The organism is Shouchella tritolerans (genome assembly GCF_025770735.1).
Lineage (GTDB): Bacteria > Bacillota > Bacilli > Bacillales > Bacillaceae_D > Shouchella > Shouchella tritolerans.
Map to the genome: position 1 here is coordinate 230,687 of NZ_JAODPB010000001.1, position 57,304 is coordinate 287,990.

Here is a 57,304-nt window from a genome sequence, read left to right on the forward strand (position 1 = left end):
GCTGGTTGGTGCAAATGCTTGGCATGCCGGCAGGTTGGTTGCTTGGCGCTTTGGCGACGGGCATCTTTTGGTCTTTTTTTGTCCAAAAGCTCATATTCAAAAGCGAACTGTTCACTGTTTCACTTGCGTTAGTCGGCATTTCGATTGGCTTTATGGTCATTCCTGAGGAGCTGTGGGCATACAGGATGTTGTTGCCCGCTTTTTTATTGACGTTGGCATTGACTCTTGCAGGTGGGATCTTACTTGGAAAAGGCTTTGAGAAGTGGGCGCATACGACAGGGAATACAGCATTCTTTTGCTGCCTGCCAGGGGGCGCCTCGGAAGTCATTGCTTTAAGCGAGCGTTACCAAGCAGACCAGCGCATTGTAGCGGCGTTCCATACAACTAGGATTACTTTGTTTGTGCTCGTCGTCCCTCTTCTAGTCGGCCTCGCTACTGGAGGAGGAGGCGTGTCGCTGCCAACTGCAGCGACACAGCCATTTGCAGCAGATGCCTGGCTTGTTTTTCTTGCGTTGCTTGGTGCAGCGGTTATTTTTTGTTTAGCACGCTTTGTCACGTTTCCCGGAGCGCCCATGTTTTTGGCAATTGCCCTTGGCTTTGCCGTCCATCAGCTGCTTGTGCCTGAATATAGCATGCCAAATATTGTTCTTGGCAGCGCCCAAGTGCTGATCGGCTCGTTGATTGGCATGCGCTTTGACCGGAAAACACTCAAAGAGCTTAGCCGTATCGGCGCAGCAAGTGCAGCGGCGTTGGCCCTTTATGTTGTGATGAGCGTCGGGCTAGCACTGATTTTTTTCGTGCTTACGCCGCTGCCGTTTTTTACAAGTTTGCTAGCGATTGTGCCAGCTGGGGCCGCGGAAATGGCTTCGACAGCGGCTCAGCTAGAACTAGACGCGACCGCAGTAGCAACACTGCAAATGCTGCGCGTACTTGCCTTATTCATCGCTTTGCCGTTTCTGATCAAATTATTTGCTAAGAAGGAAAACCAGCCCGCTTCTTAACATAGGAAAGCCCCCAAGGACATACGTTTCCGGGGGCTTTTAGCTAAACGCTCATTCGCAGTTCCACCATCTGTACGCCTCAATGGTAAGTGCTTGCTCTCAGTAAACCTCAACCAGTGATTCGCTTGTTTTGTAGGTCTTTCGTAGTAGGAAATAACCCGATCTGCCCCAAAAACAATGTTAGATATCCTAACATACTTATAGAACAATTCTGACATCGGATTATAATGACCATATAAAACAAGGGCTGGGGGGAGACGAATTGGAAACTGTACTTATGGATAATTTATGGCTAACCATTTCCGCAATATTAGTTCTTCTTATGCAAGGCGGTTTTATTTTGCTTGAAGCTGGCTCAACTCGGATGAAAAACGCCGGCCATATCGCAGGCAAAACCATTTTTACGGTCGGTATTGCTTCGCTTGTCTTTTGGGCTGTTGGTTATGGCTTTATATATGGGGACGGCAATCCCTTTATTGGCATGGCTGATTTCTTTTTTGGTAATTATGCAGATGGTGTTGGTTCGGTCGACTTCTTTTTCCAACTTACGTTTGCAGCAATCGCGTTAACGATTGCCTTTGGTGGTTTTGCTGAACGGGGGAAACTTGCCGCATACGCAATTTTTGCTGTGTTGTTCTCCGCCTTTGTTTACCCGCTCGTCGCACACTGGATTTGGTCAGACCAAGGCTGGCTTGCTCATTTAGGAAAGCAAGATTTTGCCGGTTCGACGGTTGTTCACTTGACTGGCGCAATGGCCGCTCTTGCAGCGACATTCATTTTAAAGCCACGCCTTGGCAAGTATGACAAAAATGGCAAAGTCAATGACTTGTTTGGTCATAACCAAGTGTATACAGCGCTTGGCGTGTTGATTTTGTGGGTCGGTTGGTTTGGTTTTAACGCCGGTTCAACTGGCGGCGTGGCTGATGCGTTCTTTGGTTATGTGGCACTAAACACACAGCTTGCGGCTGGAGCAGGCACCATCGCAGCACTGTTTCTTGTTTGGGCGCTTAATGGAAAGGCCGACGTGCCAACTACATTAAACGGGACGCTCGCCGGCTTAGTTGCCATCACTGCTTCTTGTGCATTCGTTGCGCCGTGGGCAGCAGTCCTTATTGGCATCGTTGGTGGATTGATTGTCGTCGTCAGCATGAATATGTTTGATAAACTTAAAATTGACGATCCTATTTTTGCCTTAAGCGTTCATGGTGTTGCTGGTGTGTGGGGAACTCTTTCGAACGGACTGTTTGCAACGCCTGAATTGGCTGAAATGAACGGCGGCCTGCCTGGATTGTTTTATGGCGGTGGTTTTGAGCAGCTTGGCGTCCAACTATTAAGTGTTGTTGTGTGCGGCGTGTTTGCTTTTGTGGCTTCTTACGTATTGCTGTTAATGACAAAAGGGCTTCTCGGCGGAAACTTGCGTGTGACCGAGGAAGAAGAAATTCTAGGGCTCGATATGAGCGAGCACGGTTCTTATGGCTACCCTGAAACTGTCCAGTCTGAAAAGCAGTCTACGCGAACAGGTTCTTAACATGAGTAAACCACTTGCTTATGCAACAGAATTGCAGGCTTATCATGAACAAAAATTACATGCTGCTGTTTTTGCCGCAGTAGAAGAAATAAAAAAGGAGCTGGGAGAATTCCCTGCTCCCTTTGCCTTTTTTGTTATGGGGAGCGCAGGGCGCAAGGAGCAGATTTATGATAGTGACCAAGACCACGGCATTGTTTTCAAAGGAGAAGACGATCGACATTTGCCCTATTTTTTAACACTTGGCGAAAAGATTGTCACACAGCTTGAAGCCGCCGGCTACGAACGTTGTGTTGGCGGTGTGATGGCGTCCTGTGAACGGTGGTGCGGTTCAGCCGAAAAATGGTTCCAGCAGCTACAACATTGGCTCACAGAGGATACGTTTGAGCATGTGCGCTATGTTCTCACCTTTTTTGATGCACGGACAGTTCTAGGTGAACATGCATTCGTTTTGGACTTGAAAAAAGAATTGTTTGCCCAAATGGAACGGAAGCCCCACTTAATGAAACGGTTTGCTGACAATACCGGAAGAATGCCGCAAGCTTGCAATTTATTTGGGCAGCTGCTTGTCGAACAGCGCGGTGAACACCAAGGTGCATTAAATCTGAAAGAGCAAATTCTGTTTCCCTATGTCAACGGCATGCGCTTGCTCGCTCTTCAGCAGCGCATGATGGCAACGTCTACTTTAGAACGATTCGCAGCTCTTCCACCGGGAAGCGGTTTTGAGGAAGCAGAACATTCTTTTGCCTGCTTGTTTGAGCAGCGAGCTTACTGGATTAAACAATTTGCTTCCTATAAATACATTTTCCCCGGCCAACTGACAAAAAAAGAACGGAACGACTTGAAAACGTGGGCAAAAGAGGGGCGCCGCCTTTATGAAACGATCCAGAAAAGGCTTGAGGTAGGCGGAAGCAAATGATGAATAACATGATGCAATTTATGCGGCAATTATCAAACCGCCTCGGGTTCGCCATGTCTGCGTCAGAAACGGAGAATGCCGCCCAAATGGCGCGTTTTCGGCGCTTTCAAAAGGAAGCCCAGCTCGATGTCCTCCACATTCCTTTTGCTCAGCTCCCTATTGTCGTATTTGACTTAGAAACAAGCGGATTCCATCCAGATCAAGGCGATGGCATTCTATCGATAGGGGCCGTGAAAGTAACTGGTAATGAAGTCCACACCGATCATTTTTACGAGACGATCAAACCAAAACAACCTCCATGTGAGGAGGTGCTTCGTCTGACCGGTTTGTCTTTGCAGGAGCTAGACCATTCTCCGCCAATAAATGAAGTGTTGCTGCGATTCTACGATTTTACTGGCGCAGCAACACTGGTTGCACACCATGCTGCCCATGAGCGCAAGTTTATGCGCCATGCGACATGGCAAGAGCTAGGCCGTACGTTTACACATCGGCTCATCGATACAACCTTTTTAACGAATATTACCGCCGCCCACCAGCAGTTTCAATCACTAGATGAATGGTGCGATGCTTATGGAATAGCGATTAGCCAACGTCACCATGCATTAGCGGATGCACGTATGACGGCCAAACTTTGGGCAAAACATATTACGCTGGCAGAACACGCGGGCTATTCCTGCCTCGGGGATATTTATAAAGAGCTTGCTCTAAGAAAATAAAGGGAGCAGGCTCTTTTTGGAGAATAAAAGAAGAAGAATGAGAATCGTTGCCGTTTCTAGTGAATCAAAGAGGTGACCTAGCTTAACCTGGAGAAATGAAAACGGAGTCGGTTTTTGTCGTGAAAACACGATTTTCTTTAAGACGTTTCTCCGTGCTATGATGGTTGAGTTGATTTCATCATGAGCAAATGCAGCGGCTCTCCCTTTCATAAGTGGTATGTCGCATTCGTTTTTGCATGATGAGAAAGGAGGCGTTTATGCATATAGACGCAGAGGACGTGCTGGTGCAAATGGAACGGCAAATGGGTAGAATCGCTAAAGCCGTAAAAGACAATGACGGTTACAAAGTAAAAGAAGCAGCAGCTGTGTTGGAGAGCTATTGTCAGTTGTTAAAAGGGCATCATCTTGAAACAAGGCTGCAGCAAGAGAAAACAAAACCAATTTCGTATCCATTGCCTGTTCAAAAGCAAACCCCTGAAACGCAGGAACTTGGTTCCCCTTTGGCACAACCTGAAGGTGAACAAGAGGAAAAGCGAAATTTACTCGATTTTTGATAAAGTCGCCTCATTTATAGAGGCAGGCTTTTTATGAGAAAGGATGTCGATGCTCATTCGTTATGAAATTATTATTTCCATTATGATTTATTTGCTCATTATGCTAGTCATTGGCTACTATGGCTATAAAAAAACAGTTAGCCACTCCGATTATACACTCGGTGGCAGAGGCCTTTCCCCAGGAGTAGCAGCGTTGAGCGCTGGTGCCTCCGATATGAGCGGTTGGTTAATGCTGGCTTTACCTGGTTCGATGTATTTGACAGGAATTGGCGCTGGTTGGCTGGCGTTTGGCTTAACGTTAGGCGCTTATTTAAACTGGGTCTTTCTTGCTCCGAGGTTGCGTACGTATACAGAAACGGCAAACGATTCGATTACCATTCCAGCCTTTCTAGAAAACCGATTTAATGATACATCCAAACTATTGCGGATACTATCAAGTTTCATCATTATTGGCTTTTTTACGCTTTATGTTTCGGCAGGCATGGTATCCGGCGGCGTTGTGTTTGAGTCCGTGCTTGGAATTGAGTACCGGACAGGGCTTTTGATTGTGGCAGGAGTGACACTTGCGTATACGCTGTTTGGCGGTTTTTTAGCAGTGAGCTGGACAGATGTCGTCCAAGGCGGCGTTATGATGTTGGCATTATTGTTTGTGCCGGTTTTTGCACTGGCAGAGGTTGGCGGAGTTCCAACCGCATTTACGCAAATTCGCCACATTGATCCGCTTTTAATGGACATATTCCGCGGTGTGTCCGTTATAGGCATTATTGGTTCCCTCGCTTGGGGGCTTGGCTATTTCGGTCAGCCGCATATCATTGTCCGGTTTATGGCGCTAAGGACGGCTAAAGAGGCAAAACCGGCACGACGCATTGGCATGACTTGGATGATTTTGTCTATTGTTGGCGCCATGTTTACTGGTCTTGTCGGTAGAGCTTATTTAACAGGAGAAGGGATTTTCTTAGAGACAGCAGAAGCCTCGGAAACGGTCTTTGTTGTCATGGGCGATATGTTGTTTCATCCATATGTCATCGGCTTTATATTTAGCGCGATTCTTGCTGCCGTGATGAGTACGATTTCCTCGCAATTGCTTGTCACGTCCAGTTCACTGACCGAAGATATTTATAAGACGTTTTTAAAACGAAAACCGAGCGATCGTGAAATGGTATTGCTCGGACGTGGTGCAGTTTTAGTCGTTTCATTGGTCGCTTTAGCCTTATCTTGGCAACAAAACAGTACCATTCTTGAGCTTGTCAGTTATGCTTGGGCTGGATTTGGCGCTGCTTTTGGGCCTGTGATGTTGATTTCTCTTTACTGGAAGGGCATTACGAAATGGGGGGCGCTTGCAGGTATGGGTGCTGGGGCCCTTGTCGTTGTCCTTTGGGCCAATACGAACTTTTATGCATTCCTTGGCATGGGTGAACGAGTTTATGAGTTGTTGCCAGGCTTTATCGTCGCCGCCCTTGTGATTTATGTTGTCAGTAAGCTGACTACGAATCCAAAACAAGTCCAGGAAGGGTTTGATGTGTTTAAGCAGCGGCTCGATGAAACGAAGTAAGGACATCTGCCTATCAGACTGTGCAAGCCACATGGAATGACTCTTCCAAAGCAGGGAACGAGACAAACAACAAAGGAACGAGATCCCCGCCTAAAACAGGTACCGATGTTTTAGGCGGGGATTAAGCGTCTAACGGCTAGGAGGACGCCACTCCACAAAAACGCCAAAGTTCAACGATTCTGCATCTTCTACATAACCGTGAAGCACATGGGTAGGAGTAAGCCCCTGCTTCATCATAAACGAAAGGACTTGGTCGCTGCGCTTGCCGTTTTTTACTTCGGAAACGTATTGTTCTGGCCCGACTTCTGTTGAAACGGCATGATAACCAGGAATACGGCAGACAGCGGCAAACCGTGTCAGACCAAGTTTGATGACCGTCTGCTTGCGCGCTTCATAGAGTGCTGCGGCCACCCCTTTGCCACGGTAACGGGGACGGACGCATAAGTCAATGCCATACAGTGTATCTCCATCAGGCTGGTGGGAAGCGCGGATGAGACCGTTGTCACTTATTTCTTCCCATGTATGAGAGCGGTCGGCATTACTGACGAGCAGGGAAGTGGCAGAACCAGCGACTTCGCCATTGACTTCAGCAAGCAAAGCGCCTGCGGGGAAAACGGCTGCGTGTGCCTCGATTTGTTCTGCGGTCCACCATAAGTCTGAAGGGAACGGCGGCGGAAACGCTTCTTTTTGGATTTGTAGCAACGCTCCATAATCGGCTGCGTTATAGCGCCTAATCGCAATCACGAGTCGTTCATCCTTTCTTCACGTTTCATTCAATTATACCATTTCCTTAGCTGCCTATGGCGTGTTGCTAGTAAGGAACTATGCTATAGTGGAAGCATGGACGAAACAAGTGGAGGTGATCAAAGCGTGGCAAAACTCTTTTTGCTGTTGGGCGCACTGGCAATGGCACTTGGTGTAGCGATTGGCGCATTCGGCGCCCATGGGCTTGACGGAAAAATAAGTGAGCGGATGATGAGCAACTATCAGACTGGCGTTCACTACCACATGGTGCACGGGCTCGGCTTAATTGCAGCCGGCTTATTTGCTCTTAAACTAGGCAGCTCCGGGCTTGTGCAAGGAGCAGGCTGGGCATTTCTGGCCGGAATTGTCCTGTTTTCAGGCAGCCTGTATGTCATGGCGTTAACAGGAATCACAAAGCTAGGTGCGATTACGCCAATTGGCGGTGTTGCGTTTATCGTCGGCTGGGTGTTGTTAGGCTTGGCGGCGATACGGCATTTATAATAGGGAACGGCTGAGCTTTGCTCAGCCGTTCATTCTTTAACGAGGAGGGTATTGAGATAAGCCTGGTTCATATCCATACTGGTATGTATAATCGATTGGCTCATCAAATGTAACAAAGTCGAGGTTGACCATTAACAGCAAGTAATGTTCCCCTGTCTCCGGGTTTCCAAGTACAATGTGGTCCCGCCCTGCCTCTTCAATTCTGCCGCGAAATACACGGGCATTCCATTCGCTGTTTCCTTCAAATGTTTGGTGGACGGTCACAAATTTGCCGCGGTTTAAACGCAAGATGTTCTCGATGAAAGATTGCTCTAGCGGCAACATGCCCCCTTGCCCTGGAGGCGGTGTTTGTTGTTGCTGAACAAAACCAGGCACTTGGTATCCTTGAGCGGAAAATTGCGGCTGTTGCCCCATTTGTTGTTGCCCTTGGCCTTGGCCTCCATACGGGCCGTATCCTTGTTGCTGGCGACTTGCTTCATTCCCATCATATGAATACATGTTTGCCACCCTTTCTATCATTAAAATGTGCTAAACACTTCGGCGCACTCTGCTTCAAGTGGCTGGTAAAAACAGTGGCTTTTGAAGCGTCCGGCATTCCATTGCCCCCACCATTGCGCCGGACAGGCACCTTCAGGCCGGAAAAACCAGAGCGAAAAGCTAGCTGGATGCGTTCTCTCCCCGTTTACAAGCCTGCGCGCCAGGCGCCGTTCCCTTTCTCTTGCTCGTTGATAAAAATAGCTTTTTTGCACCGCTTCGAATCCGCCAGGGGATTGGAAAGCCATTTGCGGGATCGTCCTTATATTAGTGAAATCAAGACAGTCGACGCGCACACGGTTGACCATCACATTTCCTGCCATAAGCATGCCTTCCTCGCCTTCACCTTCTGCCTCTGCTCTTATAAGACGGGCGAGCATATCAATATCATTGGATGATGCTTGAATAACAGCCAATTTGACACCTCCACATGTGAATACACTCAAGGTTGGTGAACGTATCCGAACTGCCAATAATACAAAAAATTTTAAAAAACAGAGCTTCTGCTTAAACCGAGTCGTTTTTAAAGATATGATCAGGCAATTAAGAATATGCCCTAGAAAAGAGACCTCAGCTTGTATACATTTCATTTGAAAAATAGGAGGTGGAAAAACGCGCTTTACTTTTTGCTTGCACAGAAAGAAAAGGTGTGTAATACTGTGTATGTAGATATAAACAGATGAACAATGAAAAAGGACTGTTGCATATGGCGAATGCCTTAAAACTGCTGCTAGTCGAGTTTCGGGAAATGGGTATGGGCCGTTGGATCGGGATTGTGGCTACCGCTTTGCTATGGGGCGTCTTGTACAGCATGCTTGTCGTTGATATTGGGCCACGGATTGAAAAGGGCGTTATCGCCCCAGGCTTAGGCGTCGTATTGTTCGTTATGTGGCTATTCTTCCCCGTTTTCTTTGTGCGCGGGGAAGCTTATCGGATACGGGATCCATACGGTAAAGTGGCCGTTCCTGATATTTATGTGCTTTTGAAAATGATGCCACTCAAAAATAGCGAAAAGGCGCTAAATCGGATGTTAAGCATGTCGGCTTTTATTTTAGTGGCCAATGCCTTTCTTAATGTATCGATTTTTGCTAGTGCTTTTCTAATCGGGCACTCGCCCTTTTGGGACGTAAAGGCGGCATTAGCTTGGGTGCTACTAACGTGGGTGAGCGGGCTTTTTTGGGTGGCATGTGAGCCTTATGCCCGCACATACCGCCATCGGGATTGGTTGGATTTTCTCGCCTGGCTAGCCCCTGTGGTTGCTGTATTATCATTGGTTGGTTGGCTCACTGGTTTATGGTTCTTCGGCATTGTTATTTATTTTTTATTCCAATCGCCGCTAGTAACGTTGGCTGTGCTGTTAGTGTTGCTTGTCATTCAGTTTTTCGTCACCTTCAAAGTGGTTACAGCAGCCTTTGAAAAGGTGGATTACTATGTCTGATCGGTTGCCGATTCAACTGGATGAGTCGAGCCGCACGCCCATTTATGATCAAATTGAAGCACAGCTGAAATCGTTGATTGTGAGCGGCCAACTTCCGGCTGGAACGGCATTGCCGTCGATTCGGAAGCTAGCCGCGTCACTGTCTTGCAGCGTCATTACGACGAGGCGGTCTTACCAAAACCTTGAGCAACAAGGCTACATTAAAACGATCCAAGGGAAAGGAACGTTTGTGAGCGAGATGAGCATGAAAGACCAGTCGGAGCAAAAACAAGAAGCGGTGCAAAAAGCGTTAGAGCAAGCTGCTGCAGTAGGAAGAAGCTATGGTTACAGCAAGGAAGAGCTGGCCAATTGGTTTGCTGCTGTTTTAGAAGGGGGGCAAGAACGATGATCGTATGCACAGAGATCGAAAAGCAGGTGGACGCTCGTTTTACAACTGGGCCCATTTCCTTGCAGGTTGAACCAGGAACCGTTACTGCTCTCGTAGGAAAAAATGGTTCAGGAAAAAGCACGATTTTGCGGATGCTTTCCGGCATGGTTCTTCCCGATGCAGGGACAATCGAACGGTTTGGCCAACAAGTAGAAGAAAAAGAATGGAAAAATCAGCTCGCCTTCATTCCACAAACTAGCAAATCGTTTGAAAAGTACACACTTTCCCATTTAGCCGCCATATACCGGATTGGCTTTCAAACTTGGAACGAACAGCGTTTTTTGCAGCTTGTAGAGCAGTACCGTTTGCCTCTCAATAAGCAAATAAGCCAATTTTCCGGGGGGATGCAAAGAGTCGCACTTGCCGTTTTAGCACTTTCAAGAAACTCTAAAGTGCTCATTATGGATGAACCTTTTGCAGGCGTCGATATTGAATCACAAGAATGGCTTCGTGCCGAATGGCTTCATTACTTGGAAGAAGATCCAGAAAGGGCGATTGTCTTTTCGAGTCATGTGCCTGATGAAATCAAAGATTTAGCCGATTTTATTATTTGCATGCAAGACGGCAAACAGACAGGTTGCTATGAGAAAGACACGTTGCTGAGCAGTTGGGCTCGCTTTTGGTCAGTTGCCGATTTAAATGTTGTGCGAAACATGGCAGGGGTTCAATCCGTAATACAGAGAGGCCCGCAAATCGAAATCATTTCAAGTGACAATGGGCAAACAGAAGCAGCGATGCATGCCATCGGTTTAGAAATCACTATGAAGCAGCCGCTTAAAATGGCAGAGATCTTGCGGTTGCTTATCCAAGAAAGGGAGATGGAAGATGACGCTTGAAATTAAGCAAGTGCGGAAACGGTTCAACCAACATGTTGCCGTAGACGGGATTTCCGTTAGCGTTGAAAAAGGCAATATGTTCGGGATGCTTGGCGCGAACGGAGCTGGAAAAACAACGACATTTCGAATGATTTTAGGATTGCTCGAACCGACGGAAGGTTCGATTACTTGGGAAAACAAGCAACTTTCTTATAAAAATACCCATTTGATTGGCTACTTGCCTGAAGAACGGGGGCTGTACCCAAAACTTACTGTTCGGGACCAGCTTACGTATTTAGGGAAGTTGAAAGGAATGAAAACGCAAGACATCCATAAAGAGGTCAAACAGTGGCTTAAACGGTTCCAAGTAGAAGAATATGAAACAAAGAAAGTGGAAGAACTGTCGAAAGGGAATCAACAAAAAATCCAATTTATTGCAGCAGTGCTCCATAAGCCAGAGCTGTTAATTTTAGACGAACCGTTTAGCGGCCTCGATCCAGTAAACTCAGACATGTTGAAAAACGCTGTCCGTTATTTGCAGGAACTTGGCACGACGATTGTGTTTTCAAGCCATCAAATGCGCAATGTCGAGGAAATGTGCGAAGACATTATCATGCTAAAGCGTGGGAAAGCGGTGCTGCAAGGCAAATTGACTGACATTAAACGCAGCTATGGCATAAAAAATGTCTCGATTCATGCTGATTATGATTTGTCATTTTTAGCTTCCGATCCCCATGTAACAAATTTGACGCCAATTAAAAATGGCGTTATCGCCCGGGTCGAAAATGAAGAAGCGGCAAAAGCTGTGTTTGCGCGCGTTGCCGAAAAAGGCTTTGTCCGCAAATTTGAAGTGGAAGAACCGAGCTTGCATGATATTTTCATTGACCAAGTGGGAGGCGGAGCGAATGAATAATTTTTGGACGATAGTCGGCCATACTGCAGGAAGCCGGCTAAAGGCAAAATCGTTTATCATTTCCACAGTGGTAATCATGGCGATTGTCATTATTGCCACAAACATTTCATCGATCATCTCTGCATTTTCAGGAGATGAGGAAAATGAAGTCCAGCAAGTCGCTATTATCGATGAAACCGAAAACGCAGGGGATGTGGCAACGATACTTGCAACCCCCCATGAGGAATCGTTGTATTCATTTTCAGTCGTAGAAGATGCATCTTTGAAAGCAACTCTTGATAGCGCCCGAAACGGCGACTATGATTATGTGCTTCACTTAAATGGCTCGCAAAGTGAACTAAACGCTACTCTCTATGGCGGGGGCGATGATTACGAAACAGTAGCTGCGATTGAGCAGGAAGTACAGCGTGTCAAAGAAGCGGTATTAACGAGTGCGCTAAATTTGAGCGAGTCTGACCTTGCCGCTATTTTTGAACCGATCATCTTTGCGCAGGAACCATTGGAAGAAGGGGCTGCGATAGAGACGGAAGAATCGCAAATGCAGGCCTCCTTTACTGTATTAGGCGTGACCTATGTGTTGTTTTTTATCATTGTTTCTTTTGGCGTCATGATTGCCACAGAGGTAGCAGTCGAAAAGTCCTCTCGAGTGATGGAACTGATTGTTTCCAGCGTGAATCCGGTCGTGCAAATGTTTGGCAAATTAGTCGGCATTGGTCTTGTCGGCATCGTCAATATGGTTGCAATTGGGGCAGCGTTAGTCATTGGCATGTTGATTGGCGGGAATGAGATTGGCGATCTTTTAAGCGGCGATTTCATTGACATGAGCTTGCTCGGTTACGCGTTTTTCTTAACGATTCTTGGCTATTTCTTGTTTGGTGGTATTGCGGCTACATTAGGCGCCCTTGTCAGCCGAACGGAAGACGTCAATTCATCGATACAGCCACTGACCTTTATCGCCATGGCTGGATTCTTTATCGTTTCATTTGGCTTAAGCACTCCAGATGCGCCATTTATTACGGTTGCCTCTTATATTCCATTTTTCACGCCGCAGCTTTTGACGATGCGGATTGGTATGGGCGTCATTGCTGGTTGGGAAATTGCGCTCTTGTTTGCACTTTTAATAGCAAGTGTGGTCGCCGTCAATATCTTGGCTGCCCGTGTGTATAAAGGCGGGGTTTTGATGTATGGCAAAGTGTCGATGAAAGAAGGCATCAAGCAGGCGTTGGCTTTGTCGAAAAAGGAAAAATAAGCGCGGCAAAGGTTTGTTCTGAAGATACGAGTATGGTAAGATGGAAATATTGTGAATCGAGGCAGAAAGGAGGCGGATGATGTGATTGACCTTTTAATGGAGTTGCCGATGTTGTGGGTCAGTGTAGCCCCTGTCATGGTCGTGGTCGCGATGGTTGCCTATGAAAACTTTAAGCTCCGTCGCATGCATATGCGGATGAAGCGGACAGTGCATGACACGGATAAGACGGGCTGCGTTGATATGACTCCAGTCCGCCCCTTGGCGCTGTGGGCGCGGCCAAAAATTCCTTATTTCCGCGACAAAGGCTGCCAAGACGATGATGGTCCTTACCCTTGTTGCATGCACCAACAGATAGCTGCATAGACAACAAAGGGAGGAAAAGAAAGAAATGAATAAAAAGAAAGTCATGCTTACACTTAGCGTCGTAATGGTTGCTTTCGTTTTAGCAGCCTGTAACACGAATGAACCGATCACAGCTGAATCAACTGGGTTTTGGAATTCATTTTTCGTCTACCCAATGTCATTTTTGATTACCTTTTTTTCTGATTTGACAGGTGGACACTTTGGTTGGGGCATCATTATTGTGACGATTTTAATCCGCTTGCTCATTTTGCCCCTTGCGCTAAAGTCACAAAAGAGCACACGGGCGATGCAGGCGCTTCGTCCCGAAATGCAAGAAATTCAGGAGAAGATGAAAAAAGCACAAGGCAATCCCGAAAAGCAACGGGAAGTACAAGCTGAGATGTTAAGTCTTTATCAAAAACACGGTGTGAATCCTGCCGCTGGATGTTTGCCTGCGCTTGTGCAAATTCCAATCGTAATGGCGCTTTATTTTGCGATTATGCGAACCGAAGAAATTGGCGTTGGCCCAGCTAGTGCGTTCCTATGGTTTAACTTAGGCAGCCCTGACTATATTTTGCCTGTCATTGCTGGCATTACGACGTTTATTCAGTTTAAAATGTCAATGAGCCAAATGCCAGCGAATCCATTGGGCGAAGGTATGCCGAACCCAATGAACATCATGCTTTATATTATGCCAGTTATGATCGTGATTGCTGGGATCAGCTTGCCATCTGCGCTTGCTCTTTATTGGGTAATCGGTAACTTGTTTATGATTGTGCAAACGTACTTTATTATTGTCCGTCCTAATATGACAAAGGAAGAAGTACAAAAAGACAAAGCTTAACCTGAATTAAACAGCCTTGACTCACGTCAAGGCTGTTTTTTTAAATGTGGAAATAAGCAGGAATCCGGTCTTTTTCAAGAATGTTGCCTACGTAAAAAGAGCCAAACTCGCCGTAACGGGCAGAGACTTCATCAAAACGCATTTCGTAAACAAGCTTCTTAAATTGCAGGACGTCGTCTGAAAAGAGCGTGACGCCCCATTCCCAATCGTCAAACCCGACAGAACCGGAAATGATTTGCTTCACGACGCCTGCGTAGCCGCGTCCGATCATGCCATGACTGCGCATTAGGTTTTTACGCTCTTCCATCGGCAACATATACCAATTGTCGTTGCCTTCGCGGCGCTTGTCCATTGGGTAGAAACATACATGCTTCCACCGCGGCAATTCTGGATATAAGCGTGAGCGCACATACGGGTTTTCATACGGATCTTCATCTGAATCACCGGCTAAATAATTACTCAATTCTACAACGGAAACGTATGAATATGTTGGGATCGTATAAGCAGCGAGCCCTGATTTGTTAAAGGCATTCTCGATCTCATTTAGTTCTTCCATTGTCGGGCGCAGCAGCATCATCATAATATCTGCTTTTTGACCGACAATCGAATAGAGAGCGTGGCTGCCTTTTCCGGCTTTTTCCGTCCCTTCCCATTTCGACACAAGTGCTTCAAATTCATTGAGCATTTGTTCCCGTTCTGAGGCAGAAACGGTTTTCCAGGAATTCCAGTCGATTTTGCGAAAATCATGTAGGACGTACCAGCCGTCCAATGTTTTTGCAGCTTCATTCATTGTAGATGGACCTCCAATATATTCATATTACTTCCACTATAACATAGATGGACGTTTTTTCATCATTCCTGCCCACTTGCTAATCAAAAACCATCGCTGGGTATTAAAGGAGAAATGTAAATCGTTGTGGCAGGATAAACGCCAGAAAGTAAATGAAGGACAATCTGCAGAAAATGCAAGCGATCCGCTGGTTAGTAGAACCAGCGGATCGTTCAGCTTGTCGTGTCTTCCATGTCTAGGGCTTTTCCGTTTGCTGGCACTTTTAAAAAGCGCTCAAGCGCTAATCGGTGTTCACGAGAGGCACCTGCTTCTCGCTGGGCCGTGACTTCCATTTCCAATAGTTCCGCTAAATGGTGGTCAAAACTTTCGCGGAAATTCTGTTTCATGAGTCGGTAAGCGGTAGGGGGCAATTGTTTACAGCGTTTAATGTAAGGTGCGGCTTCGCCAATGCTATGGATAAGGCCCATTGCTTTTGCTTCCTCGGCGTCGAACATTCCTTTAATCGCTAGTTCCAAGCTTTTCGGGTAGCCAATCAAACGCGGCAAAAAGTAGGATGCTCCGGCATCAGGCACAAGCCCTATCTCTAAAAAGCCTAATGCAAATCGTGCCTCTTTGCGGGCGATACGGAAATCACAAGCAAGGGCAATGCTCAAACCAGCACCTACGGCAGTGCCATTTATATCAGCGATAAGTGGCTTGCCAATTTGTACCATTAATGCAATGAGGCGATTATAGGTTTCGCGCAGCGCCTTTCCATAATTGAAATGCTCTTGTTCGGCTAAATCAATTGACTTTAAATCAGCGCCTGAACAAAAAGCATCACCGCTGCCTGTTAGGACAATAACGGTCACATCTTCCCGTTCATTTGCCTCTGAAAGTATGTTGTACAACTGTTCATGGCAGGCGTCATTTAAAGCATTTTTGACTTCTGGCCGGTTGATCGTGATCGTGGCAACTTTGTCTTCGACTTGGAGTGTTATGAGTGGTTGATCCATTGTCATTGCATCCTCCTTTATCCTTTTAGTATTCGACTTTTAGGCTGAAAACCCTTTCCTTATATGGAAGCGTAATCTAAATGAGGATTTTTAAAATTGACGCTTCAGCAAAGGAGGTTTCCTTTTTAAATAAAGAGGGGTATCCTAAATATAGAAGAGAAATGATGACTTTTAAGGAGGTTAAATCGTGGGCGATTTATTTGCTGATATTAAGCGGCAAGTCGAGTCTCATAAGCCAAGTATCGTCTTACCTGAAGGAACAGACGAACGGGTATTGCAAGCAGCAGCCAAACTCGCTGCTGATAATGTTGTAAAACCGATTGTCGTTGGAGATAACGATGCGATTTTAGCACTTGCTGATAAATTAAAGATTACACTAGATGGAATGACGATTTACAATCCAGAGACATATCCTGGAATAGATGAAATGGTTGACGCCTTCGTTGCCCGACGCAAAGGCAAAGAAACAGAGGAGTCTGCCCGTAAGCTGCTACAAGATGTGAACTATTTTGGGACAATGCTTGTCTACATGGAAAAAGCCGACGGCCTTGTTAGCGGCGCTGCCCATTCTACTGGAGATACAGTTCGCCCAGCCTTACAGATTATTAAAACACAACCTGGGATTAAGCGCACGTCTGGCGTTTTTGTTATGGTCAAAGAAGACAAAAAATTTGTCTTTGGTGATTGCGCGATCAACATAGCGCCAAATGAAGAAGAATTGGCGGAAATTGCCACTGCTACAGCGGATACAGCAAAGCTATTTGGTATAGAACCAAAAGTCGCGATGCTTAGTTTTTCAACGCTTGGTTCTGCTTCATCGCAAGAAACGAAAAAAGTGTCTGCTGCTACAAAAATTGCGCAAGAAAGCCGGCCGGATCTTATCATTGACGGTGAATTTCAGTTTGACGCTGCTTTTGTTCCGGCAGTTGCTCAAAAAAAAGCGCCTGATTCACCTTTAAAAGGAGAAGCCAACGTATTTATTTTTCCAAGCCTTGAATCAGGAAACCTTGGCTACAAAATTGCGCAACGTCTTGGTGGGTATGATGCGATTGGGCCAATTTTGCAAGGGTTGAACAAGCCAGTTAACGATCTGTCCCGTGGTTGTAATGTTGACGATGTATACAAATTATGCTTAATAACGGGAATGCAAGCTATCACACAGAAAACAGGACAGGGAGTTTAAACGCTGCTTGGCCATTTTGATGCAAAAAAAGCTTTGGAGTAAACGATCCAAGGCCTTTTTTCTTCTTTTTTAGCGCAAACAACGGTTGTGGCGGTCAATGACCCGTTCCAGCTGTGTTTCGTACAGCAGCTCTTCTTCAGGTGAAAGAACCGCTGTCTCTAATTGCCCGCCGCTTTCCAGAATGGCTGTTTTTGCCCGTTCAATAATGGTTTCAATCGTATATGGTTGGTTCGTCAGTTCACATAAAGACGCCATCACTTCAGGGTTAATGTCAGGATAGGAAAACGCTGGTTCACTCGTTTGGACAGCTTTATTGTAAACAGAGCGGATAAACGCGGCTCTATCGCTGCCGCTTCCGCGTACACAAAGGTATATTTGTACAGCAATGCCGCCTCGAATCCTTCGCTGGGAAATGCCTGCAAATTTTTTTCCATTAATGCTCAAATCGTAACTTCCGGGGCAGTAAGATCCGGCAATTTCTCCTGCTTCAATTTGTTCGCCTTTAAAAATCGATTTAACAAGCGTTACCATTCGTTCGTAGCCTTCGTCAATTGAAAAGGTTGCTTCCCCTGGAAACACAAGCGATAGGTTTAAAATACCTGCATCTAAACAAACAGCTAATCCGCCAGAGTTGCGAACGACGGCACGATAGCCTTTATGCTCAATAAATTCAACGGCTTCACCAATAAAGGGGAGGCGTGTGTCTTGTGTACCGAGCACAATCGTGTTTTCGTGAACCCAAAAACGGATAAACGATTGCCCTGTTTTTCCTGCAAGCGTGCAAAGTGTATCATCATAAGCAAATGAACGAAGCGCGCTTTCTTTTAAGTATGTTTTGCTATTGTCCACTACTTTCCAATGGGTAGGACGTAGTGGCTGGTCTCCAGTTGCCATTTTTCGAAATCCCTCCAACATCTACTATCTATTATACCAGATTTCAGTTTCACTAAGAAAAGGAAGTTGCGTAATGTGCCGGAAGAAGGTATACTGAAAAAAGTTTTTCACTCTAGCGTGAAACGCTTTTCAACGGCTGTATTATGGCTATGTTCTGAAAAATCATAACCAAAAAACTATATTAGAGCAACTTTTCTGTTCTCTTCTTGAAAGGCGATACAGACGGTCGAATCCGACTAGTTTTAATGATAGTGTTATTTTTCGTTCATGCTAGGGTATCGTAAAGATGATAGTTGATGTGTTTGGGGGGTATTCCATGAATAATTTAACAAAAAAGATTTTAATTGCCCTTGGAATCGGCGGAGTTGTTGGGTTGTTTTTGCCTGCGATCCATCAGGGCGCGTTCGATTGGCTAAACCAATATGTGTTTGATCCCGTTGGCAGCGTCTTTTTGAATATGATTATGATGGTCGTTGTGCCCCTTGTGTTTTTCTCGCTTGTTGTTGGGGTTTCCGACTTAGGCGACCCAAAGCAACTTGGCCGCATGGGGATTAAAACGATTGTTTTCTTTATGGCGACTTCTGCTATTTCCCTATCAATCGCTCTTTTTGCTGCTTCCGTTATCCAGCCAGGTAATCCTGAATTACTAGGGGAGGGCATAGCTGAAGAGTACGAGGTGTCTGAGTCAGTACCGATCATGGACACACTTGTTAACATCATTCCGAGCAATCCGGTAGCGTCCATGTCGGAAATGAACATGCTGCAAATTATTACTTTTGCGATTTTTGTAGGCATGGCAATGGCTGTGCTTGGAACCAAAGTCAGCACCGTGAAGTCGTTTTTCAAGCAAGCAAACGACATTATGATGCAAATTGTCACGTTTGTGATGAAATTTGCTCCGTACGGGGCTTTTGCGTTAATTGCTTCTGCACTCGGTGAAGCTGGTTGGGCTGCTGTTGGGTCGTTGACCTCTTATATGCTGACCGTTGTCGGCGTGCTATTTTTCCACTTGTTTGTCGTCTATGGGCTGCTCGTTTATTTCTTAGGAAAGACGAACCCGTTGACATTCTTTAAAGGCTTTATGCCAGCAATGACAATGGGGTTCAGTTTGTCCAGTTCAAATGGCGTTTTGCCACTGTCAATGAAATTGGCGCAAGAAAATCTAGGCGTCTCCAAACAAGTGTCAGGCTTTGTACAGCCTCTTGGCGCCACCATCAACATGGATGGAACGGGGATTATGCAGGCAGTTGCAACTGTTTTTATTGCCCAAGTGTATGTAGTTGACCTGTCGCTTACTGACATGGTGATTATCGTTCTGACAGCGACGCTAGCAAGCATTGGCACAGCAGGGGTCCCTGGCGTTGGCATGATTATGCTAGCGATGGTGCTGACAACAATTGGCTTGCCTACTGACGGCATTGCACTGATCATTGGTGTCGACCGGATTCTTGACATGCTGCGAACTTCCGTCAACATTACCGGTGATGCTGTGCTTGCAGTCATTGTCGACCGTGGCGAAAAGAAACGCGGTGCCGTTGATAAGAATGTGACAGAAGCCTCTTAAAACGCTTGCCAGCAGAGGCATGATGTCGAGTGAAGATGGGAATAGAACGAGTGTTCAATTAGCATAGGAATGAGACAAACCACGAACGATCGAGCGTTTATCTCTAGGCTGAAAGAGCCCAGCAAAAGAGCCAGCGGATGAGCTGGCTCTTTGTTTTTAAGAATACGCGATTTATAATAAGGACAAGTATAATCAATAGAAAGGGGGAGCAAGAATGTTCACTACCCTTCATGAGGAAAAAGTCTTTAAAGATCCGGTCCATCGTTATATCCATGTACGTGACGGGTTGATTTGGGAGTTGATTGGCACAAAAGAGTTTCAGCGGTTGCGTCGAATCAGGCAACTTGGGACGACGTCATTTACCTTTCATGGCGCGGAACATTCACGTTTCAACCACTCGCTTGGAGTGTATGAAATTACGCGGCGCATGACGGAGATTTTTTCCGGCAAGGCCGATTGGAATGAAGATGATAGGCTTCTTGCCTTGGCGGTCGCGCTCCTGCATGATATTGGCCATGGGCCTTTTTCCCATTCGTTTGAGAAAGTGTTTCACACCGACCATGAGGAGTGGACTAGGCGAATCATATTAGGCGATACAGAAGTCAATCGAGTTTTACGGAAAATGGACCGTTGTTTTCCTCAAGCTGTAGCAGACGTAATTGAAAAAACATCAACCAATAAATTAGTATCTAGCATGATCTCAAGCCAAATTGATGCCGATCGGATGGATTATTTGTTGCGAGATGCTTATTACACAGGAGTTAGCTACGGCCAGTTTGACTTGGAGCGAATTTTGCGTGTAATGCGGCCAATCAATGACGAAGTCGTGATTAAAGCAAGTGGCATGCATGCTGTAGAAGATTATATCATGTGCCGATACCAAATGTATTGGCAAGTGTATTTCCATCCAGTGACGCGAAGCTCAGAAGTCATTCTCAGCAAAATTTTAATGCGCGTCAAAGACTTGCAGGAAAGAGGCTATGCCTTTAAGCAAAAGCCGCTTCACTTTTTATCTTTGTTTGCTGGTGATATAACGCTAGAGGATTATTTGCGCCTTGATGAATCAATTGTCCACTATTATTTTCAAAGTTGGCAGGAAGAAGATGACGCCATCTTGAAAGATTTGTGCAATCGTTTTTTAAATCGTCGATTATTCCAGTATGTAGAGTTTCATCCGAATGAGCGAATGAAAGACTGGCCGAAACTTGAGGCTTTGTTTGCCAAAGCTGGGGTAGATCCAAGTTATTATCTTGTTATGGACTCTTCTTCTGATTTGCCATACGATGTGTATCGTCCAGGAGAGGACGAGCGGTTGCCCATTCATTTATTAATGCCAGATGGTTCACTAAAAGAGTTATCGACCCATTCAGATGTCGTCGAAGCGATATCCGGAAAAAAACGAACCGACCACAAACTTTACTACCCAGCGAACGTATTAACGGATACACGTGTTGATAAGGAAATCCGAGCCAGCATTCAAGCATTACTTGCGACTACATAAAGGAGGAAGACTGCCATGCTGCATGACCATTTAAATGTTCTGAGGCTGTTTGCGATGTCAGGTGAAATTGTTGGCAGAAAAAAATTGCAAAAGATGGTCTATATCGCAAAACAGATGGGGTATCCTTTTAATGAGCGTTACCACTTTCACCGGTATGGCCCCTATTCGGCCGAGCTGACAGTGCGATTAGAAGAGTTGTGTAACCTTGGTTTCTTAATTGAAAGCGAAGAAGACAAAGGTCATTATTCACAATATCGTTATACGCTTTCGCCCCAAGGGCAAGCGTTTTTGGAAATGTACCATCCCCCTGTTGCTGGCTATAAGGACTTGTGCCAATCGTTGAACAGCCAATCTGCCCGTTTCTTAGAATTGTTGTCTACCATCCTTTATTTTAGCGATTTAGAAGAAGGGGCAAGGCGTGAGAAAATCCGTCAGCTCAAAAAAAAGCAAAATTATAGCGATGATGATTTTGATGAAGCCCATACATACTTGCAAAAACTGGCCCAAGTTGTAACCAGTCCTTAAATAGAATCGCTCATAGATTTTACATGTTGTTTGACAAGGATTTTGTAGATATGGCGGCGGTTTAGCGCTACACTAGAAAAGTGAAAGGAATTCAAGGAAAGAAGGGTGGAACCACTCGTGCTCAGCTTTGTACTCATGCTCCTTTTATTTGCGGCTGGGATTCCGTTGCTTCTCATTTTGATACTCCATTATCCATTGATCGGCGCTTGTGTAATCGCCTTTATTTCCATAAATTGGTTCATTGCCGCACGCCTCCACCGTAAACATGAGCGGATGCAGCATGCAGGTCATGACAAAAACGGACTGTAATCCGATGATACAGCCCGTCGGCCATGCGTTTTGATGCATGGCTTTTTCTTGTTTTTTATAGGAAACACTGATTTTTTAGCAAAATCAAGGCCCTTTCCCGATCGTTTTTGGTCGAGCTATCCTGTACTTGCTTCACAAAGATTCTTACAAGGTGAGTGCAAAAATGCGAGTAGCACCATTGTTAATAGTCCATTTGTATCGCTCGGTGAGCATTGGTAATGTCGTTTTCCAGCAATTGGCCAAGGTTGTAAGACGGGTAATAACTGCGCTCGTTCATATAAGAATAAACGCTGGCATGCCACTGTATCGCCCCTTGCAGTTGCTTACTTAGCACATTCCGCAACACAGGTGTGGCTGTTTCGGTAATGGCGATCGCATAATTACGGACAGCCGTTTTGGCTGCGCCTAATAAGTCGCCTGCCCAAAAACCTGAATCAGGATGGGGCGCTGCAGCATTTTCATGTCTCGGTGCATACGAAAAAAACGGCAGCAACTCTTTAAGGTTCTTTTCAAGCAGCTGAATCGATTCAAGATAAAGGTTTTGTAAGACCGGGTCCGACACTTTCGGCAGCGATAGTTTGCATCTCATTAAAACAATTGATTGAAAAGCTGTTAATTCATGAAGCTCAAGTGTTTCGTGCCAGGCCAGATGTTGGTTGGGTGTGTGTGAGGACTGGCTGTTTGTTCCATACGGCTCGTGGTTTTGATAAGACATGAACATCCTCCTTTACAGTTATTAACACTGTATTCCAAAAAAGGAAATTGGTCTCTTGTCCCGTATCAATTTTTCGATTGAAGCAAACGACATATCCCTTGCAGATTGTCTAAACGTTGGAAATGGTGTGGGAGGGTGGGGCGAGGGTTCCGAGAAAGCTTGAATGAGCGTAGGTCAAAACGCTTTATAGCGGGCTTTATTTCAGCATAGGAAATTTGTGAGACGTTAGTGACGTCTTCAATTAGAGACGGACCGTCGTTAAGGACGGTCCGCCTCAGAATGTAGGAAAAGGCGCCCATTCTTATTGTTCGTTTTGATCGCTTGGCCGTTTTCCAGCGACTCCGTAGTCGTTTGGTTTCATTTCGCTAATGATGATGGAGACGCGTTCTTTTGGTGCGCCTGTTGTTTCACTGACAGCGTCTGTTACTTTTTCAACTAATGCGCGTTTTTGCTCATCTGTACGGCCTTCAAGCAGTTGAACGGTTACAATTGGCATAAATAAGCCCCTTTCTTTTGGAGAATACATTCAGTATACCAAAAGAAAGGGGTTGCTTGGATCATTTAGGAAAAAGCGCGAGCGTTTCATAAACGTTTGTGTCGATTAGATCAGCGACAAGCACATAACGTTCTGGAGCAGCGCCAATAAAATCGAATGGATAACAAGTGATCACCGTCAGCTGTGCCTCTTCCGTCGGAACAATGACGGTGCGGTCATCTTCATCGACGATCCGTACCGTATGGACTTTATACGTATAGACGCCACTTCGTGTTTCGACGATGAGCTCATCCCCTTCGCTAACTTCTCCTAGTTTGCGGAACACGGTATCACGGTGTCCAGATAAAACGGAGTTGTCTTTTTCTCCAGGAAGAACGCTGTCGGCAAAGTGGCCGACGCCTTTATCCAATTCATCTTCATTTGTCCCGTGAATAATCGGAAGGGTGGCGTCAATTTTTGGGATCGTTAATGTCCCCATCTCTTCGCCTATTTCCGGCTGCCAGCTGGCAACGTCCTGGCGATCGTTCTCGTAGGCTGGTATAGCTTCTGGTGCCTCCTCAACGGATGCTACTGTTTCCGTGTCGCCATGTGCTCCGATTTTATAGAGAAAGTAACCGTACGCCAGCTTAAAGCCTGTCGTTGTTGTCAACCAAAGCCCGAAAGCAATAAAGGCGGCTGCAACGAAAAGCAAAGCGCTCCTTTTGAAACGGCTCTGCTTTCCTTTTGATTTACGAAGAGCCACTTTTAAGCGACCTTCTTCTCACGAAGGAGGCGGCGGAAAATCAGGGCGCCAGCAAGGGACATCCCGATGCCAATGAGCATATAAAGAGGATAGTTCGTTGCTGTTTTTGGCATTTTTGCACCGTTTGCCGTTTTTGTTACTTTGCCATTCTCGTCCCGTTCTGCCTTTTTGCCAGCGTCATTATTATGATTGGTGTCAGTGCTTGCTTTAGCTGGAATAGGGGCTTCATCCTTGTCAGGAAGCGCAGATTCTAGTGATGGTTTTTTCGGCTGATCTTTTAGGTCTTTATCAATTTGATTGACGCCGTCAACGATTTTTTTGACAAAATGAGAATTGAACATTTCGGCTGTTATATAAAAATCAGCTAAGAAATATCCATCGGCATCGTATAGCTCGACCAATAAGTCGTACCCTTTAATCGCATTGCCGCTCATTAGCTCTTTATAGCTAATTGGCTTTGGGTCTTCGCCGACGCGGTCAAGGTAATACTTTGGATGAAGGTCAAGGACAGTTATCGCTTTTTCGCCAATAGCGAACAGTTCAGCGACATCGGCAGCCGACAGCTCGCGGATCGATTCAAAGCCATCAAATGCGTATGCACGTTGTTTCAAGTCATCGAGTTCAGCGGATAAGTTCGGATTGTTTTCCTGAATATACCAAAAATGCTCGTAAAGCGCCCACTCTTCTTCGTCACTTAAAGAAAACTCTGACAAAAATCCTGAGAAATCAGGGTAATATGGTGCGTTGTCCCACTCTTCTTCTAGTGTGATAATGACATGGACAACCATGTAAAACGTGTTGTAAAACAATAAGTCGCTTGGAGGCAGGCCGAGCCATTCTTCAAGAAGCTCGTCCAACTCTTGGCGAGTTAGGTCAAATTCAGCTGCGATTTCATTTATGCCTTCATCTGTTAGCCGTGGGCCTAGAAATTCAGCGAGCTCACTCACATCGTTGAAATCATAAAAAGTCGTGCCATCCCACCAATACATCAAGTGCTCGGCTAAGTCTTTTTCGCTTACGCCAACATCTTCTAAATAAGCCGTAAACTCCTCATTGTCAAACCCATGGGCAAGACTTGCCGCCGGAGCGGAAAAAAGAAAGAGTAGAGTGAAAATTGCTGTGAATAACGACTTCTTCATTTTGATCCTCCTATATTCAATTGTCATTTTTATTCGTGCATATGAATTATATAAACAGGATGGCTGAATTGTCACGATTTATTTTCATATTTTATAAAAATTTTATAATAGAGGCGGCTTTTGCCAAGAAACGACGAAATCCGCTTGCCTGTGCCTACAATGGCGAACTCTTTCTCAAAGGCACAGAGGATGAATGGGCGTGGCGTTTTATGATACACTAGTGTTTAGCTAAAATTCAATTTGGGAGGGCCGATAAAACGTGGATTTGCTCAATAATGATAACTTAAAGAAAGCGAAGAAAAAGTCTTCCAGTTTTACGATATTAAGCAATGATTCAACTGACGGACACGGTGGCTATGGCGCTGGGGTCATCAATCTCGACAATGTGACGCCGCTATTTATTGATATTGAAGAGAAAGAAGCGTTTGTGGATATGGGTGCCCTCCATGCCCGCTCGGCGGTCGAAAAGCGTGTGAAATTTATCGCTGACGAAGAGGCGGTGCCGAAAGAAGGGCTCAAACGGTACTGGCTTGTGTGGGTCACAATCGACACAAAGGATAAAAAGCCATACTATAGTGGAGTCGCAGCCTGTTACATGACTGTCAACAAGCAGGCGAAACGGGGATACAAGAGCATGCCGGAACATGTGAACCATATGGATAAATCGTTAAAAGGCAAAATGGTCGTTAGCCAAATGGATGATTCGTCACGCCAAGTGCTAAAGGCGTTTTTGAAGAACCATAACGAAGAAATGTGGAACCATTCTTCGCAGGAACTTCATGATGCCCTTGAAGCAAGCGAAAATGTGAACAACTAATGAACAAGTTGCCAAAAATCTTGTACTCTTTTTTCGCTTCGGCTACGCTAGAGACATGGATGAACATCCTGACGATAAGTACTAGGACAAAAAAGCAGCGGAAGGATCTCCTTCCGCTGCTTTTTTATAGCTGTTTTAGTTCCTCGACGAGTGCAGAGAAGCGTGCCATTGCGGTTTGCACTGGCTCAGGTGTCGTCAAGTCGACACCTGCTTTTTTCAATAGTTCGAGTGGATCGTCGGAGCTGCCGCTTTGTAAAAAGGTCATATAAGAGTCGAGTGCGCCTTCCTTACCATCCAAAATGGCTGTGGCGATTTTGATCGCTGAAGCAAAGCCAGTCGCATACTGGTAAACGTAAAAAGCCCTATAAAAATGGGGGATGCGCGACCAGCCGTATTTGACTTCGTCATCAAAAACAATGTCCGGGCCATTATACGTACGGAACAACTGTTCATAAAGCTCATTTAAGCTCTCTGCATTTAGTGGTTCACCTGCTTCAGCTCGTTCGTGCGTTTGCTTTTCAAAATCGGCAAACATGACTTGTGTAAAAAAGGTACCGCGGAATTGCTCAATAAAATGGTTCAGTAAATAGGCGCGCATCTTCTTGTCGCTAGTTTCTTTCAGCAAATAGTTAATCAGCAACACTTCGTTAACAGTGGAGGCGACTTCAGCGACAAAAATTCGGTAATTGGCCGTAATTTGTGGTTGGTATTTGCTGGAATAGTAGCTATGCATTGCATGGCCCATTTCATGGACGAGTGTAAACAAGCTGTTTAAGTCATCGTGGTGGTTGAGCAATACGAAAGGATGAACCCCGTAGACGCCCATATTGTATGCCCCAGACCGTTTTCCTGGCGTTTCACGCACGTCAATGTAACGCTTTTCCTTAAACTCTTTTAATTTAGCGATATAATCGTCACCAAGAGGATTAAGCGCTTTCAGCATCGTTTCATACGCTTCTTCATATGAAATTTCCGCTTTTACACCAGGAACAATGGGCGCGTTTAAATCATATTGACGCAATTCATCGAGGCCTAGCTTTTGTTTGCGGAGGCGCGCATATTCATGGAGCGGTTCAATATTCGCTTTAGCCGCATCAATCAATTGGTCATAGACGCTTTGCTCAATGTTGTCGGCAAATAGGGCTTTATGGAGAGCCGATTCGTATTGACGGACTTTCGCCAATGTGACATTTGTTTTGATTTCCGCTGACAGCGTCGTTGCAATGGTATTATTTAATTCCACGTAAGGCTTGTAGTAAGCTTTGTATGCTTCTTTCCGCTTGTTTCGGTCTTCGTCTTCAATTAGCTTAGAATACATGCCCCTTGTCAGTTGCACTTGTTGGCCATTGTCGTCTGTCACCATGCCAAACTGAATATCGGCATTGTTCAGCATATTGTATGTGTCACCAGGGGCTTGAAACGTTGCACCTAATTGCGATAAAAGCTCTTCTTTTTCTTTAGTTAGTACATGTTTTTTAAAACGGAATGACTTCCACAATTCGTCCTCGAAATAGCCAAGTTTCTTTTCCGCAGAAATGTAAGCACGGAGCGTCTCTTCGCTTAAGCTTAAAAGAAACGGCATGAAGAAGGATGTGGATTCACTCACTTTTACGCTTAGTTGTGTCGCTTTGGCACTTAATTTTTGGGCATGGGCGTCCCGTGTATCAATATCGGATAAAAACATCGTGTAGGCGAAAACTTTTCGCAACGTGAAGGAGAGCTTCTCTTGTGTTTCTAGGAAATCAAGCAAGCTTTTTGCGTCTTCGATTGCGCCATCAAATTGGTTTAATGTGTCCGCTAGCTGATAGCACTCGTCTACATCTGCCTGCCACGCTTGTTCGTCAGCATAAAGGTCGGTTAAGTCCCATTTTTCATGTTCAGGTACATCTTTACGGGATTTGTATGTACTCAAAATAATCACTCCTTGCATGTTTTTTCGTTCTAGTGTAGCACTTATCGCTGAAAATATGTTTGTTTCCGCTTCTTTGTTTGAATTTTTCTTGGCGGATGGCAAAAATTGATTCCTAAAAGTTATAAAAGCAACGGTCATGTTCTATGTTATACTGAGGAAAAAGGCGGTGACATGATCATGCTCTCGTCAGAGCAAAAAAAAGCGATCCAAAGCCTTCAGGAAAAAGTTGAACAAGCTGACGGCATTAAGCTTAAATTAAACTGGGATCTTTTAGAAGGCGAGCGTTCCCTAAACGGCACGGAAGACTATTTTCATTATAATGAAAAAGGAGAGCTGCTTGGTTATTTAGCAGTTTATTTCTTTGGCAATAAAATGGAATGCTGCGGAATGGTCGATCCGGCTGCAAGAAGGCGCGGCATAGGCCGATTGCTCCTTGATCAAGCCGCCTCTGACTGGCAAGGAAAAACGAAACAATTTCTATTGAATAGCCCGACTGATTCAGAAAGCGGTATCGCGTTTATGAGGGCAGTTGGAGGAAAGTACGCGTTTACTGAAAAGCAGCTCGTATGCCGAGAGGTTCCTATTCCTTACACAAAAAAAGGAATTCGCATCCGGCCAGCAGTATCAAACGATGAAGAACTGATTTATGAACTTGATGCAGAAGGGTTCCAAATGACAAAAGACGAAGCAAAGGCGCTTCATCATAACAATCCTACATGGGCTACATATATGATTGAAGAAGACAACCACCCAGTTGGCAAGCTCAGCATTAGCCGCCAAGATAAGGAAAGTTGGATATATGCCTTTGTTTTAACAAAAGAGAAGCGGGGACAAGGCATAGGCCGTGCGGCTCTGACTGATATTGTTCATCGTGAAGTCACGAATGGCAAAACGGTGTGGTTGGATGTCGTTTGTACCAACGAAGCGGCTCTAACTTTGTATCATACATGCGGATTTACTGAGGTCGGTTCTCAAACATACTATACATTAGAATAAGATTGGCGCGACTGCTCGTAGCTGCGAGTGTTTGCCAATCACCTCACTCTGACTGATAGAAAACGCTTGTCAGACGAGGAATGTGGGCGAGGGAAGAAGCGAATAGAACGTGGTTTCATGCGCATATGACTGAGACAAACGACGACGTATGCGAGCGTTTGCCTACAGTCTGAGCTGCACAAACGTGCAGCTCCTTTTTCTTATTCGGTGACGGGACTCTCTTCGCCTTCATCAAGAATCGTTGGTCCAGAGGGGTCACTTGGATCACCGTCTTCAATGCTAAACCATTTAAAAAACCGTTTAAAAAAGCCTGGGTCTTTCGTTTCTGGTTCTTCTTGTAAGTCTTCGGCTGCCTCTGGCTCAGCGCAAGTATTCACAGGGGCAGTTCCTGCTAAAAAGTAAGTCTTGCGGCCATTAGGACAGGCATCGCTCGTTAGCAACCCAGTATGAGGGTCAATGTCAACGGCTTCTACCCCTGGCGGCTCTTTGAACGGAAGCTTCAGTTCATTTGCCATCGCTGCTTCCATAAAGTCAGCCCAAATCCGTTTCGAGATTTGCCCTTCAACCGATTGATTGATGTCTTTGTCTTTATCAAAACCAACCCACACAACAGTGACAAGCTGTGGTGTATAGCCAACCATCCAGCTGTCCCGGGGCGTTGATCCAGATTTTCCGGCTGTCGGGTGTGTAAGCTGTGCGGCCACGCTTGCACCGGTGACCGATGTGTAGCTGTTTAGCGCCGGTTCAAATACGCCGCGCAACATATCGGTCAGTACAAAGGCGGTATCTTCACGGAGGACTTGGCGGACAGGCGGCTTTTGTTCATAGACTTTGTTTCCCTCGCCGTCGCGCACTTGGCGTATAAAAACCGGTTCTCGTTGTTTGCCTCCGTCGGCTAAAGCTGCGTAAGCATTGGCCATATCGAGGACGGTGACAGGCTGTGCCCCTAAAGCAAGAGAAGGGCGGTTTTCAAATGTGCCAAGCCCCAGTTTTTCAGAGACATTTACTAGTTCGTCTGTGCCAATAGACAGATGCGTTTTCATCGCATAAATATTGTCCGAGTAGGCGATCGCCTCAAGCATTGTAATAAAATCATTGGCGTAAATGTCGTTGTAGTTACTCGGGGCGTAGTCTTCTCGCCCGTCATCATATGAAAATGATGTCGCTTCACTTAAAAACGTCGATACGGGCGTAAAGCCGTTCTCGAGTGCAGCGTAATACAAAAATGGTTTAATGGTCGACCCGGGATTACGCATTGCTTGTGTCGCGCGGTTATAGGAACTTTCATTATAATCTGTGCCGCCGACAAGCGCTTTTACTTCCCCATTGCGTGGATCCATGGCAATTAGGGCAACTTGCAGCCCATTGTCAGGCATATGCTTTTCCACCAAATCTTCCGCCTGTTGTTGCAAGGCGGGGTCAAGTGTTGTTTCAATGATCATTCCACCTGTATCAACCGTAGCTTCGTCCATTTGTGCTTCATTTTGTAGCAGCGCCTTGACATGGTCTTGAAAATAAGGCGCGATTTCTTCTTCCTCTTTATCCGTTTCGTTTGCAAAAACAAGTTTTTCCGCTTTTGCTTTGTCTGCTTCTGCCTCCTCAATCATGCCTTCCGCAACCATGCTATCCAAAATTAGCTCTTGCCTGCTTTTCGCTTTTTCTAGATCATTCAGTGGCGAATAGTAGCTCGGGCCTTTTGGAATGCCTGCAAGCATTGCCGCTTCTGCTAGTGACACGTCTTTTGCCGATTTCGCAAAGAAATGCTGAGCTGCCGCTTCAACTCCATAGGCGCCGTGCCCATAATAGACGGTGTTTAAGTAACCAGCTAAAATCTCGTCTTTTGAAAAGTTCATTTCCAAACGGAGCGCGTATAGTAGCTCATTCCATTTCCGCATATAGGTTTTTTCATGGCTCAAATAAAGGTTACGCGCGTATTGTTGCGTAATGGTGCTGGCCCCTTGTGCTTTTGAGCCTGATTGCAAATTGGCAAGAAGCGCTCCGCCGATTCGTTTGATATCAAAGCCGTAATGGGAGTAAAACTTACGGTCTTCAATCGCGATCGTTGCTTGCAGCAAATAAGGTGACATTTCTGTCAGAGGGAGAGAAAAGCGGTTTTGACCGGCTTCTTCTTTTCCCATAATCGTTCCGTCTGCTGCTAAAAACTGTGTCGTTTGCACGGCGTCAATTGGCGGTGGGCCTTGCATGCGCGTATAAGATAACAAAAGAATAATGCCTAATGCGATGACGATAAGAGAAAGCAACAAAAGGCGCCAAATAAGCCTAATTTTCCGAAAGCGCTTCCGCTGTTTGCGCGTAACTGTCTGCATGACTTTTCATCCTTTCCCCAGCAACCTGTTTGGTATACAGTTTGGGAAAAAAGCGTTTTTTTTAAACCTTGTTGTCTTTGCAATTCGTAGCGCATCCGCTATACTTGCTTTGGGCGTAAGGAAAAATCATATGCCTAGCGAGATATGAGAGGTGACAAGCATGGAGTTTTGGTTTACAGAAAAACAGACAGAACGATTTGGCATTACGATGAAGATAAAACGGACGCTTCACACGGAGAAGACGGACTTCCAACAGCTTGATATTGTTGAAACAGAAGAGTTTGGCAACATGTTGCTTCTTGACGGCATGGTAATGACGACAGAAAAGGACGAATTTGTTTACCATGAAATGGTGACACATGTCCCTCTGTTCACCCATCCGAATCCAAAGCATGTCCTAGTAGTAGGTGGCGGCGATGGCGGCGCCATCCGAGAAGTTCTTAAGCATCCTTCCGTTGAAAAAGCGACGTTGGTCGATATTGACGGAAAGGTCATTGAATACGCGAAAACCTACTTACCGACAATTGCATGTGCTTTAGATGATGAACGCGTGGACGTAAAAGTCGCTGACGGGTTTATGCATATCGCTAAATCGTCAAATGAGTATGACGTGATTATGGTCGATTCGACGGAGCCTGTCGGGCCTGCTGCTAAACTGTTTGAGCGTGGATTTTATGAAGGGATTTCTAAAGCGCTGAAAGAAGATGGCATTTTTGTTGCGCAAACGGATAACCCATGGTTCCATCAAGAACTAGTGTCTCATGTGTATAGAGATGTAAAAGAGATCTTTCCGATTACCCGTTTGTACACCGCTAATATTCCAACTTATCCAAGTGGCATGTGGACGTTTACAATCGGTTCTAAAAAACACGATCCCCTTGCTGTAGAAACGGCGCGCTTTCATGATGTCCAAACGAAATATTATACACCAGACATCCATCGTGCCGCGTTTGTGCTGCCAAAATTTGTCCAGGACTTGCTCAAATAGGAGGCTTTTACATGCGATTTGACGAAGCATATTCAGGCAAGGTGTTTATTATGAGCCGTGCCAGTTATGAAGAGGCAGATGCAGTCATCTACGGCATGCCGATGGACTGGACCGTTTCCTTTCGTCCAGGTTCCCGTTTTGGCCCGGCGCGGATCCGCGAAGCTTCATTAGGGCTTGAAGAATATAGCCCCTATGCCGACAAGCACTTGGAAGAAGTTAACTATTTTGATGCAGGCGACATTCCTTTGCCATTTGGCAATGCAGCCCGAAGTCTAGACATTGTTGAGGAATACGTTGATTCACTCTTAGCAGACGGCAAGTTTCCACTCGGCCTTGGTGGCGAACATTTGTTGTCATGGCCGATTTTTAAAGCGATGTACCGGAAATATCCCGACTTAGCGATCATCCATATTGATGCTCATGCTGACTTGCGTGAACAATATGAAGGCGAGGCGCTGTCCCATTCTACGCCAATCCGCAAAGCGTGCGAACTGATTGGAGCTGAGAATGTCTATTCATTTGGCATCCGTTCAGGCATGCGCGAGGAATTTGCTTACGCAAAGAAAGCAGGCATGCATCTCTACAAATTTGACGTGGCCGAGCCGCTAAAAAACGTGTTGCCACATCTATCAGGACGGCCAGTTTATATTACGATTGATATTGACGTATTGGATCCGGCACACGCGCCTGGCACAGGCACGGCTGAAGCTGGTGGGATTACGTCAAAAGAACTGCTCGAAGCGCAAATGCTGCTATCCCAAGCGGATATTCAAATTGTAGGCGCTGATCTTGTGGAAGTGGCACCAGCCTATGATCCGACTGAGCAAACAGCCATTGCTGCCAGCAAGTTTGTGCGTGAGATGCTTCTTGGGTGGGTGCATAAAAAGTAAAGAAACAGGGGGTGCAGATTGCAACATGTCCCTAAACCCAGTAAAATAGGAAAAAGAACGCGCTTCGCGGATTTGTATGCGGCTGGCAGATCATATAGAATGGATGTTTTGATGAATGAAGCGGAAAGTGAAAATCTCTTTTCAAACCACAACATTTATAGAAGGGCAACAGCCGGATGCGTTCTCGTTTGATACGGAAGGCGACCTTTACATAAAGGGGAACGCCTCGTATTTGCGCTTTAAAGAAACACATGCCCATAAACAGGATGTATTTTCAACGATGAAATGGGATGGCCGCGAGCTAATGCTAATCCGGCAAGGGACGATTATCATGCGGCAAAGTTTTCTTGCAAAAGAAGAAACGTATGGACGGTACGTCACGCCTGAAGCTTCATGGGAAACAAAAGCACGGACGGATACATTGCTCGTGCAGCTGCCGACAGGAGCCAAACAAAAGGGCAGAATTTATGTACGCTACCAATTCTTTTTGCAAGGCCAGCTGACGGGAGAGCATGAAATCCGATTGGCAATGGAACGAATTGAATAGCTCAGGACAGGATAATACAAGGAATGTGCCAACCATCCTTGTATTTTTTTGCTCTGAAAGGCAGAAGCCCTTGAAGCTCGTTGCCTGATTCGGCTAAACTACGGATAGACAAGTCGGTTTCAGCCATTTCTAATCCATAGCTAGAAACGTGGGTGTGGAGCACTTGATGGAATTGATACCAATTAGAGACAAATAAGGAGCCTATGAAGAATGAACCATATGGAACGCAAAAAAGAACAGCTGCGTATGGAAGTGCGCCGCGCCGTTTTGCAGGCGGAACTTGCCATAGAATCAGAAGTGCCATCTGTCCTTTTGGAAGTGCCAAAGGACAAAGCACATGGGGATTTTGCCACTAATATCGCGATGCAGCTTGCGCGGATTGCTAAAAAGGCGCCGCGGGCTATTGCAGAAGAGCTAGTGGCCAACTTTGACCGTGAACAGGCAGGCATTGAAAAAATCGAAATCGCTGGCCCAGGCTTTATTAATTTCTTTTTGGATAATGGCTATTTGCGTGAATTGATCCCGCAAGTGTTAGATGAAAAGGATGACTACGGACGCAGTGAAGTGGGGCAAGGCGAGAAAGTGCTCATTGAATTTGTATCAGCCAATCCAACGGGAAACTTGCATTTAGGCCATGCCCGCGGGGCGGCAGTTGGCGACACAATCGCCAATATTATGGAGAAGGCTGGCTACAAAGTGTCACGGGAATATTACATTAATGATGCAGGCAACCAGATGGAAAACTTGGCAGCCTCTTTAAACGCCCGCTATTTACAAGCGCTCGGAGAAGACAAACCCATGCCAGAAGACGGCTACCACGGCCAAGACATTATCGACATTGCCAAGCAGCTTGTCGACGAAGTTGGCGATGCCTATCGCCAACTGAATGAAAAAGAGCGGTTGGCATTCATGCGCGAATATGGGTTGAAAAAAGAGCTAGAAAAAATTAAACAAGATTTAAACGCATACCGTGTTGAATTTGACAAATGGTTTTCCGAAACATCTCTTTATGAATCGGGGCAAGTCGAGCGGGGCTTGCAAGTCCTTAAAGATAAAAATGAGACATACGAAAAGGACGGGGCGACATGGCTACGCTCAACTGCTTATGGCGATGACAAAGACCGGGTGCTTGTGAAACAAGACGGCACGTATACGTACTTAACGCCAGACATTTCTTACCACCTTGATAAATTTGACCGCGGATATGACCGTTTAATTGATGTGCTAGGTGCCGACCATCACGGGTACATTCCAAGGATGCAGGCGGCGATTCAAGCGCTTGGTTATGATTCTGATCGGTTTAACGTACAAATTATCCAAATGGTAAGCCTGTTCCAAGGCGGCGAAAAAGTCAAAATGAGCAAGCGCACAGGCAAAGCGGTGACGCTGCGTGAATTGATGGAAGAGGTTGGCGTTGATGCAACTCGGTACTTTTTTGCGATGCGTAGCCCAGATACCCATCTTGATTTCGACATGGATTTAGCTGTGTCAAAGTCAAATGAAAATCCTGTTTATTATATTCAATACGCACACGCACGGGTATGCAGCATTCTTCGCCAAGGCGAAGAGCTAGGCGTCTCTTATAGTGCAAACACGGATTTGTCGCCAATTGCAAGCGAAAAAGAATACGAGTTGCTAAAAGCAATTGGCGAGTTTCCTGGTGCTGTTGCAGAAGCTGCAACAAAGCAAATTCCACAGCGCATCGCCAATTATGCTTATGATTTGGCGCAAGCACTCCATAGTTTCTATAATGTGACGCGCGTCCTTGATATAGAAAACAAAGACTTGTCTGCAGCGCGTTTGGCATTGATGAAGGCCACGCAAATGACCATTAAAAATGCGCTCGCCCTACTAGGAGTGGAAGCGCCAGAGAAGATGTAGCCATGGACACATTATGGTGGCTGGTAATTGCCGTTTTTTTCATCGCCAGTTTTGTTGGTTTAATCGTACCGATTATTCCCTCTGTCCTCGTGTTATGGGGCGGTTTTCTCGTCTATCTATTTGCATTAGGGGGCAGCTTGAGCGTTGTGTTTTGGGTAGGCATGGCAGTGCTCACTGTGTTCTTGCTTGTTGTGGATTTGCTTGCCAACATGGCGTTCGTCAAGCGGACAGGCGGCTCAAAATGGGGAGAACGGGCAGCGTTGGTCGGCGTTATTGTCGGTGCTTTCGTTGTTCCGCCGTTCGGTCTAATCATTGTCCCGTTTGTGCTAGTTCTCATAGCTGAACTCCTTCAGCAGCAGCCATTTGCAAAGGCAGTACGAATCGCGTTTGCCTCTTTTCTCGCCTTTATAAGCGGCACGCTTGCTAAAGCGGTTGTTCAGGTTGTGATGGTTGCCTGGTTTTTGATTGAAGTACTCTAGCAGCAAGGCCAAAAGAAAGAGTGGCATCAACCTTATATGGTGGATGCCACTCTTTTTCGATTTACAGGGTTTTGTTGGTTCTCTTTTCAAAAAATCTTTTATACCCTTTTTGAAAATCCGGTTTCCGAGGATCATTTTGGATCGTTTCGATCATATCATACAATCCATAAATTCTGTCGTATAGTTGGCTTCTTTCATATAAGCTATTATCTTTTGAACCATACTCCTCAAATACTGCCTGACGGAATTCTTCCGGATAATAACACATATACATGAAATCTAGGGCAGGGTCTTCTATTCCTCCTTCGTTGAAATCTATAACCCCAAGGCGCCCAGTTTTCTCATCCCAAAGAATATTATCATAATGAAAATCTCCGTGTACAACACATGTCTGAATGGATGCAGACAAGTTATAATATACATCCAGGAAATCCATAACTTGACTCATTTCGGATTCGGAGAGTTTGGTCTCTAGAAGCCCGAGCCCTTCTTCCATGTCATTTTGAACGTCCTGTGCAAAATGGGTTTGCAAGTCCAATTCTTGTTTAGACATCATATGGAGTTGCCTTAAAAACGTTCCTACTGCTCTTCCGATTTGTTTTGCATTTTCCAAATGTTTCTTTACGTACTGCGGTGTAATTCGATACCCAGGCACGTATTTTTCTACCACAAAATTATTCGTCGGAGAAATCCATAAACATTTTGGCAAAACGGCCACTGTGTGTTTCCCTAATCTGTGAATTAGTTCCTGTCTTAAACCGTAAGAATCTAATTGAAATCCATCACGATAGAATGAAATAACCACTTTTTTATCCAGGATTAAAACATCCTTTTCGTAGCCTGTCGTTATGAACTCAAATTCCTGATAAGAAAGTTCACCTAATTCAGCACTGACTAGTTCCAGTTTATGTTCAAGCAACTGCTCATTCATGTTTCATTCCTCCACAGGAGATAAACTATCGAGGTGAACGTTGCATGCGACCGCCCCCTATGGGTCTTATTCTACTAACAAATCTACAATTAATCACGATGTCTTTAATCATTCGTACCATCACTTGCGAACATATGGCTCCAACCATAAGTTTTTGTGGTTGGAGCCATTTTTTAGTTAATTTTGGTGCCTAGCTTCGGCGCGCCCTACCAGCGATTACAGCAACGGCGAAAGGGGAGCTGCGGTAACTTCTTTCACACGGTCGAGGAGTGGGCGCTTCTGGAGCTGCTCTATCGTAATGCTCATTGAAGCTTGCATATCGGCTTGGAGTACAGCGAGGACTGTTTCAATAAATGTCTGGTCATGGGTTAAGCAGGACATTTCATCGTTTAAATGAAAACTGCGTTTATCGATATTCGGCGTCCCCACTAAACATACAGATTGATCGGCTACAACGGCTTTAACATGGTAAAATCCCCGATAATAGTGATAGACGAGAACGCCTGCCTGTAGCGCTTCGATCACATAAGGAGTAGCACCGTGTTGAACAAGGGGATGGTCCGCTTTTTCAGGGAGAATTAAGGAAACGGAGACGCCTCTTTGCGCCACTTCAATGATGGCATCCATCACGGCCCGTGTTGGGATAAAATAAGGGCTGCCGATAATTAAGCTGTTTTTGGCGCTGTGGATAAGCAAAAGCAGTGTTTGTTCAAACTCCGTCCCTTGTGTGCTTATAAACTGCAATGTTTGGCTGCCTGCTTGTAAGTCTGGGAAAAATGATTTTCGTTCCATGTGTTTGCCAGTCGCTGCTTCAAAGTCAGCTAAAAATTGTGCTTGGATGGCACTGCTGCCTTCCCCTGTTATACGGACATGAAAATCACGCCAAAAGCCAAAAAAGGGATTGCGCCCTAAATATTCATCGCCGATATTAAAGCCGCCTAAGTAGCTTGTATGACCGTCAATGACAGCAAGCTTGCGGTGGTTACGGCGGTTTAAGGAAAAGAAAAACCACGGGCCGCGCACTTTCGCTGCCATTGCCACATCAACCCCGGCAGCCCGTAACTGTTTTTTCGTCCCACGTCGAAGCTTGCAGCCAAATTGGTCGATTAGCAAACGAATGTCTGTCCCCGCCTCCGCCTTAGCGATCAGTGTGTCCACAATCCGCTTTCCGATATAATCATCGCGAAAAATATAAAACTGAATGTGAATGTGTTTATTTGCCTTACGAATGTCGTCAAGAAGCTTATCGATAAAATCTTCTCCATTTGTGATCAATTCAATTTTACTTGCAAGAGGGCCTGTTGAAGTGGCTTGCGACTTCTTCCGCAGTGCTCTAAGGCCCAGTTTGTAATCGAAATAAAGCCAAACGCCAATAACAACCACTAAGGCGAGAATCGTAAAGAGGATGTTCATAAAGACCTCCTGGCAACAAGTATTGCCTATAGCTTTTCCTGAATTAAGGCGGCCATGCAAAAGAAAAAAATTTGTTCTGACTGAATGCTCATTCACAAAGATTGTGTTATACTACGCTTAAGAATAGGCGGTAAAGTGGTTTTACGCACAACAGCTTAAATAGAATATACGAAGGAGGGGTCTTAATGGGCGGTATTAGTACGGGATTGCTTGTAGCAAATTGGATATTGTTCATTTTTGTAACCGGTTACGCTATTTATTTGTTTGCTTCCCTTGTCGTCACACGCATCCGTTTTATTCAGCTTGGCAAAAAAGCAGAATTTGATAAAACCATGAAGGAACGGCTTAAGGCCGTTTGGGTCAATGCATTTGGGCATAAGAAGCTTATGAAAGACAAAAAAAGCGGCATCATCCATTTCATGTTCTTTTATGGTTTTTTGTTCGTGCAAATCGGGGCGATTGACCTGATTTGGAAAGGGTTAAACCCTGGCAGCCATTTGCCTTTTGGCGCTCTTTACCCGTATTTCACTTTGTTTCAGGAAATCATCGTTGCGATGATTTTGGTGGCGGTTGCGTGGGCTTTTTACAGGCGGTATATGGAAAAGCTCGTCCGCTTAAAGCGAGGCTGGAAGGCAGGGCTCGTCCTTATATTTATCGGCGGCTTAATGGTATCAAAGACGCTGGCAAAAGGGTTTGAAATCGTGTGGCATGGCAAAAGCTTGACAGCGTTTGAGCCCCTTGCTTCAGCGGTAGCGTTTTTGGCAAGCTGGCTTCCTTCAGGCGCGGCTGCTAGTTTATTTTTCGTATGTTGGTGGGCGCATTTGTTGTTTTTATTAAGCTTCCTTGTTTATGTGCCGCAGTCTAAACATGCCCATTTAATCGCAGGACCGGCCAATGTCTTTTTAGGGCGTACACACAAAGTCGGGCGCCTTGCAAAAATAGACTTTGAACAGGAAGATGCCGAACAATTTGGCGTTGGCAAAATTGAAGATTTCAATCAAAAGCAGTTGCTTGATTTGTACGCCTGTGTGGAATGCGGGCGCTGCACCAATATGTGCCCTGCGACAGGTACTGGGAAAATGCTGTCGCCAATGGACTTGTTGTTGCGCATGCGTGACCATTTAACCGAAAAAGGGGCGGCGATCACATCAAGGACGCCATGGATGCCTGCGTATGCTTTTGCGAATACACGCGCAAATACACTGGCAACTGAAAGCGCCCAAGAAGCAGCGGCTGGTTACAATGTGCGCTTGATTGGCGATGTCATTACTGAAGAGGAGATTTGGGCGTGTACGACATGCCGGAATTGTGAAGATCAATGTCCAGTCATGAATGAACACGTTGACAAAATCATCGACTTGCGCCGTTATCTTGTGCTAACAGAAGGGAAAATGGACCCTGAAGCACAGCGAGCGATGCAAAACATTGAACGCCAAGGAAATCCGTGGGGCATTAGTCGAAAAGAACGGGAAAACTGGCGTGACGGCCGTGATGATATTGAAGTGCCGACCGTAAAAGAATTAAGCAAAAAAGGCGAGTCGTTTGAGTATCTGTTCTTTGCTGGTTCAATGGGTGCCTATGACAACCGCAGCCAGAAGATTGCCCAGTCTTTTGCAAAATTATTAAATGTGGCCGGTGTTTCTTTTGCAATCATTGGCAATAAGGAGAAAAATTCAGGCGATACACCGAGGCGCCTTGGAAACGAATTTTTGTTCCAAGAACTTGCAAGCGCTAACATTGAGCTGTTTAAAAAACATGATGTCAAAAAAATCGTAACGATTGATCCTCACGCATACAATACATTCAAGAATGAATACCCAGAATTCGGCTTGGACGGTGTCGAAATTTATCATCATACCGAACTTCTTGCCAAATTGTTGCAGGAAAATAAATTGACGCCGACGAAAGAAGTCAATGAAACCGTTGTCTTTCACGATTCGTGTTATTTAGGCCGTTACAATGATATCTACGATCCGCCACGGGAAATTCTAAAACAAATTCCTGGCGTACGTATTGTTGAAATGGAACGCAATCGTGAATCAGGCATGTGTTGCGGTGCAGGCGGAGGGATGATGTGGATGGAAGATGACAAAGGGCAACGTGTAAATGTCGCTCGCACGGAGCAAGCGCTTGCTGTTGCACCATCGGTCATTGGCAGCGCCTGCCCATATTGTTTGACGATGCTTAGCGACGGCACAAAGTCCCTTGAAAAAGAAGACCAAGTACTCACACTTGATGTGGCAGAATTATTGGAGCGGGCTATTTAATGATAAAAACGAACAAGAGGAGCGAAAGCAAATCTTGTTCAAAAATAAAAATGAGCGAGCGTTCGCTCAGGAGGGTGAATAGAATGAAAACGGCAATTGTTAGTGGAGCGAGGACGCCAATTGGAAAAATGGGAGGCGTGCTATCGTCATTAAAGGCATCTGAACTTGGCGGCATTGTGTTAGAAGACGCATTGAAACGGGCGCAAGTAAATGCTGAAGCGGTTGATGAAGTCATTATGGGGCAAGTGTTACAGGCAGGGGCTGGTCAGCTTCCGTCGAGGCAAGCAGCACATGCTGCCGGCATTCCGTGGCGTGCGAAAACCGAAACGATCAACAAAGTCTGCGCTTCTGGCATGAGGGCGGTCACGCTTGGCGACTTATCTATTCGCGCAGGCGAAGCAAGCACGGTTCTCGCCGGGGGAATGGAGTCGATGTCGAATGCCCCTTATTATATGAAGAAAGCGCGATTTGGGGCGCGAATGGGCGATACGACTTTGCTTGATGGAATGATTTATGATGGACTGACCTGTTCGTTTAACGATGTGCATATGGGCGTGTATGGAAATAAGACGGCAAACGAACTAGGCATTAGCCGCGAGGAACAGGATCGCTGGGCTGCTAGGAGTCAAGAGCGTGCTATCGCAGCGATTGAAAGCGGTATCATTAATGAGGAGATTGTTTCCGTTTCGGTAAAAGGCAGAAAAGGGGAGACCGTTCTCGTCAGTCAAGACGAGGCGCCACGCAAAGGAACGACCGTTGACAGCCTTGCTCAACTCAAGCCGGTTTTTGGGAAAGAGGGAACGATTACGGCAGGCAATGCGCCAGGCGTCAATGACGGTGCCTGTGCCTTGCTGTTGATGGAAGCGGCCCAAGCAGAAAAACAAGGCAGGCCGATTTTGGCAACCATTGAAGCCCATCACCGGCTTGCAGTCGAACCATGGGACTTTCCGAAAACACCGGGCCTTGTTATAAGCGAGTTATTGGAAAAAGCAAAGTTAACCGTTGCTGATATAAACCGATTCGAAATCAATGAGGCGTTTGCAGCAGTGGCTTTAGCAAGCAATCAGATAGCTGGATTAGATGAAGAGAAAGTCAATGTCAACGGCGGTGCTGTTGCTTATGGGCACCCAATTGGCGCAAGTGGCGCTCGAATCTTGCTAACGCTTGCATACGAATTGAAGCGCAGCGGCGGCGGTTATGGGATAGCTTCGATTTGCAGCGGCGGCGGCCAAGGGGATGCTGTATTGCTGCATGTGAAAGGGGAATGAGCATGAAAACGATGATGGTCATTGGCGCTGGGCAAATGGGAGCTGGCATTGCCGAAGTCTTTGCTGCAAAAGGGTTTAACGTACTCATGCATGACCGGGAGCTTGAACTGGCCGAAAAAGGAAAAGCTGGCATCAAGCAAAGGCTCGAACGTTTGGCGGCAAAGGGATATGCCGAAGAACAAGATGTACAACAGGCACTAACGCGAATCAAACCAATTGCCGATATCGCTGCATGTGCCGATGCCGATTTGGTCATTGAAGCAGCAACTGAAAACATGGAAACGAAAAAACACCTATTTAAGCGTGCAGACGCTCATGCCCGAGAAGGGGCGATTCTTGCCAGCAATACTTCTTCATTGCCGATCACTGAATTGGCAAGCGTTACGAAAAGGCCTGAGCATGTTATTGGCATGCATTTTATGAATCCCGTGCCGCGCATGAAGCTAGTGGAAATTATCCGCGGCTTGCAAACATCAGACGCCGTCTATCAACAAGTGCTAGCACTTACAGAAACATTAGAGAAAGTCGCTGTCACTTCGCAAGATTATCCAGGGTTTATTGCAAACCGTATTTTAATGCCGATGATTAACGAAGCGATATACACCTTATATGAAGGCGTTGCTTCTGCAGAAGACATTGATACTGTGATGAAACTTGGCATGAACCATCCGATGGGCCCGCTTACACTTGCTGATTTTATCGGCCTTGATACATGTTTGGCGATTATGGAAGTACTCCACCAAGGCTTCGGCGACAGCAAATACCGGCCTTGTCCATTGTTACGTCAATATGTGCAGGCGGGCTGGCTAGGCAGAAAAACGAAAAGGGGGTTTTTCGTGTATGAATAGCCTTCTGTTCTCGGAAGAACAGCAAATGATGCAGAAGATGGTACGTGAATTCTCCAATGACGTGATTGCCCCGGTCGTCGAAGAAATGGAAGAGTCGCAATTGTTTCCACGGGATGTACTCAGGCAAATGGGGGAGCTTGGGCTAATGGGTGTTCCTGTACCTGAGGAATTTGGCGGCACGGGGATGGACTTTGTTTCTTATATTATAGCTGTACATGAAGTATCTAAAGTTAGTGCAGCAATTGGCTTAATTATGAGCGTCCACACATCCGTAGGAACAATGCCGATTGTAGCTTACGGGACAGAAACGCAAAAACAGGCGTATGTTCCGAAACTTGCTACAGCGGAAGCGATTGGTGCTTTTTGTTTGACTGAACCAAATGCAGGGAGTGATGCGAGGGCGCTGCAAACACGTGCAGTCAAAAAAGGTGAAATGTATGTGCTTAATGGTTCGAAAGTATTTATTACGAACGGCGGTGAAGCAGACACATACCTTGTCTTTGCTGTCACCGATGCTGACAAGGGCGCTAAAGGCATTTCTTGTTTCATCGTTGAAGCCGGCACCCCGGGCTTAATTGTCGGCAAAAAAGAACGGAAGCTCGGCTTGGCAGGTTCGACAACGACTGAGATCATTTTTGAGGATTGTGAGATTCCACAAACGCAAATGCTTGGCGAAGAGGGGCAAGGGCTAAAAATTGCCCTGAGCAACCTAAATGCAGGACGAATCGGCATTGCAGCCCAAGCGCTTGGCATCGCTGAGGCGGCCCTTGATGCGGCTTGCACATATGCCAATGAACGGAAACAATTTGGCAAAAAGCTCCTTAACCATCAAGGCTTAGCGTTCAAATTGGCAGATATGGCTACAGAAACAGAGGCGGCAAAGCAATTAACCTATGCAGCGGCCCGACTTAAAGAAGCAGGAACGCCATGCGCGAAAGAAGCGTCAATGGCAAAGCTATTTGCTTCGCGGACAGCTATGGATGTAGCGACAAAAGCTGTTCAAGTCTTTGGCGGCTACGGTTATATGAAGGAGTATCCAGTAGAACGTTATTTTCGAGATGCCAAGGCTTGTGAAATTTACGAAGGAACAAGCGAGATCCAGCAAATGGTTATAGCTAGGCAATTCGAAAAGTAGCCTAGTTCTCAGGAAGGGCAGATGGTATGATAGGAGGAAGACGAGTATGCACCGGGGAGTAGGTTTAATATGTCCAAAAAATTTGTGCCATCAATGGTAAAAGACCAGCAGTTAATCAAAAAAAGACGCGAACAAATTATTAAAGGCGCTGTCCGCCTCTTTATCGCAAAAGGGTTTCACCGGACAACGACAAGGGAAATTGCCAAGGAGTCGGGCTTTAGCATCGGCACGTTGTATGAATACATCGGCACGAAGGAAGACGTTCTTTACCTTGTGTGTGATGCCATTTATGATGAAGTAACAGAACGTGTCCGCACGCAGCTTCATACAACTGGAACGGCGCTAGAACGTTTGATTACAGCAATCCGCGCTTATTTTGCCGTCGTTGATGACATGCAGGAAGAAGTGCTTGTGATGTATCAAGAAACAAAGTCCTTGCCAAAAGAAACATTGCCTTACGTACTAAAAAAAGAGCTGGAAATGGTCGAAATTATGAAGGAACTCATTGCTGAATGCGTAAACGAAGGCGAACTTGCCATTTCCGAAAATGAAAGCCGCCAACTTTCCCATAACATTTTAGTAATGGGGCAGATGTGGACGTTCAGGCGCTGGGCTGTGCAAAAAGACCAATCGATTGAGGCTTATACAAATCAGCAAATGAAGCAACTTCTCGGCGCTTATCTTGTCAAGCAGTAGGGCACGACGCGCGACGTATGCGAGCGTTTGCCTACAGTCTGATGCCGCCATCATAAACGTGGCGGCTTTTACTCGTTCATTCTGTGCCGCCTCCATTTGCTCTATTCTTCTTCTATCCATAAGATTGGCGCTAGCATTAACAGGGAAATATGTTTATAATGGGACGTATGATTTTAACTACGAATGGCTTACAATAAAAGTAGCGTGATTAAATTGGGTAAATGTGGAAAGGACGTGTAGACTTTGGTGGATTTGCAATCCTTGACAAAAGAAGAGTTGAACGAAATGTCAATGGTAGAAGCCGCCTTTATTGTAATGGCGAACAAGCGGCAGCCTTTTAACTTTTATGATCTGCTTGAAGAAGTCGCTAAGCTAAAAGGAATGTCAGAAACGGAAATGGATGAGCGGATTTCATTCTTATATACAGATTTAAACCTGGACGGGCGCTTTTTAACGCTTGGCGATAACACGTGGGGTTTGCGCTCTTGGTATCCCCATGAACAAGCGGAAGAGGAAATCACACACTCTGCTAAGCCAGCCAAACGTCGCAAATCAGGCGAGGACGACGGGGAGGAAGAATATGACCTTGTCGACGAGCTTGAAGAGGATGAGTTTGAAGACTTGGAAGATGAACTGGACGAGTTGGCTGATGAAGAAGACCAGGATGGCGAACGTGATGACTTTGACGATAAAGACGATGCGCTGCCAGGATTTGATGAGGATGAAGGCGAAACGCTTGAAGAAGAAGATTAATAGTAGACTTGACTTCTTGATCTGTTCTCGGTAAAATCATTTTTGGGCTTCACATGAGCGTAGATAATGAACATGAATACAAACAAAAGGGGCGCCCCAGCCATGCTGGGTGAGGTGCCGCTTTTGTTTTTTTTATGATAAATCAAAACGGAGCGTTGCATCTTCTAAGTGGTTATTACTTGCTTGCTGAAAAGGCGACAGAAGAGCAGACGTCGTAAGCATCCCCTGACAAATTCAAAGGAGGAGTCAATATGGCAGCGAAGTATATATTTGTGACAGGCGGAGTCGTATCATCACTTGGAAAAGGGATTACGGCAGCGTCACTTGGCCGGCTTTTGAAAAACCGCGGCTTAAAAGTGACAATCCAGAAATTTGACCCATACATTAACGTCGACCCTGGGACGATGAGCCCTTACCAGCACGGGGAAGTGTTTGTTACAGACGACGGTGCCGAGACGGACCTCGATCTAGGCCATTATGAGCGCTTTATTGATATTAATTTAAGTCAGAATTCAAACATTACAACAGGGCGCGTGTATTCGACTGTTTTGAAAAAAGAACGCCGTGGCGATTATCTTGGCGGAACGGTTCAAGTTATTCCTCATGTCACCAATGAAATTAAAGAGCGTGTTTTCCGGGCTGGACGGGAAACAGGGGCGGACGTTGTAATTACCGAAATAGGCGGCACCGTTGGCGATATTGAAAGTCTGCCTTTCTTAGAAGCGATCCGCCAAATTAAAAGCGACGTCGGTATGGAAAATGTCTTGTATTTGCATTGTACGTTGATTCCTTACTTGAAAGCAGCCGGGGAAATGAAGTCAAAGCCGACGCAGCACTCGGTCAAAGAATTACGTTCTCTTGGGATTCAACCGAATGTCATTGTCGTTCGTACAGAGCGGAAAGTGCCACAAGATATGAAGGACAAAATTGCATTATTTTGCGACATCAAAAAGGAAGCTGTCATCGAAGCAAGAGATGCCGACACACTTTATCAAGTGCCCCTTGATTTGCAAGCGCAAAATCTTGACCAAATTGTGTGCGACCATTTGCAGCTAAACTGTCCTGAGGCAAACATGACGGAGTGGAAAGAACTTGTTAACCGGGTAAGCAATCTTTCTGAAAAAGTACGGATTGCAATTGTCGGAAAATACGTTGAGCTTCAAGATGCCTACTTGTCTGTTGCCGAGGCATTGCGCCATGCAGGCTATCATGTTGATGCCGATATTGACATTGATTGGGTGTATGCGGAGCAAGTGAATGATGAAAATGTCGATGAGCTATTAAACAAAGCAGACGGCATTCTTGTACCAGGCGGATTTGGTGATCGTGGCATTGAAGGAAAAATTTCCGCGATTCGTTATGCCCGGGAAAATAAAGTTCCGTTTCTCGGCATTTGCCTTGGCATGCAGCTTGCTTCGGTGGAGTTTGCACGTACGGTTCTTGGTTTAGAAGGGGCCAACTCTGCTGAATTAAATCCACAAACGCTTTACCCAATCATTGATTTGCTGCCAGAACAAAAAGACGTTGAAGACTTGGGCGGAACACTTCGTTTAGGGCTGTACCCTTGCAAACTCCAAGAAGGTACTGCAGCCCGTGCAGCGTATGGCGAGGAAGTCGTTTACGAGCGCCATCGCCACCGTTATGAATTTAACAATGAATACCGGGAACAAATGGAGAAAGCTGGTTTCGTCTTTTCAGGGACAAGCCCTGACGGACGTTTGGTAGAAGTGATCGAGGTGACGGATCATCCGTTCTTTGTTGCGAGCCAATTCCATCCGGAATTCGTTTCCCGTCCGACTCGTCCGCAACCACTCTTCCGTGAATTCGTGCGTAACGCGCTTGAAGCACAAGCCTAATCGTCTAACTGATGTTGTTAGGTGGAGAGTGAAAATGCAACACCAAAGCGTGGTGAGCAAGGAAATTGCTAGCATATACGAGAGCGTTTGTCTACAATTTGAGGATTGGCCACATGGCCAATCCTCTTTTTTATCGAGCTGCGTGAATCAGCGGTATTCCTCAAGAATGTCGTGGATAACGAATGTTAGCCCATGGTACACGTAAAGGGCGGCAATGACCCCTGGATGGCCGATGCGTTCTCCGGTTTCATCAGGCACTAGTCCTCCTTTGACGCCAGTATCAAGAAACAAATGAGGCGGAGCAAGGCTTGTTGTGCTGGAGGCGTGTCGTGAGGAAACGACAACGGCTCCAATTCCAGCTTGTTCGCAGGCTTTGAGAGTTGTTTGCATGCCCTTGTGGTCCAGGCTCGGCGCAAACAGGAGACACCGATCTTGTCCAGACAGATTGCCTTCTTTAGGAAAAGGGGCAGCCCCAGGCATTGTTTCATAGCCTGTAAAAGCAGCCGATTCGATCGCTTCCAATTCCGCGAACCCCTTTATATAAACGTTCCCTTGTGCGATAATGGCTTGTGCAAGCAGGCGCCCCGCATCTTCAAGGTGTTCCTCTTGCGTTTCATTGATTGATTTGATTAAGCCGAATAGCTGTGTGGAGAATATTTTCAGCATGAATGGCCTCCTTATTTTAGAGCATACATTTTTCGCGTTTTTGTTTTTCATTTTATTGACCGATTTCGCAGATTGCAAATAAATTAGAGGAAAAAGCGCGAAATAACGCGAATGAATAACGAAAAAGAAGAATCCTAAGAAACCAATGAAGGGGGCACAGTATGAGTCATAAAGTGCTTATAGTCGACGATCAATTCGGCATACGCGTGTTACTGACAGAAGTATTGCAAAAAGACGGATACGAAATGTTTCAAGCTGCGAGCGGGAAAGAAGCGTTGGCAATTCAGGAGGAAGAGGAAATCGACATTGTCTTGCTGGACATGAAAATTCCAGGAATGGATGGCATTGAAATTTTAAAGAAGCTAAAAGATAAGCAACCAGGAATTAAAGTCATTATGATGACAGCATATGGGGAACTAAATTTAGTAAACGAAGCGATGGATCATGGCGCGGTGAGCTACATGGCTAAACCATTTGACATTCAAGAAGTCCGGGCAACGATTCGGGACAATCTCCAATCCTAAGAACGTATATATTGGTATCGCTTACTTTTAAAAACCATTTCTTTCTTAAGTCAATTTTAAAGAACTTATGCTATAATGGAGGCGACCTAAGGATTGCGGCATAGGCGTGGGCTTGATTTTGGCCCGTTTTTATTGGCCGGAATACATAACTTCTTCCGGAAGAGGTTAGCTTAGAAAGAGATTGCTTTATATGACCTACCACCCCTATGCAGACGAAATTAAGGAGGACAACCATGCCTTTAGTATCTATGAAAGAAATGCTTAACAAAGCAAAAGCAGAAAAGTATGCGGTCGGGCAGTTTAATGTGAACAACCTAGAATTTACGCAAGCAATTTTGCAGGCGGCAGAAGAGGAAAAATCACCAGTCATTCTCGGTGTATCTGAAGGGGCCGCTCGTTACATGGGCGGTTTTAAAACCGTCGTTGGATTGGCGACGAATTTAATGGAAGAATACAATGTAACAGTGCCTGTCGCTATTCACCTTGACCACGGTTCAAGCTTTGAAAAATGCGTGGAAGCGATTCATGCTGGCTTTACATCTGTTATGATTGACGGTTCTCATTACCCATTGGAAGAAAATATCGCCCTTACGAAAAAAGTAGTTGACGTTGCCCACGCCCTTGGCGTATCTGTTGAAGCAGAACTTGGCCGGATTGGCGGCCAGGAAGACGATTTGGTTGTCGACGATGCAGAAGCTGCTTATGCAATCCCAGAAGAGTGTAAAGAGCTTGTTGAAGCAACGGGCGTAGATTGCTTCGCGCCTGCACTAGGCTCTGTCCACGGCCCTTACAAAGGCGAACCGAATCTTGGATTTGACCATATGAAGAAAATTGACAGCCTCGTTGGCATTCCTCTTGTCCTTCACGGTGGCACAGGCATTCCAACAAAAGACATCCAGAAAGCGATTGAGTTTGGCCACGCCAAAATCAACGTCAACACGGAAAACCAAATCGCTTCTGCCAAGGCAGTCCGGGAAACGCTTGACGCCAAACCGGAACTGTACGATCCGCGTAAATACCTTGGCCCAGCTAGGGACGCCATTAAAGCTACTGTCATTGGCAAGATGAGAGAATTTGGTTCTTCGAACAAAGCGTAACAATCCGAATAAAAGCAGTCGCAGGGACTGCTTTTATTCTCATTTTTGATTGTAACCGTTTTTTTTATAATGACCTAGCCAAATCATCCACTACTTAGCACATAAAATGAGTATGATCGTTTTTTATAAGGAGGCTTTACCAAGATGAAATTCTTCGTAGATACAGCAAATATAAATGAAATTAAGGAAGCAAATGAACTTGGTATTTTAGATGGAGTAACGACAAACCCTTCGCTTGTCGCAAAGGAAGGCGTCGATTTCCATGAGCGCATTGCCGAAATTGCAAAGCTTGTACCAGGAAGCGTTAGCGCAGAAGTCATCTCCTTGGATGCGGAAGGCATGATTGAAGAAGGAAAAACGCTTGCGGCCATTTCTGAAAATATTACTGTTAAAGTGCCAATGACAGTGGACGGCTTGAAGGCGGTTAAAGCGTTCGCTGAACTGGGTATTAAAACGAATGTGACATTGATCTTTTCAGTGCCACAAGCTTTGCTTGCTGCCCGTGCTGGCGCTACATATGTTTCGCCATTTTTAGGGCGTTTAGACGACATCGGTCACGATGGGTTGCAGTTAATCTCTGATATTGCGGATATCTTTTCAATTCATGGGCTGCCAACACAAATTATTGCTGCATCTGTTCGCCACCCTGTCCATGTGAGCGAAGCAGCAAAACGTGGTGCTCATATTGCGACTATTCCGTTGAACGTCATTAAACAATTGACAGGGCATCCCCTTACAGACAAAGGAATTGAAAAGTTTCTTGCAGATTGGAACAAACAAAATGTCGAAAAATAAGGAAACTCGTACTTTTTTAGCGGACTCTGGCTATACTGGATAAAGAAAGATGTGTGCGTCTGATCCAGTAAAAAAGGAAGGGATTGCAATGCAAAAGCTTTTGATTGAAGGCGGCCATACATTAGAAGGCACGGTGTCGATCAGCGGCGCTAAAAACAGCGCTGTTGCCCTTATACCTGCGGCGATATTGGCAGACAGCGCTGTTGTCATTGATAACTTACCAGCCATTTCAGATGTGGATTTATTGGCAGAGCTTCTCGGCGAAATTGGCGGAGACGTTGATTTAGGCAATCAAACAATGACCATACATCCGGAAAAGATGGTAGCGATGCCGCTTCCTAATGGCAGAGTAAAAAAGCTGCGGGCTTCGTATTACTTAATGGGCGCCATGCTCGGCAAATTCAAAAAAGCAGTTATTGGCTTACCGGGCGGCTGCAATTTAGGCCCAAGGCCGATTGATCAGCATATTAAAGGATTTGAGGCGCTTGGCGCACAAGTGACGAATGAGCAAGGCGCGATCTATTTGCGTGCTGATGAGCTTCAAGGCGCAAAAATTTATTTGGACGTCGTCAGCGTGGGGGCGACAATTAACATTATGCTTGCTGCCGTTCGGGCGAAGGGCCGAACAATTATTGAAAACGCGGCAAAGGAACCAGAGATTATTGATGTGGCGACGCTGCTTACGAGTATGGGAGCGAAAATCAAAGGGGCAGGGACAAATGTGATTCGAATTGACGGTGTCGATCATTTGCAAGGATGCCGCCACTCCATTATCCCTGACCGGATTGAAGCAGGTACGTACATGATTATGGCCGCGGCTATGGGCCGGCGTGTCCACATTGACAATGTGATCCCGACACACCTTGAGTCGGTTACGGCCAAATTGCGGGAAATGGGGACGATTGTCGAAGAGTACGATGACCAGTTGATCATTAACGGCATGGACGCCAAAAAAGGTGTTGATATAAAAACACTTGTATATCCGGGTTTTCCGACTGATTTGCAGCAGCCGTTTACAAGCCTATTAACGAGCGCAGAAGGCACAAGCATTGTGACAGATACGATTTATGATGCCCGTTTTAAGCATGTCGATGAGCTAAGACGCATGGGGGCTAGCGTTAAAGTAGAAGGGCGTTCCTCGATCGTGAATGGAAAGTCGCCTTTACAAGGGGCGAAAGTCAAGGCAAGCGACTTGCGCGCCGGAGCTGCGTTAGTCATTGCCGGATTAATGGCTGAAGGCATCACCGAAGTATCGGGGCTTGAGCATATTGACCGAGGTTATGAACATCTTGAAACAAAGTTGACAAGTCTAGGTGCTAAAGTATGGCGGGAAGAGCTGACAGAGGAAGAGCTTGAGCAAGTGAAACAGTCTTAACGATTTTTTGCTCAAAACGTGGGGGGAGATAGAGTGGAACGTAGTTTATCAATGGAGCTTGTCCGAGTGACTGAAGCAGCAGCGTTAGCTTCTGGGCGTTGGATGGGCCTTGGCAATAAAGAAGAAGCTGACCGTGCGGCTACGGAAGCGATGCGCGATGTGTTTGACACAATCCCCATGAAAGGAACAGTCGTGATTGGGGAAGGGGAAATGGATGAGGCGCCGATGCTTTATATTGGCGAAAAGCTCGGCAACGGCTATGGTCCACGTGTGGACGTGGCCGTCGATCCTTTAGAAGGGACAAATATTGTCGCATACGGGCAATGGAACGCACTAGCCGTTCTTGCTGTCGCTGACCATGGACATTTGCTCCATGCGCCTGATATGTATATGGACAAGCTTGCAGTAGGGCCAGAGGCTGTTGGAAACGTCGATATTGATGCCCCGGTAATCGATAATTTAAAAGCGGTGGCCAAAGCTAAGAACAAAGACGTAGAAGACCTTGTCGTCGTCATTTTAAACCGTAAGCGCCATGAAAAGCTCATTCATGAAGTGCGTGAAGCAGGGGCCAGAATCAAATTGTTGCCTGATGGAGATGTGGCGGCTGCTGTTAATACCGGTTTTGACGACACAGGCGTCGATTTGCTAATGGGTTCTGGCGGCGCCCCTGAAGGTGTCCTTGCAGCAGCAGGGCTGAAATGCCTTGGCGGTGATTTTCAAGGAAGGCTCCTGCCCCAATCGGATGTAGAGCTTGAGCGCTGCAAACAAATGGGCATTGAGGATACAAGCAAGCTGTTCCGCATGGAAGACTTGGTGAGCGGCGATGATTGCATATTTGCGGCAACGGGTGTAACAGACGGTGAATTGTTGACAGGCGTACGCTACAAAGGGACAAAAGCGATTACACAATCGTTAGTCATGCGAGCAAAATCAGGAACCGTGCGCTTCGTTGACGGCACTCATAGCATGAAAAAGAAGCCGAAACTCGTCATTCGCTAACAATATAAAAGGGAAGGGCGCGATTCTTCCCTTTTTTGATTGATTATTTTCAGCAACTATGGTTAAAATAGGATTTAGCAAGTCTTTATCCCTTCTTGTTTAAGATGTACTCTCCATAGACCTTCCTTATGTTTATCCAATCGTAGTGGAATTCAAAAACAGCATGATAGGCGGGCGCTTTCTGCCTTATTTTATTTACAAAAAAGTGTGGTGGCCTTATATGAGCTTAAACATTGCTGATTTAGAGAGCATGACGTTGAAAGAATTATATGAACACGCAAAAGCGTTTAAAGTCTCTTATTACAGCAAACTAACAAAACGAGAATTAATTTTTGCTATTTTAAAAGGGCAAGCAGAACAAGATGGGCTTTTGTTTATGGAAGGGGTCCTTGAAATTATCCAAAGCGAAGGTTTTGGTTTCTTACGCCCAATCAATTATTTGCCGAGCACAGAAGACATTTATATTTCTGCTTCGCAAATCCGCCGGTTTGACTTGCGTAATGGCGACAAAGTTTCTGGCAAGGTCAGACCTCCTAAGGACAATGAGCGCTATCATGGTTTGCTCCATGTTGAGGCGGTCAATGGAGAAGCCCCAGAGACATCCCGTGAACGTCCCCACTTCCCTGCGCTCACACCTCTTTATCCTGAACAAAAAATTGACCTTGAGTCAAAGCCGGGACGAATTTCTTCACGCATTATTGATATGGTTTCGCCAGTCGGATTTGGCCAACGCGGCCTAATTGTCGCCCCGCCCAAAGCAGGCAAAACCTCTCTAATGAAAGAAGTCGCAAATAGCATTGCCGAAAAGCATCCCCATGTGGAATTAATCGTACTGCTAATTGATGAGCGCCCAGAAGAAGTAACCGATATGGAACGTTCCATTGATGGCGAGGTGGTAAGTTCTACGTTTGATGAAGTACCAGAAAACCATATTAAAGTAGCGGAGCTTGTCCTTGAACGGGCAATGCGCTTAGTCGAACATAAAAAAGATGTGGTCATTCTCATGGACTCGATTACTCGGTTGGCACGGGCGTATAACCTTGTCATTCCACCGAGCGGCCGCACGCTCTCAGGCGGCATAGACCCTGCCGCGTTTCACCGTCCGAAGCGTTTCTTTGGCGCAGCGCGCAATATTGAGGAAGGCGGCAGCCTGACGATATTAGCGACTGCCCTTGTTGAAACGGGTTCAAGGATGGACGATGTGATTTATGAAGAGTTTAAAGGGACAGGCAATATGGAACTTCACCTTGACCGCCGCCTAGCTGAACGCCGTATTTTCCCAGCGATTGACATCCGCCGTTCAGGAACGCGGAAAGAAGAGCTATTAATGCCGAAGTCGCAGTTGGACAAATTATGGACGATTCGCAAAACAATGAATGAGTCTGCTGATTTTACAGACCAGTTCATCCGCCGCGTCAAAGAAACAAAAACAAATATTGAATTCTTTGAGGCAATGGAATCGGAAATGGCAGGAAAAAAGCGGAATTGACTGGGACAAACTTTAGGTTGCAAACGGTCTGTTGACTTGATATAATTTCGATTATGTGAGAACTCTGTTTCGAAGAGATTCAGGGCAAAAGGAGATGAAATCATGAAACCAGAAATCCATCCAACTTACCAAAAAGTTGTATTTATGGATACAAGCACGGGCTTTAAATTTTTGACTGGTTCGACTCGCGGTTCTAGCGAAACGATCGAATGGGAAGACGGCAATACGTATCCATTGATTAAAGTCGAAATTTCTTCGGATTCGCACCCATTCTATACAGGCAAGCAAAAACTTGCCGACGCAGGTGGCCGTGTCGATCGCTTCAAAAAGAAATACAATCTTTAATAAGAAAAACGCGTTATCATCAGGCAAGAGTCTCTTGCCTGTTTTTTTATGGAGGGGCTTATGGCACAGCTTTTTTTTAAGTATGGTGCAATGAACAGCGGAAAGTCGATTGAGATTTTAAAAGTGGCCAACAATTACGAGGAACAAAAAAAGCCAGTTTTGATTTTTACATCAGGAATGGATACACGGGATGAAGTCGGCTATGTGTCTAGCCGTGTCGGCCTTCGCCGCCGAGCGGTGCCAGTTTTCGATGACACGAATATTTTTGACTATGTTGAAAGCTGCCCACAAAAGCCGTACTGTGTATTAATCGATGAAGTGCAGTTTCTAACAAAAGCGCATGTCCTCCAACTGGCCAATATTGTCGATACATTGGACATTCCGGTAATGGGTTTTGGCTTAAAAAATGATTTTCGCAACGAATTATTTGAAGGAAGCAAATACATGCTTCTGTATGCAGATAAAATTGAAGAAATGAAAACGATTTGCTGGTTTTGCCATAAAAAAGCAATCATGAATTTGCGTGTAGACGAGCAGGGCAAGCCAATTTATGACGGAGAACAAATTCAAATTGGTGGCAACGAAACGTATTATCCAGTTTGTCGCAAATGCCACCAACACCCGCCTTTAAATGTATAATCATGCCCTAGCAGAGCAAGATGAAAATCGGCCTAAAAAATGAATGTCTTTTTGTGGGCGTGGGACCCTAGTGATGCACGCTTCTTTTTAGAAGCTGCACAAAGGGGGAGACGGATGAAGTCGGCAACGGCAGGGATCGCAATGGCTCTTCTGCTCGCTGGATGTTCAAACGCCAATTTCAGCTCACAGCACATCCAGCATGACAAACATTACGGACAAGGCGCCTTTGGTCCAGGACCGCTTAATTTTGAGCATATGAAACACGAAACGTATGATCCGCGCTTAACGAATATTGGCACAAGCTATCGAGACGCAAGTGTGCCTCACCGTACGCTTGCCGACGATGCCGCGCAAGTGGAAGGCATTGTTGAGAGCCAAGGATTCCGTTCTGGCGCCGCGATTGTCAACGGCGGGGATGTTTATGTAAAAGCGTACCCGCCACCATCCTGGAGCAAAGAACAGACGAGCAAGAGGATGGAGAAACTCAAACGTGCATTTGAGGCAGAAATCCCTCGCTATCAAGTCCATGTCCGTTAAAAGGAGCGCAAAGCCATTGGCTTTGCGCTTCAGACTGTAGACAAACGCTCGCATACTTCGTCGTTTGCCTCACTCATATGCTCATGAACCCCCGTTCTATTCGCATCTTCCCTCGGCCGCACTCCTCGTCTGACAAGCGTTTTCTATCAGCCTGGATTTTTATGGCCGGCGCCGAGCTGTTTGTTGCAACGGGTCCCATACACTGTTAAAAGGAGGGGAATAGCCTAAATCAAGTTCTTCAAGATCTTGCATCGTCATGCCATGATACAATGCGGTCGCAAGGACATCACAGCGTTTGTCGACGCCTTTTGTCCCGATGAACTGGCCGCCGAGGACGATGCCTGTTTCTGCATGGAACTGAAGGCGTATATGGAGCGTTTCATTTGTTGGGTAATAGCCAGCAACATGGGGAAGCTTGGCTTGCACACACTTGTAAGGATAGCCGATTTCCTCGATTTCACGGGAAGACAAACCAGTACGTGCGAGTGCTAAGTCAAAAAACTGGTAAATTTGCGTGCCGACAATACCCATGAAGACGCGGGGGTGCCCGCACATGTTCAGGCCGGCGATCCGCCCTTGCTTATTGGCATGCGTGCCAAGGGGGTAATACATATCTTTGTTGATCAGACGGTGGTACTGCGTTGCACAATCGCCTGCTGCATAAACGTCAGGCACGTTTGTTTCCATATAGCGGTTTACACGAATGGCGCCGTTGTTGTTGAGGTGAACATCGGTATCTCGCAAAAAGTCGGTATTTGGGCGAACGCCGACAGCGACAATGACGATGTCAGTGGGACATTCAGTCAAGTTGGTACGGATGCCAGTGACGTGGCCGTCTTTGTTGCCGCTAAAGCCAATGATTTCGTGGTTTAACTCAAGCTCAATCCCTTCATCAATCGCTTTTTCATGAATATAATCAGCCATTTCCTTGTCAAAATTCATCGCCAGCCGCTTGGCCCGTTCCAAAATCCTCACATGGTGGCTCGCTTTGGCGAGATTTTCAGCCACTTCCAGCCCAATTGAACCGCCGCCGATTACGGTTACGGTTTTCTTTTCCGTACCAAGGGCAGCAACGATTTTTTTAGCATCTGGAATCGTTTTTAACGTATAAATCCCTTTTAAATCGCGGTTTTCCCAGTCTGGAATGACAGGACTCGCTCCCGAGGCGATTAACAGCTTGTCGTAAGGAAGGCAAAAACCATCCCCAGATACGGTTTTTTGGTCCGTATCAACCGCTTTTACCTCATGGTTAATACGGGCGTCGATGCCGTGCTTAAGGCGATACGTGTCAGCATCCCGTGCGATAAGTTTGCGATCCGATTCAATTTCCCCACCGATCCAGTAGGGCAAGCCACACTGGGCGTACGAATAATGTTCGCCTTTTTCCAATACAGTAATATCGGCTTGTGCATCTTTACGAACGAGCTGCATGGCTGCGCTCATTCCGGCTGCATCACCGCCGATGATGATATATTTCACATGAATCCCGCCTTTTCTGTGCATAGGTTTAATAAAAACGGCCTTTTGAACAAAGTACAAATAGTATTCCCGCAAACATAATGAACAAACCGCGTTGTCCTTAGCTAGATTGACCGTTAATGAAGGCGTATACTATAATGGGGAAGGAGTGCCGCAATGAAGAATGAGGTGACGTCGTGTTAGAACGATTGCAAGCAGTAGAAGATCGTTATGAGTACTTAAACGAGCAATTAAGCGATCCAAATGTGATTAGTAATGCAAAAAAATTAAGAGAATACTCAAAAGAACAAGCACAAATAGAAGAAACTGTACAAACGTACCGAGAATATAAACAAGTAACAGAACAATTGGCAGATGCGAAAGCTATGCTCGAAGAAAAGCTCGATGACGACATGTACCAAATGGTAAAAGAAGAGCTAGATGAGCTG

The 57,304-nt window shown here is 45.8% G+C and carries 59 protein-coding genes (2 of these 59 cut by a window edge); 43 read left to right on the forward strand and 16 right to left on the reverse strand.

Annotated features, from left to right (window positions below; translation table 11 throughout):
* The 6 genes from N6H06_RS01065 to putP form a co-directional block, all read left to right on the forward strand.
* Nucleotides 1–1,001, forward strand: partial view of an AbrB family transcriptional regulator gene (locus N6H06_RS01065; protein ID WP_062744922.1) — the 3' portion only. Its footprint begins 43 nt before the window's first position; 1,001 of the gene's 1,044 nt are visible here — the last part of the coding sequence; its start codon lies beyond the left edge, outside the window; it ends in the stop codon at nt 999–1,001.
* A 277-nt stretch (nt 1,002–1,278) separates the two neighbouring features.
* The gene (locus N6H06_RS01070; RefSeq protein WP_062746523.1) at nt 1,279–2,529 is read left to right on the forward strand and encodes an ammonium transporter; all 1,251 of its coding nucleotides are present in this window, start codon (nt 1,279–1,281) and stop codon (nt 2,527–2,529) included.
* 1 nt (nt 2,530) lies between these two features.
* Nucleotides 2,531–3,445 (forward strand): DUF294 nucleotidyltransferase-like domain-containing protein, encoded by a 915-nt coding sequence (locus tag N6H06_RS01075; RefSeq protein ID WP_263705444.1) that lies wholly within the window; start codon nt 2,531–2,533, stop codon nt 3,443–3,445.
* Nucleotides 3,442–4,161: a 3'-5' exonuclease gene (locus tag N6H06_RS01080; protein ID WP_062744925.1), complete on the forward strand. Its 720-nt coding sequence runs from the start codon at nt 3,442–3,444 to the stop codon at nt 4,159–4,161. Before N6H06_RS01075 ends, N6H06_RS01080 begins: the two co-directional genes overlap by 4 nt.
* Before the next feature lie 257 nt (nt 4,162–4,418).
* Complete coding sequence (locus tag N6H06_RS01085; protein WP_062744926.1) at nt 4,419–4,715, forward strand: YwdI family protein; 297 nt, start codon at nt 4,419–4,421, stop codon at nt 4,713–4,715.
* A 49-nt stretch (nt 4,716–4,764) separates the two neighbouring features.
* Nucleotides 4,765–6,267 (forward strand): sodium/proline symporter PutP, encoded by a 1,503-nt coding sequence (putP, locus tag N6H06_RS01090; RefSeq protein ID WP_263705445.1) that lies wholly within the window; start codon nt 4,765–4,767, stop codon nt 6,265–6,267.
* A 129-nt stretch (nt 6,268–6,396) separates the two neighbouring features.
* Here putP and N6H06_RS01095 read toward each other — a convergent pair whose 3' ends face one another.
* A complete protein-coding gene (locus N6H06_RS01095) occupies nt 6,397–7,011 on the reverse strand; it encodes a GNAT family N-acetyltransferase (RefSeq protein ID WP_062744929.1) in 615 nt (204 codons plus the stop codon).
* Nucleotides 7,012–7,137: 126 nt separating this feature from the next.
* On the opposite strand from N6H06_RS01095, the gene N6H06_RS01100 reads away from it, so the two are divergent.
* On the forward strand, nt 7,138–7,512 hold the full coding sequence (locus tag N6H06_RS01100) for a DUF423 domain-containing protein (RefSeq protein ID WP_193754437.1): 375 nt from the start codon (nt 7,138–7,140) through the stop codon (nt 7,510–7,512).
* Nucleotides 7,513–7,548: 36 nt separating this feature from the next.
* Here N6H06_RS01100 and gerQ read toward each other — a convergent pair whose 3' ends face one another.
* Entirely contained in the window at nt 7,549–8,010 is a 462-nt protein-coding gene (gene gerQ / locus N6H06_RS01105) for a spore coat protein GerQ (protein WP_193754438.1), read from the reverse strand.
* A 20-nt stretch (nt 8,011–8,030) separates the two neighbouring features.
* Nucleotides 8,031–8,462 carry a cell wall hydrolase gene (locus tag N6H06_RS01110; RefSeq protein WP_212954588.1) on the reverse strand — a complete coding sequence of 144 codons (432 nt, stop codon included), beginning with the start codon at nt 8,460–8,462 and terminating at the stop codon, nt 8,031–8,033.
* 290 nt (nt 8,463–8,752) lie between these two features.
* On the opposite strand from N6H06_RS01110, the gene N6H06_RS01115 reads away from it, so the two are divergent.
* The 7 genes from N6H06_RS01115 (at nt 8,753) to yidC (ending at nt 14,074) form a co-directional block, all read left to right on the forward strand.
* Nucleotides 8,753–9,484, forward strand: a complete 732-nt coding sequence (locus N6H06_RS01115; protein WP_153020482.1) for a hypothetical protein — start codon at nt 8,753–8,755, stop codon at nt 9,482–9,484.
* Nucleotides 9,477–9,872, forward strand: a complete 396-nt coding sequence (locus N6H06_RS01120; protein WP_062744936.1) for a GntR family transcriptional regulator — start codon at nt 9,477–9,479, stop codon at nt 9,870–9,872. Before N6H06_RS01115 ends, N6H06_RS01120 begins: the two co-directional genes overlap by 8 nt.
* Nucleotides 9,869–10,747, forward strand: coding sequence for an ATP-binding cassette domain-containing protein (locus tag N6H06_RS01125; protein ID WP_263705446.1), 879 nt, complete (start codon nt 9,869–9,871; stop codon nt 10,745–10,747). The genes N6H06_RS01120 and N6H06_RS01125 overlap by 4 nt, the downstream gene beginning before the upstream one ends.
* Nucleotides 10,737–11,639: an ABC transporter ATP-binding protein gene (locus N6H06_RS01130; RefSeq protein ID WP_062744939.1), complete on the forward strand. Its 903-nt coding sequence runs from the start codon at nt 10,737–10,739 to the stop codon at nt 11,637–11,639. Before N6H06_RS01125 ends, N6H06_RS01130 begins: the two co-directional genes overlap by 11 nt.
* Nucleotides 11,632–12,888: an ABC transporter permease gene (locus tag N6H06_RS01135; protein ID WP_062744941.1), complete on the forward strand. Its 1,257-nt coding sequence runs from the start codon at nt 11,632–11,634 to the stop codon at nt 12,886–12,888. The genes N6H06_RS01130 and N6H06_RS01135 overlap by 8 nt, the downstream gene beginning before the upstream one ends.
* An 81-nt stretch (nt 12,889–12,969) precedes the next feature.
* Nucleotides 12,970–13,251, forward strand: a complete 282-nt coding sequence (locus tag N6H06_RS01140; RefSeq protein ID WP_212954586.1) for a hypothetical protein — start codon at nt 12,970–12,972, stop codon at nt 13,249–13,251.
* A 25-nt stretch (nt 13,252–13,276) separates the two neighbouring features.
* Nucleotides 13,277–14,074: a membrane protein insertase YidC gene (gene yidC / locus N6H06_RS01145; RefSeq protein ID WP_062744945.1), complete on the forward strand. Its 798-nt coding sequence runs from the start codon at nt 13,277–13,279 to the stop codon at nt 14,072–14,074.
* Nucleotides 14,075–14,114: 40 nt separating this feature from the next.
* On the opposite strand, the gene hemQ is transcribed toward yidC, so the two are convergent.
* A complete protein-coding gene (hemQ, locus tag N6H06_RS01150; protein ID WP_062744947.1) occupies nt 14,115–14,864 on the reverse strand; it encodes a hydrogen peroxide-dependent heme synthase in 750 nt (249 codons plus the stop codon).
* A 212-nt stretch (nt 14,865–15,076) separates the two neighbouring features.
* The gene (locus N6H06_RS01155; RefSeq protein ID WP_238583276.1) at nt 15,077–15,865 is read right to left on the reverse strand and encodes an enoyl-CoA hydratase/isomerase family protein; all 789 of its coding nucleotides are present in this window, start codon (nt 15,863–15,865) and stop codon (nt 15,077–15,079) included.
* A gap of 181 nt (nt 15,866–16,046) precedes the next feature.
* On the opposite strand from N6H06_RS01155, the gene pta reads away from it, so the two are divergent.
* The gene (gene pta / locus N6H06_RS01160) at nt 16,047–17,042 is read left to right on the forward strand and encodes a phosphate acetyltransferase (protein ID WP_062744948.1); all 996 of its coding nucleotides are present in this window, start codon (nt 16,047–16,049) and stop codon (nt 17,040–17,042) included.
* A 69-nt stretch (nt 17,043–17,111) separates the two neighbouring features.
* Here pta and N6H06_RS01165 read toward each other — a convergent pair whose 3' ends face one another.
* On the reverse strand, nt 17,112–17,936 hold the full coding sequence (locus N6H06_RS01165) for a lipoate--protein ligase family protein (RefSeq protein ID WP_263705447.1): 825 nt from the start codon (nt 17,934–17,936) through the stop codon (nt 17,112–17,114).
* Between the two features lie 316 nt (nt 17,937–18,252).
* On the opposite strand from N6H06_RS01165, the gene N6H06_RS01170 reads away from it, so the two are divergent.
* The 4 genes from N6H06_RS01170 (at nt 18,253) to N6H06_RS01185 (ending at nt 21,835) form a co-directional block, all read left to right on the forward strand.
* The gene (locus N6H06_RS01170; protein ID WP_263705448.1) at nt 18,253–19,500 is read left to right on the forward strand and encodes a dicarboxylate/amino acid:cation symporter; all 1,248 of its coding nucleotides are present in this window, start codon (nt 18,253–18,255) and stop codon (nt 19,498–19,500) included.
* Nucleotides 19,501–19,714: 214 nt separating this feature from the next.
* The gene (locus N6H06_RS01175; protein WP_062744953.1) at nt 19,715–21,001 is read left to right on the forward strand and encodes an HD domain-containing protein; all 1,287 of its coding nucleotides are present in this window, start codon (nt 19,715–19,717) and stop codon (nt 20,999–21,001) included.
* 15 nt (nt 21,002–21,016) lie between these two features.
* On the forward strand, nt 21,017–21,526 hold the full coding sequence (locus N6H06_RS01180) for a YwgA family protein (protein WP_062744955.1): 510 nt from the start codon (nt 21,017–21,019) through the stop codon (nt 21,524–21,526).
* Between the two features lie 117 nt (nt 21,527–21,643).
* On the forward strand, nt 21,644–21,835 hold the full coding sequence (locus N6H06_RS01185; RefSeq protein ID WP_095253161.1) for a hypothetical protein: 192 nt from the start codon (nt 21,644–21,646) through the stop codon (nt 21,833–21,835).
* A gap of 181 nt (nt 21,836–22,016) precedes the next feature.
* Here N6H06_RS01185 and N6H06_RS01190 read toward each other — a convergent pair whose 3' ends face one another.
* The 4 genes from N6H06_RS01190 to N6H06_RS01205 all read right to left on the reverse strand — a co-directional run bounded on the left by N6H06_RS01190 (nt 22,017) and on the right by N6H06_RS01205 (nt 24,927).
* The gene (locus N6H06_RS01190; RefSeq protein WP_062744958.1) at nt 22,017–22,550 is read right to left on the reverse strand and encodes a spore coat protein; all 534 of its coding nucleotides are present in this window, start codon (nt 22,548–22,550) and stop codon (nt 22,017–22,019) included.
* A gap of 301 nt (nt 22,551–22,851) precedes the next feature.
* A complete protein-coding gene (locus N6H06_RS01195; RefSeq protein ID WP_082808161.1) occupies nt 22,852–23,076 on the reverse strand; it encodes a 2-hydroxymuconate tautomerase in 225 nt (74 codons plus the stop codon).
* 31 nt (nt 23,077–23,107) lie between these two features.
* Entirely contained in the window at nt 23,108–23,788 is a 681-nt protein-coding gene (locus tag N6H06_RS01200; protein ID WP_263705449.1) for a class D sortase, read from the reverse strand.
* A 2-nt stretch (nt 23,789–23,790) separates the two neighbouring features.
* Nucleotides 23,791–24,927: a processed acidic surface protein gene (locus tag N6H06_RS01205; RefSeq protein ID WP_212954583.1), complete on the reverse strand. Its 1,137-nt coding sequence runs from the start codon at nt 24,925–24,927 to the stop codon at nt 23,791–23,793.
* A gap of 259 nt (nt 24,928–25,186) precedes the next feature.
* On the opposite strand from N6H06_RS01205, the gene N6H06_RS01210 reads away from it, so the two are divergent.
* Nucleotides 25,187–25,744, forward strand: a complete 558-nt coding sequence (locus N6H06_RS01210) for a YwhD family protein (RefSeq protein WP_062744963.1) — start codon at nt 25,187–25,189, stop codon at nt 25,742–25,744.
* 124 nt (nt 25,745–25,868) lie between these two features.
* Here the strand turns inward: N6H06_RS01210 and pepF are convergent, their stop codons facing one another.
* Nucleotides 25,869–27,656 (reverse strand): oligoendopeptidase F, encoded by a 1,788-nt coding sequence (pepF, locus tag N6H06_RS01215; protein WP_212954582.1) that lies wholly within the window; start codon nt 27,654–27,656, stop codon nt 25,869–25,871.
* 171 nt (nt 27,657–27,827) lie between these two features.
* Between pepF and N6H06_RS01220 the strand changes: the two genes are divergently transcribed.
* Entirely contained in the window at nt 27,828–28,652 is an 825-nt protein-coding gene (locus N6H06_RS01220) for a GNAT family N-acetyltransferase (RefSeq protein WP_062744965.1), read from the forward strand.
* Between the two features lie 200 nt (nt 28,653–28,852).
* On the opposite strand, the gene N6H06_RS01225 is transcribed toward N6H06_RS01220, so the two are convergent.
* Nucleotides 28,853–30,979, reverse strand: coding sequence for a transglycosylase domain-containing protein (locus N6H06_RS01225; protein ID WP_212954581.1), 2,127 nt, complete (start codon nt 30,977–30,979; stop codon nt 28,853–28,855).
* 160 nt (nt 30,980–31,139) lie between these two features.
* Here N6H06_RS01225 and speE point away from each other — a divergent pair, with 160 nt between their 5' ends.
* From speE to N6H06_RS01250, 5 genes are all read left to right on the forward strand, one after another.
* Nucleotides 31,140–31,967 carry a spermidine synthase gene (speE, locus tag N6H06_RS01230; protein WP_062744968.1) on the forward strand — a complete coding sequence of 276 codons (828 nt, stop codon included), beginning with the start codon at nt 31,140–31,142 and terminating at the stop codon, nt 31,965–31,967.
* Nucleotides 31,968–31,978: 11 nt separating this feature from the next.
* Entirely contained in the window at nt 31,979–32,857 is an 879-nt protein-coding gene (gene speB, locus N6H06_RS01235; RefSeq protein ID WP_062744969.1) for an agmatinase, read from the forward strand.
* Nucleotides 32,858–32,972: 115 nt separating this feature from the next.
* Entirely contained in the window at nt 32,973–33,404 is a 432-nt protein-coding gene (locus tag N6H06_RS01240) for a DUF1934 domain-containing protein (protein ID WP_062744971.1), read from the forward strand.
* A 210-nt stretch (nt 33,405–33,614) separates the two neighbouring features.
* Nucleotides 33,615–35,285 (forward strand): arginine--tRNA ligase, encoded by a 1,671-nt coding sequence (gene argS / locus N6H06_RS01245; RefSeq protein ID WP_212954580.1) that lies wholly within the window; start codon nt 33,615–33,617, stop codon nt 35,283–35,285.
* A gap of 2 nt (nt 35,286–35,287) precedes the next feature.
* Nucleotides 35,288–35,764, forward strand: coding sequence for a DUF456 domain-containing protein (locus tag N6H06_RS01250; protein ID WP_062744974.1), 477 nt, complete (start codon nt 35,288–35,290; stop codon nt 35,762–35,764).
* Between the two features lie 61 nt (nt 35,765–35,825).
* Here the strand turns inward: N6H06_RS01250 and N6H06_RS01255 are convergent, their stop codons facing one another.
* Both N6H06_RS01255 and cls read right to left on the reverse strand, forming a co-directional pair.
* Nucleotides 35,826–36,695, reverse strand: coding sequence for a phosphotransferase family protein (locus N6H06_RS01255; protein ID WP_263705450.1), 870 nt, complete (start codon nt 36,693–36,695; stop codon nt 35,826–35,828).
* A gap of 216 nt (nt 36,696–36,911) precedes the next feature.
* A complete protein-coding gene (cls, locus tag N6H06_RS01260; RefSeq protein ID WP_263705451.1) occupies nt 36,912–38,108 on the reverse strand; it encodes a cardiolipin synthase in 1,197 nt (398 codons plus the stop codon).
* A gap of 185 nt (nt 38,109–38,293) precedes the next feature.
* Here cls and N6H06_RS01265 point away from each other — a divergent pair, with 185 nt between their 5' ends.
* The 7 genes from N6H06_RS01265 (at nt 38,294) to N6H06_RS01295 (ending at nt 46,931) form a co-directional block, all read left to right on the forward strand.
* A complete protein-coding gene (locus tag N6H06_RS01265; protein WP_263705452.1) occupies nt 38,294–40,375 on the forward strand; it encodes a (Fe-S)-binding protein in 2,082 nt (693 codons plus the stop codon).
* 83 nt (nt 40,376–40,458) lie between these two features.
* Complete coding sequence (locus tag N6H06_RS01270) at nt 40,459–41,643, forward strand: acetyl-CoA C-acetyltransferase (RefSeq protein ID WP_263705453.1); 1,185 nt, start codon at nt 40,459–40,461, stop codon at nt 41,641–41,643.
* A complete protein-coding gene (locus tag N6H06_RS01275) occupies nt 41,640–42,491 on the forward strand; it encodes a 3-hydroxybutyryl-CoA dehydrogenase (RefSeq protein ID WP_062744983.1) in 852 nt (283 codons plus the stop codon). The genes N6H06_RS01270 and N6H06_RS01275 overlap by 4 nt, the downstream gene beginning before the upstream one ends.
* Entirely contained in the window at nt 42,484–43,626 is a 1,143-nt protein-coding gene (locus tag N6H06_RS01280; RefSeq protein ID WP_062744985.1) for an acyl-CoA dehydrogenase, read from the forward strand. Before N6H06_RS01275 ends, N6H06_RS01280 begins: the two co-directional genes overlap by 8 nt.
* A 69-nt stretch (nt 43,627–43,695) precedes the next feature.
* The gene (locus tag N6H06_RS01285) at nt 43,696–44,322 is read left to right on the forward strand and encodes a TetR/AcrR family transcriptional regulator (RefSeq protein WP_212954576.1); all 627 of its coding nucleotides are present in this window, start codon (nt 43,696–43,698) and stop codon (nt 44,320–44,322) included.
* A 246-nt stretch (nt 44,323–44,568) separates the two neighbouring features.
* Entirely contained in the window at nt 44,569–45,075 is a 507-nt protein-coding gene (gene rpoE, locus N6H06_RS01290) for a DNA-directed RNA polymerase subunit delta (RefSeq protein ID WP_062746530.1), read from the forward strand.
* 251 nt (nt 45,076–45,326) lie between these two features.
* On the forward strand, nt 45,327–46,931 hold the full coding sequence (locus tag N6H06_RS01295; RefSeq protein ID WP_263705454.1) for a CTP synthase: 1,605 nt from the start codon (nt 45,327–45,329) through the stop codon (nt 46,929–46,931).
* 147 nt (nt 46,932–47,078) lie between these two features.
* Here the strand turns inward: N6H06_RS01295 and N6H06_RS01300 are convergent, their stop codons facing one another.
* Complete coding sequence (locus N6H06_RS01300) at nt 47,079–47,597, reverse strand: DUF2529 domain-containing protein (protein WP_062744991.1); 519 nt, start codon at nt 47,595–47,597, stop codon at nt 47,079–47,081.
* 161 nt (nt 47,598–47,758) lie between these two features.
* On the opposite strand from N6H06_RS01300, the gene N6H06_RS01305 reads away from it, so the two are divergent.
* The 9 genes from N6H06_RS01305 (at nt 47,759) to N6H06_RS01345 (ending at nt 55,397) form a co-directional block, all read left to right on the forward strand.
* Nucleotides 47,759–48,121: a response regulator gene (locus N6H06_RS01305; protein ID WP_062744993.1), complete on the forward strand. Its 363-nt coding sequence runs from the start codon at nt 47,759–47,761 to the stop codon at nt 48,119–48,121.
* A gap of 233 nt (nt 48,122–48,354) precedes the next feature.
* Nucleotides 48,355–49,218 carry a class II fructose-1,6-bisphosphate aldolase gene (fba, locus tag N6H06_RS01310; RefSeq protein WP_062744995.1) on the forward strand — a complete coding sequence of 288 codons (864 nt, stop codon included), beginning with the start codon at nt 48,355–48,357 and terminating at the stop codon, nt 49,216–49,218.
* Nucleotides 49,219–49,362: 144 nt separating this feature from the next.
* Nucleotides 49,363–50,013 carry a fructose-6-phosphate aldolase gene (fsa, locus tag N6H06_RS01315; RefSeq protein WP_062744997.1) on the forward strand — a complete coding sequence of 217 codons (651 nt, stop codon included), beginning with the start codon at nt 49,363–49,365 and terminating at the stop codon, nt 50,011–50,013.
* An 88-nt stretch (nt 50,014–50,101) separates the two neighbouring features.
* Nucleotides 50,102–51,388: a UDP-N-acetylglucosamine 1-carboxyvinyltransferase gene (locus N6H06_RS01320; protein WP_062744999.1), complete on the forward strand. Its 1,287-nt coding sequence runs from the start codon at nt 50,102–50,104 to the stop codon at nt 51,386–51,388.
* Nucleotides 51,389–51,421: 33 nt separating this feature from the next.
* Nucleotides 51,422–52,387 carry a class II fructose-bisphosphatase gene (glpX, locus tag N6H06_RS01325; protein WP_011248714.1) on the forward strand — a complete coding sequence of 322 codons (966 nt, stop codon included), beginning with the start codon at nt 51,422–51,424 and terminating at the stop codon, nt 52,385–52,387.
* A 220-nt stretch (nt 52,388–52,607) separates the two neighbouring features.
* Complete coding sequence (rho, locus tag N6H06_RS01330; RefSeq protein WP_011248713.1) at nt 52,608–53,876, forward strand: transcription termination factor Rho; 1,269 nt, start codon at nt 52,608–52,610, stop codon at nt 53,874–53,876.
* Between the two features lie 102 nt (nt 53,877–53,978).
* A complete protein-coding gene (locus tag N6H06_RS01335; RefSeq protein WP_011248712.1) occupies nt 53,979–54,221 on the forward strand; it encodes a type B 50S ribosomal protein L31 in 243 nt (80 codons plus the stop codon).
* 60 nt (nt 54,222–54,281) lie between these two features.
* On the forward strand, nt 54,282–54,860 hold the full coding sequence (locus tag N6H06_RS01340) for a thymidine kinase (protein WP_062745001.1): 579 nt from the start codon (nt 54,282–54,284) through the stop codon (nt 54,858–54,860).
* A gap of 114 nt (nt 54,861–54,974) precedes the next feature.
* Nucleotides 54,975–55,397: a hypothetical protein gene (locus tag N6H06_RS01345; RefSeq protein WP_062745003.1), complete on the forward strand. Its 423-nt coding sequence runs from the start codon at nt 54,975–54,977 to the stop codon at nt 55,395–55,397.
* Between the two features lie 159 nt (nt 55,398–55,556).
* On the opposite strand, the gene N6H06_RS01350 is transcribed toward N6H06_RS01345, so the two are convergent.
* Entirely contained in the window at nt 55,557–56,876 is a 1,320-nt protein-coding gene (locus tag N6H06_RS01350; RefSeq protein WP_062745005.1) for an FAD-dependent oxidoreductase, read from the reverse strand.
* Nucleotides 56,877–57,052: 176 nt separating this feature from the next.
* Here N6H06_RS01350 and prfA point away from each other — a divergent pair, with 176 nt between their 5' ends.
* Nucleotides 57,053–57,304, forward strand: the 5' end (the start) of a protein-coding gene (gene prfA / locus N6H06_RS01355) for a peptide chain release factor 1 (RefSeq protein WP_263705455.1). It continues 819 nt past the right edge of the window; only the first 252 of its 1,071 coding nucleotides appear in the window; it begins with the start codon at nt 57,053–57,055; its stop codon lies off the right edge, out of view.

Excerpts from the sequence above, each read along its gene's own strand:
- N6H06_RS01070 (WP_062746523.1), top strand. The coding sequence starts at position 1,279 with ATGGATAATTTATGGCTAACCATTTCCGCAATATTAGTTCTTCTTATG.
- N6H06_RS01075 (WP_263705444.1), top strand. The coding sequence starts at position 2,531 with ATGAGTAAACCACTTGCTTATGCAACAGAATTGCAGGCTTATCATGAA.
- N6H06_RS01080 (WP_062744925.1), top strand. The coding sequence starts at position 3,442 with ATGATGAATAACATGATGCAATTTATGCGGCAATTATCAAACCGCCTC.
- N6H06_RS01085 (WP_062744926.1), top strand. The coding sequence starts at position 4,419 with ATGCATATAGACGCAGAGGACGTGCTGGTGCAAATGGAACGGCAAATG.
- putP (WP_263705445.1), top strand. The coding sequence starts at position 4,765 with ATGCTCATTCGTTATGAAATTATTATTTCCATTATGATTTATTTGCTC.
- gerQ (WP_193754438.1), bottom strand. The coding sequence starts at position 8,010 with ATGTATTCATATGATGGGAATGAAGCAAGTCGCCAGCAACAAGGATAC.
- N6H06_RS01115 (WP_153020482.1), top strand. The coding sequence starts at position 8,753 with ATGGCGAATGCCTTAAAACTGCTGCTAGTCGAGTTTCGGGAAATGGGT.
- N6H06_RS01120 (WP_062744936.1), top strand. The coding sequence starts at position 9,477 with ATGTCTGATCGGTTGCCGATTCAACTGGATGAGTCGAGCCGCACGCCC.
- N6H06_RS01125 (WP_263705446.1), top strand. The coding sequence starts at position 9,869 with ATGATCGTATGCACAGAGATCGAAAAGCAGGTGGACGCTCGTTTTACA.
- N6H06_RS01130 (WP_062744939.1), top strand. The coding sequence starts at position 10,737 with ATGACGCTTGAAATTAAGCAAGTGCGGAAACGGTTCAACCAACATGTT.
- N6H06_RS01135 (WP_062744941.1), top strand. The coding sequence starts at position 11,632 with ATGAATAATTTTTGGACGATAGTCGGCCATACTGCAGGAAGCCGGCTA.
- yidC (WP_062744945.1), top strand. The coding sequence starts at position 13,277 with ATGAATAAAAAGAAAGTCATGCTTACACTTAGCGTCGTAATGGTTGCT.
- hemQ (WP_062744947.1), bottom strand. The coding sequence starts at position 14,864 with ATGAATGAAGCTGCAAAAACATTGGACGGCTGGTACGTCCTACATGAT.
- N6H06_RS01155 (WP_238583276.1), bottom strand. The coding sequence starts at position 15,865 with ATGACAATGGATCAACCACTCATAACACTCCAAGTCGAAGACAAAGTT.
- N6H06_RS01165 (WP_263705447.1), bottom strand. The coding sequence starts at position 17,936 with ATGGCAACTGGAGACCAGCCACTACGTCCTACCCATTGGAAAGTAGTG.
- N6H06_RS01170 (WP_263705448.1), top strand. The coding sequence starts at position 18,253 with ATGAATAATTTAACAAAAAAGATTTTAATTGCCCTTGGAATCGGCGGA.
- N6H06_RS01175 (WP_062744953.1), top strand. The coding sequence starts at position 19,715 with ATGTTCACTACCCTTCATGAGGAAAAAGTCTTTAAAGATCCGGTCCAT.
- N6H06_RS01180 (WP_062744955.1), top strand. The coding sequence starts at position 21,017 with ATGCTGCATGACCATTTAAATGTTCTGAGGCTGTTTGCGATGTCAGGT.
- N6H06_RS01190 (WP_062744958.1), bottom strand. The coding sequence starts at position 22,550 with ATGTCTTATCAAAACCACGAGCCGTATGGAACAAACAGCCAGTCCTCA.
- N6H06_RS01195 (WP_082808161.1), bottom strand. The coding sequence starts at position 23,076 with ATGTATTCTCCAAAAGAAAGGGGCTTATTTATGCCAATTGTAACCGTT.
- N6H06_RS01205 (WP_212954583.1), bottom strand. The coding sequence starts at position 24,927 with ATGAAGAAGTCGTTATTCACAGCAATTTTCACTCTACTCTTTCTTTTT.
- N6H06_RS01220 (WP_062744965.1), top strand. The coding sequence starts at position 27,828 with ATGATCATGCTCTCGTCAGAGCAAAAAAAAGCGATCCAAAGCCTTCAG.
- N6H06_RS01225 (WP_212954581.1), bottom strand. The coding sequence starts at position 30,979 with ATGCAGACAGTTACGCGCAAACAGCGGAAGCGCTTTCGGAAAATTAGG.
- speE (WP_062744968.1), top strand. The coding sequence starts at position 31,140 with ATGGAGTTTTGGTTTACAGAAAAACAGACAGAACGATTTGGCATTACG.
- speB (WP_062744969.1), top strand. The coding sequence starts at position 31,979 with ATGCGATTTGACGAAGCATATTCAGGCAAGGTGTTTATTATGAGCCGT.
- N6H06_RS01240 (WP_062744971.1), top strand. The coding sequence starts at position 32,973 with ATGAAGCGGAAAGTGAAAATCTCTTTTCAAACCACAACATTTATAGAA.
- argS (WP_212954580.1), top strand. The coding sequence starts at position 33,615 with ATGAACCATATGGAACGCAAAAAAGAACAGCTGCGTATGGAAGTGCGC.
- N6H06_RS01250 (WP_062744974.1), top strand. The coding sequence starts at position 35,288 with ATGGACACATTATGGTGGCTGGTAATTGCCGTTTTTTTCATCGCCAGT.
- N6H06_RS01255 (WP_263705450.1), bottom strand. The coding sequence starts at position 36,695 with ATGAATGAGCAGTTGCTTGAACATAAACTGGAACTAGTCAGTGCTGAA.
- cls (WP_263705451.1), bottom strand. The coding sequence starts at position 38,108 with ATGAACATCCTCTTTACGATTCTCGCCTTAGTGGTTGTTATTGGCGTT.
- N6H06_RS01265 (WP_263705452.1), top strand. The coding sequence starts at position 38,294 with ATGGGCGGTATTAGTACGGGATTGCTTGTAGCAAATTGGATATTGTTC.
- N6H06_RS01270 (WP_263705453.1), top strand. The coding sequence starts at position 40,459 with ATGAAAACGGCAATTGTTAGTGGAGCGAGGACGCCAATTGGAAAAATG.
- N6H06_RS01275 (WP_062744983.1), top strand. The coding sequence starts at position 41,640 with ATGAGCATGAAAACGATGATGGTCATTGGCGCTGGGCAAATGGGAGCT.
- N6H06_RS01280 (WP_062744985.1), top strand. The coding sequence starts at position 42,484 with ATGAATAGCCTTCTGTTCTCGGAAGAACAGCAAATGATGCAGAAGATG.
- N6H06_RS01285 (WP_212954576.1), top strand. The coding sequence starts at position 43,696 with ATGTCCAAAAAATTTGTGCCATCAATGGTAAAAGACCAGCAGTTAATC.
- N6H06_RS01295 (WP_263705454.1), top strand. The coding sequence starts at position 45,327 with ATGGCAGCGAAGTATATATTTGTGACAGGCGGAGTCGTATCATCACTT.
- N6H06_RS01300 (WP_062744991.1), bottom strand. The coding sequence starts at position 47,597 with ATGCTGAAAATATTCTCCACACAGCTATTCGGCTTAATCAAATCAATC.
- N6H06_RS01305 (WP_062744993.1), top strand. The coding sequence starts at position 47,759 with ATGAGTCATAAAGTGCTTATAGTCGACGATCAATTCGGCATACGCGTG.
- fba (WP_062744995.1), top strand. The coding sequence starts at position 48,355 with ATGCCTTTAGTATCTATGAAAGAAATGCTTAACAAAGCAAAAGCAGAA.
- fsa (WP_062744997.1), top strand. The coding sequence starts at position 49,363 with ATGAAATTCTTCGTAGATACAGCAAATATAAATGAAATTAAGGAAGCA.
- N6H06_RS01320 (WP_062744999.1), top strand. The coding sequence starts at position 50,102 with ATGCAAAAGCTTTTGATTGAAGGCGGCCATACATTAGAAGGCACGGTG.
- rho (WP_011248713.1), top strand. The coding sequence starts at position 52,608 with ATGAGCTTAAACATTGCTGATTTAGAGAGCATGACGTTGAAAGAATTA.
- N6H06_RS01335 (WP_011248712.1), top strand. The coding sequence starts at position 53,979 with ATGAAACCAGAAATCCATCCAACTTACCAAAAAGTTGTATTTATGGAT.
- N6H06_RS01340 (WP_062745001.1), top strand. The coding sequence starts at position 54,282 with ATGGCACAGCTTTTTTTTAAGTATGGTGCAATGAACAGCGGAAAGTCG.
- N6H06_RS01345 (WP_062745003.1), top strand. The coding sequence starts at position 54,975 with ATGAAGTCGGCAACGGCAGGGATCGCAATGGCTCTTCTGCTCGCTGGA.